We start from the raw sequence: 57671 nt of genomic DNA on the forward strand, positions 1-57671 counted from the left end.
TCTTTTCGATACGCAGCATGATTCCTTGAAACAGGATATGGAATATCTCCCCGACAGCTATCATCATTGGAATGCGAACCGTTATTGGAAGAAGCTTAATCACATCGGGCAGGAGATAATTGCGTGTGGAGGAGAGGGAAACAACTGGGTGTTACCTGATTTAGTCGCGCTCTGTGAAGTTGAAAACGACTCTGTCATGCGTGACCTAACGAAGCGCTCGCTGCTCCGTCAGGCTCGTTATGAATATGTGATGACCGATTCACCCGATATCCGAGGCATTGATGTGGCTTTGCTTTATTCGCCTTTTACCTTTCGTTTGTTGTATTGGCATGCCATTCGTGTGACGCCACTCAAGGGCATGCGACCCACGCGTGACATTCTCTATGCTGCCGGACAGATAATTTCTGGCGATACGCTTCATGTGTTTGTGGTGCATGCACCGAGTAGAAGTGGAGGTGAAATTGCCACATGTCCTAATCGAATGGCAGTGGTCAAGCGGTTGCAGGAGGCGGTAGATTCCGTGAAAAGCAATTCAGTTTCTGCTCATATTATTATCGCGGGAGACTTTAATGACTATACACAAGATGTTAGTATTCAATATCTTATATCTTGTGGTCTTGCTGATGTTTCGGCGTCAGCTAAGGGAACTCATGGGGCAAAAGGAACCTATAAATATCGAGGTGAGTGGGGAAGTCTGGACCATGTGCTGTGCAGTGAAGCCCTTGTTCCTTTGTTCCGAAGTTGTACGATAGCTGATTTTCCATTTCTGTTAACTGATGATGAAGTTTATGGAGGTTTGCAACCCTTGCGTAATTTCCATGGTGCAAAGTATCTTAATGGCTTCAGCGACCATCTCCCTTTGGTTGTAAAGTTTGATTTTTAGGCAGGAATAATCGGGGAATATGATAATGAAAAGGATTTTTCTTAATTATTTTTAAATTCCAATCCAATTCATCTTATTTCTCCGTTATATTATGTATTTTTGCATAGTCTAAAATGGGCCAACTTTCATGCTTATAGAGAGAGCCTCTTTTATAGTGGGAGAATTATAAAAAACTAAGGAACGTAATTTATGTTTGAGAACTTAAGTGATAGGTTAGAACGATCATTCAAAATACTGAAAGGTGAAGGTCAAATCACCGAAATCAACGTTGCCGAGACTTTGAAAGACGTACGCAGAGCTTTGCTTGATGCCGATGTCAATTTCAAAGTTGCCAAGAGTTTCACTGATACTGTAAGGCAAAAAGCCATGGGTATGAACGTGCTCACGGCTGTCAAGCCTGGTCAGTTGATGGTGAAGATTGTGCATGATGAACTGGCAGATTTGATGGGAGGTGAAACCGTTGATATCAAACTTGAAGGCCACCCTGCTATCATTTTGATGAGTGGTTTGCAAGGTTCTGGTAAGACAACTTTCAGTGGAAAGCTCGCTAACCTGCTTAAGAATAAAAAGAATAAGAAGCCTTTGTTGGTAGCTTGCGACGTCTATCGTCCCGCAGCTATTGAGCAGTTGAAAGTTGTTGGTGAGCAGATTGGGGTTCCAGTGTATTCGGAACCCGAGAGCAAGGATGTTCTCACGATTGCCAACAATGCTGTCCGCGAAGCGAAGGCAAAGGGCAATGATGTCGTTATTGTTGATACTGCAGGTCGTTTGGCAGTAGACGAGGAGATGATGACAGAGATTGCCAATCTGAAGAATGCACTCCACCCAGACGAAACGCTCTTTGTAGTTGACTCCATGACCGGTCAAGATGCTGTAAACACGGCAAAGGAATTCAATGACCGTTTAGATTTTGACGGCGTGGTGTTGACCAAGCTCGATGGTGATACTCGTGGTGGTGCAGCCCTTTCTATCCGTACGGTTGTCACCAAACCCATTAAGTTTGTCGGTACAGGTGAGAAGATGGAAGCCATTGATGCGTTTCATCCTATGCGTATGGCCGACCGAATTTTGGGTATGGGTGATATTGTTTCGCTTGTTGAACGTGCCCAAGAACAGTTTGATGAAGAGGAGGCTAAGCGACTTCAGAAGAAGATACAGAAGAATAAATTTGACTTTAACGACTTCCTCGGACAGATTGAACAAATTAAGAAGATGGGCAATCTGAAGGATTTGGCAAGTATGATTCCAGGGGTTGGCAAGGCCATTAAAGACGTAGATATCGATGATAATGCTTTCAAGGGCATTGAAGCAATCATCAAAAGTATGACTCCAAAGGAGCGCACAAGTCCTGAATTGCTCAACACAAGTCGCAGACAGCGTATCGCGAAAGGTTCGGGTACGAGCATTCAGGAGGTGAACAAGCTCATCAAGCAATTTGACCAGACGCGCAAGATGATGAAGATGGTCACGGGAAACCAGATGGCAGGCATGATGAGTCGCATGAAAGGGATGAATATTCCAGGCATGCCAAAGCTCTGAAAAGAATAAAATAATTTACAAGATATGCAGCTCATCGACGGAAAAGCAACGGCAACAGCGATTAAAACTGAGATTGCAGAAGAGGTAAGGAAAATCATTGCAGCCGGTGGTAAGCAACCTCATTTAGCTGCAGTTCTGGTTGGTCACGACGGCGGATCAGAGACCTATGTTCGCAATAAGGTTATCGCTTGTGAGCAATGCGGGTTCAAATCAACCCTTATCCGTTATGAAGCTGATGTAACAGAAACTGAACTTCTGGCCTGTGTAGACCGTCTGAATAAAGATACGGATATTGATGGGTTCATTGTTCAGCTGCCTTTACCGAAGCATATTGATGAGCAAAAGGTGATTATGGCGATTGATTACCGCAAGGATGTTGACGGTTTTCATCCCATTAATGTGGGACGAATGGGCATCGGACTCCCTTGTTTTATCTCGGCCACTCCATTGGGAATTCTCACCTTGCTCAGACATTATCATATTGAAACGAGTGGCAAGAAGTGTGTTGTGTTGGGACGCAGCAACATTGTAGGCAAGCCAATGGCGCAGCTGATGATGCAGAAAAACTTCGGAGATGCAACGGTGACGGTGTGTCATAGTCATTCGAAAGATTTGAAGAAAGAGTGCCGTGAGGCCGATATTATCATAGCAGCTATTGGGCAACCTGACTTCGTTACGGCCGACATGGTGAAAGAAGGCGCGGTGGTGATTGATGTGGGTACGACCCGTGTTCCCGATGCAACGCGTAAGAGTGGCTTCCGCTTGAACGGTGATGTCAAGTTTGATGAGGTGGCCTCGAAATGCAGTTTCATCACTCCTGTGCCCGGAGGTGTGGGGCCGATGACCATCTGCTCGCTGATGAAGAATACTTTGTCGGCAGGAAAGAAAGAATATTATAAGTAGACTAATTACATTAATAGTAACTTGATTTTTTTATAACTCTCTAATTTTTTTGTGGGACTGGGGCGCAGTGATGCGAGTCAGTCCCGTTTTTTACCTTGTGACCCATGTGGTAATCTGACGCAAATCGTGTTATAATTTGATGCAGAACACGCGGTGATTTGACGCATATTGCATGCTAATCTGACGCTAATTGAGAGACCATCTGACGCTAATCGCGCAGAAGAAAAGAATAAAACTAATCATATACAGTCATATAACATGAAACATGGAACAAAACTTTTGGTGGCAGCTCTATTGAGTTGTGGCTCATTGCAGGCGCAGAATGTCGTGCCAGCCTATGCTATTCAGGGTAAAGACTCTACCTGTCAGATCTTCGTTTATTCACCAGGAGAGCGCGAAGGACTGCATCTTGCATTCCTTGGGGATGATGAAAAGTGGCATGAAGTGGGGCAACTTTGCGCATCTGATTATGGCCCATGGGGAGTAGAGAAGCGGATGTTTGATCCCTTTGTGACTAAGGCCAATGACGGAACGTGGCGAGCTGTGTGGGCTGTCAACAGCACTTCGCCTGTGTTTGCAGCTGCCTATTCAGAGGATTTGGTTACTTGGCGCCCGCAGGATTATCCTGTTGTGCGCGAAAAAGGCATACATCAGCCCGTTGTCTATCAGATGGGTGATGGCTCGTTCGACATCTATTTCAAGACGGCAAAAGGCAAACGCTATGTGCAGGCTACTGAAGATTTCCGACATTTTGTAGAAGATTCGCTTGCATCAGAAGCCGATGACATTCTTTGGCAGGTGGATAATGCCGAAGTGAATGGGAAAAGTTATAAGGGAAATGCGTTTGATGTGCCGGCTATGCACTTGAATTATATCCGCTCTTGGTTTGCTGCTTTGAAAAAGGATGCAGCGCTCTATGCTGAGAGAATGAAAGATGATGCACAGCGTTTCGCTTCACTGCACAAACCTGTGGAAGCTACATTGCATGTGGACAATGCGCAAACGAAGTCCATAAGTAACAAGCTTGTGGGTGTTTTCTTTGAGGATATCAGTCGTGCTGCAGACGGAGGTCTCTATGCACAGCTGCTTGAAAACGGTGACTTTGAATATACTTCGGCCGACCATAAGGGGTGGATGGCCCAGACAGCATGGACTTCTGACAAGCCTATGGTGATTGCGACAGACCAGCCTTTGAGTAAGAATAATCCACATTATGCTATTCTGGATCAAGCCACATTGGTGAACCAAGGTTGGGATAAGACGATTTACGACCGTGGCGGACTTTATGATTTCTCGCTCTATGCGCGTTGTTTGGAGCCAAAGAAAGGTCAGCTGATTGTGCAGTTGGCAGATAGTATGGGGCAACCTTTGGCCGAAGGAAAACTGAAAGTCAAGGGAACTGGCTGGCAGCAGTATTCACTTGTGTTGAATACTGTGGGCAAGAAGCGGGCGCAACCCGTGCAACCAAAGAACTGTAGTCTGCGGATTATCAGTGTCAAGGAAGGGCGTGTGGCTGTAGATATGGTGTCATTGTTTCCGCACGAAACCTATAAGGGGCATGGCATGCGAAAGGATATTGCAGAGGCGATTGCTGCCTTGAAGCCTAAGTTTATGCGTTTCCCGGGTGGCTGTATGCTGCATGGTGACGGATTAGAGAATATCTATCATTGGAAGGAAAGCATTGGCCCACTGTATAACCGCAAGCCCGACCGCAATATATGGGGCTATCATCAAACGCGAGGTTTAGGCTTCTACGAGTATTTTCAGTTCTGTGAAGACATCGGCGCAGAGCCACTTCCCGTGCTTGCAGCAGGTGTCCCATGTCAGAACTCGGCAGCCAATGCCGAGGGTATTGCCGGCCAGCAGGGAGGTATTCCTATGAATGAGATGCCTGCCTACGTTCAAGATGTACTCGATTTGATAGAGTGGGCGAATGGTGATGCTGCTACTTCGAAATGGGCAAAGATGCGTGCTGATGCCGGACATCCTGCTCCGTTTCAATTGAAAATGATAGGCATTGGCAATGAAGACTTGATAACAACGCAGTTTGAAGAACGCTATCTGATGATTTGCAAGGCTGTGAAAGCCAAATATCCGGATATTGAGGTCGTTGGTACGGTAGGCCCATTCCATTATCCATCGGCCGATTACATTGAGGGCTGGAAGTTTGCCAAGGCCCATAAGGAAGTGATAGATGCCGTGGATGAGCATTATTATGAGTCGGCAGGTTGGTTCCTTCATAATCAAGACTATTATGATAGCTACGACCGTAAGGCCCCGAAAGTGTACTTAGGCGAATATGCTTCTCGCACGCGAACAATGGAGTCTGCGCTTGCCGAGGCTGTTCATCTGTGTAATATCGAGCGTAATGGCGATGTTGTTGAGATGACAAGCTATGCTCCATTGCTTTGTCATGAGAAACATCAGAATTGGAATCCCGACATGATTTATTTCAATGCTTCGGAAGTGAAGACTACGCCGAGCTACAACACACAGGCCCTTTTCTCTCAATTCTCTGGCGACAGCTACGTTGCTTCGCGTGTGGAAATAGCGCCGGAATTGGCTTATCGTATGGCCGCCAGTGTGGTTAAAGACAGTCGTTCGGGCAATACTTATTTGAAATTGGTCAATGCGCTGCCTGTAACGGTCAGTCTGAAGGTCGACGGACTTGCGCTTCCTGCACAGCCTCGCATGGTTTATTTCAGTGGGAAACCTGGTGACGAAAGCAGCCAACTGCGTTCTTCTGAAGAGTCTGGTGCTTTAGTAAATGTGCAGAATGGACGGTTGCTATTGCCTGCATATAGTGTGGTAGCAGTAAGCATTGCTCCTTAATGTCTCTCGAAGTTGGTAAAATGTGCGGAAAGAGGCATCGAAAATCGGCAGAAAATACTTTCCCAAGGTTGGGAAGACTGAAAAACAGTGATAATCGCCTTTCCCAAACTTGGGAAAACCAAAAAAACGGAAGAAAATGGCCGTCCCAACCTTGGGAAAACAAAAAATCAGCGAAAATCGACTTTCCCCCACGAGGGAAAGTCAAAAAATGCTGAAAATCATTCGTCGCTCGTAAGCGAAATGCAGAAAACGCGAAAAATCATTCAGATACGGAAGTAAATCGTCGACTTTTTGGAAAAGCTGCTCAAATACGATAGTAAATTGAAGATTTCCAGAAAAAGCTGCTCAAATATGATAGTAAATTGAAGATTTTCGAGAAAAATTGTCCGTCATCCATGGATGAAAGCGAAAAAGAGATAAAAAATGCTCGTCATCCACGGATGAAAGCAAGAAGAGATAAAAAATGCTCGTCATCCGCGGATGAAAAGCAGAAGATGAGAAAAGCGGCAGAAAATACACTTTTGAATGACAGAGCTTTTTATATTTCAATCTCTTGTATGCCTCCGAATGCCACAAGGTTTTCGAAGGCATTTTCTTTTGCAAACAGTCCGCCATAAATACCTGCACAGATGAGCACTCCACCGTGAGCAAAGATAGCAACGTGGTCATAAGATTGTGTCTTTAACCAATCGAGGAAAGCTGAAACACGGTTGTAGAGCAACGGAAAACTCTCACCTCCTGTAGCTTCAAGATGCATATAGTCTTCATACCACGCCAGAATGTGCGGGTCTTCTTTGGCAATGTCATCATAGAGTCGCATTTCCCAATCGCCCATGTTCATTTCTTTGAGTCGGTTGTCGAGTGTGGGATGTGGATATCCACAATAGGCAGCGAGCTTGCGTGCACGCGTCAAAGGTGAGGAAAAAACAGCATCGAAAGGTTGCTTTTTCATGAGGTTTTGCTTCGTGACAGCAGCTTCTTCTTCGAATGAATTGGCCACGGGAACGTCGCTCCAACCATAACAAGTGCCTTTAGGGACGTCCACTTTGGTGTGTCTGATGAGCGTTACTTTCATAGATTGACTGGCAGTTGAAATGAAATGATGATATAGGTGAGATAGAAACTGAGTTCTGTCAATAGGAAAACAGCACCGCAACAGTCGCCTGTGTAACCTTGAATGCGATGATACATCAGCAGATAAAGCAGATAATATACAAGTGCAGGAATCGCGATAGAGAGGTAGGGGACTCCTATGAAATACCATAGAAGAATGGCGGGAAGCATACCTTGGAAAAAGAGAAATATGCCCGATTTGATGCTTAATTTACGGTAGACCACGCGGTTTTTGGCCGTTTCAGCTGTTCGTGCATAGGGCATATATTGAATGAGATTGGCTGAAATCATTTTGAAAAAAGGGTCGGCTGCGAGTATCATCAGAGCCGTGGTGCGAGGTGGAAGAATGGTCAGACATTGATAAAGCAACAGGAAATAGAGCACTAATCCAAGTACACCATAGGTTCCAATGTGGCTATCTTTCATAATGTCGAGTATGCGTTGGCGGTTGCTTCCCCCTCCTCCAAAACCATCAATGAAGTCGGCAAGTCCGTCTTCATGCAGTGCTCCGGTAATCATAATGCGCATGATGATGGATGCAATAGCAGCTAAGGTGACAGGCATAAACAGCGAACCAAAGTAAAGTGTGGCCGACATGCAACCCGCAGTAAGCCATCCTGTAAGCGGCCATAACTCTACTACGGTTTCATAAGCTTCTTTCTTGGGTTGGTATATGCGCCAAAAAGGGAAGCGAGTAAAGAAAGTCAAGGCAGCAAACAGGCGGTCGCGCCATGAAATATTGTTTTGAATATCAATTCTCATCGGTTAGAAATATTTGGTGATATGAGCATTCTCAAAGTTGTTCATCTCGTTCATCATGCGTATGGCAGAGTCGATAATCGGGTAGGAACATAGTGCGCCTGTGCCTTCACCGAGTCTTAAATCTAAGGATAATAAGGGATTGGCATTCATAAGGTTAAGCATATCGCGGTGTCCTACTTCATTACTGCAATGACCGAAGACGGCATAAGCGAGAATATCAGGATAGAGTTGAGAGGCAGCCAGCATGCAGGCTGTCATGATAAATCCGTCAACAAGGATGACCATGTGACGTTCTGCAGCACGGAGCATTGCCCCGATTGCCCCCACCATTTCAAAGCCTCCGAAGTAGCGGATAGCATCAATGGGCTGATAGTTTTGTGCTTGAAAATTGTCAAGCGATGCTTGCAGAACCTCAAGTTTATGGCGTATGCCTTCGGAATTAAGTCCGGAGCCTGCACCAATGCAATTCTTCAAGGGAAGTTTTCCAAAGATACTCATCCAGATACTAGAAGGGCTGGTGTTTGCAATTCCCATTTCGCCAAGACTGATAATGGTACACCCTTCTTCAGCGCACCTGTCAACAAGTTCTGCACCTGTATGTATTGCTTGGTTGAACTGTGCTTCGGTCATGGCCGGTCCATAGCGAAAATTGGCTGTGCCTCGCGCTATCTTGCGGTTGATAATGTCAGGAAATGCACTTAAATCGTGGTCAACTCCCATATCAACAATCCACAGTTTAAAACCATGCTGACGGCAAAACATGTTCACACCTCCGCCTCCTTGAGTGAAATTAATCATCTGTTGCCAGGTCACATCGCGTGGAGATGCAGATACATGCTCACGTTCAATGCCGTGATCACCACCGAAAAGCAGGTGGCAAGGATAGGCAAGAGAGGGAGTCAATGATTGTTGAATAAGTCCTATTTGCAGGGCAAGTTCTTCTAATCTTCCCAATGAACCTTTGGGCTTATTCAGATTGTCTATCTTGTTGATGAGCGCCTGTCTGATACTTCTATCGGGTATTTCAATCTTGAAATTCATCTTGTTCATTTAATCTTGACAGGTATTCCTGATACCATAAGAATTACTTCATCTGCCTTGGAAGCTACATATTGGTTCATCCATCCTTCCATATCTGTGAATCGTCTTTGTATAGCATTGTCGCTTACTCCACCGCTTCCTATCTCATTGGTTACAAAGATGAAAGTGGCTTCTTGGTTGGTAAATTTATCAAATTCTTCCTCTATGGCTCGCAGTGCATCATCAACACAGGGCTGTTCGCTCACTTTTCGGTCTTTGTCATAGAAGAAGTTAGTACACCAAAGTGTAATGCAGTCAATCACACACACCTTATTATATATATTATGCCGTGACAGATATTTCTCTTCTTCTATGTTTGTCCAATTACTTCCCCTGCGTTCTTGATGCCGTGCCACACGTTGTCTGAACTCATCATCCCATATATGTGCGGTTGCCAAATATATGGGGTGGCTTGTCATGGATAAGGCCAATTGTTCTGCATACATGCTTTTGCCAGAGCGTTGCCCACCTGTAATCAATATGATTCTCTTCATGTTGCGAAGATACTAAAAAGTTGTTTAGGAATAGGTAGACAGCAATGAAAACAACAGAAAATAACCTTTAATTAGGTTAAATAATTGATTTTTCTCATTTTTTATGTTCTATAGCATAATTTCTGTTGTAAAAATTTGGTTGTTTCGATATTTTTTAATTACTTTGCACACGTAAACAAGAAAAAGAAATACAAACAATAATTATTAATTAATTAATTTTTTAGAGAGACATGAAAAAGTTAGTTTTATTAGCTGCTGCTGCTTTGATGACAGTATCGGCTTCTGCTCAGACAGTACAGGAAAGCAAAACTTTTGATAACATCTATGTCGGTGTTAATGGTGGTGTTGCTACAAAGACAACTGGTCATTCTTGGCTGAAGGGTTTGGATCCTAACGCTGGTGTTCGTATCGGTCGTTGGTTTACTCCTGTTGTAGGTTTGGCAGTTGAAAGCAATGCTTATTTCTCAAATAAGCCTTACACTTCAACAGGTACGATTGTTCGTTTCTTGAATACAAGCTTGTTGGGTACTGTTAACTTGAGTAACTGGTTTGGTGGTTACAAAGGTGAGCCACGTCCATTCGAGGTTGTTGCTGTTGCTGGTCTCGGTTGGGGTCACTTGTTTGGTAACTCTGCTGAATACAAACGTTTCGAACAAGTTAACAACTTGACTTCAAAATTGGGTCTTGACTTCGCATTTAACTTTGGTGCAGAGAAAGCTTGGCAGTTCTATGTAGAGCCATCTATCATCTATGGTTTGAATGATGAGAGCGGTACTCCGTACAATATGGGTAATGGTGGTATCCAGTATAATATCAATCACAGCTATGTTCAGTTGAATGCAGGTTTGATCTACAAGTTCAAGACCTCTAACGGTACTCACAACTTCAAGATAGTTACTCCTCGTGATCAGAACGAAATTGATGCTCTTAACTCACAGATCAGCGATCTTCGCAGTGAACTTGCTAAGAAGCCAAAAGAGGTTATCAAGGAAGTTGTTAAGGAAGTTCCTGGTGCAGCAACAGTTGTTAATCCATTGTTCGTAACATTCGCACAGGGCAAGTCTACTTTGACAAGCGAAGCTAAGTCTGTTCTTGACAACGTAGCTAAGGGTAGTACAGTTCAGATTGTTGGTACATCTTCTCCAGAGGGTTCAAGCTCACTTAATAAGAGACTCTCTCAGAACCGTGCAAACGTTGTTGCTAACTACTTGAAGAATAAGGGTGTAAACGTAGAGAAAGCTGATGGTAAGGGTGTTCAGGGTACTACATCTAACCGCCTCGCTGTAATTTACGTAAAGTAATTTAGCTAATACTAATTACAAAAATATATCCCCGATGGAGCAATCCATCGGGGATATATTTTTTATGTATATAGCGTTTTTATTCTATAGATACAATATATTGTGGATTAAGTCAATGTGAAACATTGATAATCTAACCTGCATATTCGTTATTATCATCTGTCTAAAGTATTGATATTGGACTTAGCTGCAATCAATAGACAATGAAAGTTCTAATGAAGAATTTTATTAAGTCAGTTTATAATGATTTCAATATTTATAGGACAATCTTTTATACAGTCCAATGCTTGGTTTTAATTTGTATTGAATTACGATGTAATCTGACTCATATTGCACGCTGATTTGACGCAGATTAGGCGCTGAAGTGACGCAAGTTGAAACGTAATATGCGCTATTTTACATGGCTTTTTGGAATTTAAAAACCAGTAAAATAGCGCATAAAACGTTTAAAGGAATATTCCTTGTTTGGAAATCTATACCGAAGTTTAACACGAAAAGATGCAAACTACTGCTTACGATAAGTTAGATTGAATACTTTTTGGGGCAAACTAACTCAATATGCAGCAATCCTATATACTATTATATTCACTGATAGTCTTTTTGTGTCATGCTTTTTTACTATGGAATATGAGCTGTACTATGATGATATTCACGAAATACAGCTATCTTTTATCAATGAAAGTTTCGAGTACTTTTGTGTGCCCATTCATAGGAATGAGGTCATAGTCAGCGATTACTGCGGGGATCATGCAGCTGAAACCCTCACGTAATTCAATCTCGTCTCCTGTCTTATGAATATGAATTTTGCAATCACCTTCAAGACACATCGTAATGACAAAGCTGTCGTTTCCGATGAGGTTGCGGTGGAATGGGGAAGACGTGTCAACGATGTGTACATTGAAATAGGGTGTGGAAAGCACCGGACAGTCACACTCTGTTTGAATGGAATAATGTGTGCGATAGTCTTTTTCGACATGAAAATTGAGGGCTTTGGCTGCTAAGTCCGTATGCAGTTCTCGGGGTTTCCCGTCAATGCCGGGTCTGTTGTAATCATAGATGCGATAGGTGAGATCGCTGCTCTGTTGTACTTCGGCCAGCAGAATACCACCGCAGATAGCGTGCACACGTCCGGCAGGGAGATAAAATACATCACCTGCATGTACCTTGTGGCGTGCCAATACATCAGTAATAGTGCCGTCGGCAATGCGCTGTTTATATTCATTTTCGTCTATTTCCTGCTTAAAACCCACATAGAGAGAGGCTTCAGGATCAGCGTCGATGATATACCACATCTCGCTTTTCCCGAATTTTCCATGTACTCTTTGTGCCATTTCATCATTGGGATGAACCTGTATGCTGAGGTCATCTCGGGCATCAATGAATTTCACCAAAAGAGGCATTTGCCTTTTATATTGCTTGGCAACATGTTCTCCCAATATCTCTGTAGGATAGCGATTGATGAGCGAAACGAGATCCATGCCTTTGAAATCACCATTGGCAATGATGTTAATACTTGATGGCACGGCACTCACTTCCCATGATTCTCCCACGGGAGCAGCATGTTCTGGCAGATGTTTCCATGTTGTGAGTTTCTTTCCTCCCCACACGGTTTCATGCAGGTTGGGTTCAAACAGTAGCGGATATAAATGTTCCATAAGTTTATGTTGATTTTATTTGAGACTCTCGCGATACCAGTCATAGAGTTTCTCTACGCCTTCTTCGATTTCTATCTTGTGTGTCCAGCCGAGGCTATGCAGCTTATCTACATTGATGAGCTTGCGTGGCGTACCGTTGGGTTTTGTTGCATCCCAGATGACTTCTCCGGTGAAATTGACAGTTTTAACGACAAGTTCGGCGAGCGCGCGGATTGTGAGTTCTTTGCCCGTTCCTACATTGATGTGGCAGTTTCGGATTTCACCAAGCGACGGAATGGCACCGCCACGACCCTCTGAGTTGTTGCGGTCTACAGTGCCGTCAGTCTTTGCACCATAGAAAACAGATGAATATTTGTCAATGCCGATGATGTTCTTGAAGTCAACATTCAACAGCACATGTACGCTGGCATCGGCCATGTCTTCACTCCAAAGGAACTCGCGCAGCGGACTTCCATCGCCCCAAAGTGTCACCTTGTTGTCTTCGATGCCATAGAAAGCAAGTGCTTTCAAGATGCGTTCTTTCGTGTTGTTGCCATCAACATTGCCTTCACCGATGCGTTCGCGCAGGGCGTCCGTTGGGTTGATAGGACGTTTGTTCATGTCGTTTCGGATAGCCTCCCAGTCATTGTCATGAATGAGTTTTGCTAAATAAATCTTGCGCATCATTGCCGGCATCACATGACTATTCTCCAGATGGAAGTTATCATTTGGGCCATAAAGATTGGTAGGCATGACGGCAATATAATTCGTTCCATATTGCAGGTTGTAGCTTTCACACATCTTTAGTCCGGCAATCTTTGCAATGGCATATTCTTCATTCGAGTATTCCAAAGGTGAAGTAAGCAGGCAATCTTCCTTCATTGGCTGTGGTGCATTCTTTGGATAGATGCATGTGGAGCCAAGGAAAAGCAGTTTTTTGACACCATGTTTATACGCATTTTCTATCACGTTGCATTGCATTTTCATGTTCTGCATGATGAAATCGGCACGGTAAAGATAGTTGGCCATAATGCCTCCGACGAATGCAGCTGCAAGCACTACTGCATCTGGTTGTTCTTCATCGAAAAACTTTCTGACGGCCAATTGATCTGTCAAATCCAATTCCTTGTGACTCCGTCCGACGAGGTTCGTATAGCCGCGTTGCTCTAAATTCTTCCAAATGGCAGAGCCTACGAGTCCGTGATGGCCTGCAATATAAATCTTACTGTCTTTTGCTAATGTCATTTTCTTATGGTTTATATCCTGTTGTAACTAATTTATTTGCGTGTAACTCTGACGAAAAAGAGGATTAAGAAGATGTAAGCGATGAGCGAACATACCTCACTTAATGGGTTCGTCCACCATGTTGCAGGTACAGAAAGCCCCATGTCGGATAACCAAATCTCTAATCCTGCAAACTTCAACAATGCACTTACAACACCCATCAGCGCTCCCCCGGCGATAAAACCACTGGCAATGAGCGTGCCACGCTCGCCACGCTGCTTGTTCACTTCTGCATCCTTGCTGCGCGAAGTCACCCACCAGTTGATAGCACCACCAACAACAAGCGGTACATTCAGTTCCAAGGGAATGAACATTCCTAATGCAAAGGCCAACGCTGGAACCTTACATAGTGTGAGGATAATGGCTAATAGTGCACCGATGCCATAGAGTATCCAGGGCGCACCAACACCATTCATGAGCGGATCAATAACAGCAGCCATTGCATTGGCCTGTGGAGCAGCAAGACTTCCACTTGCAAATCCATAGGTTTCATTAAGCAACATCATCACACCGCCTACTGTAGCAGCACTCACTAACGTGCCCAAGAACTTCCAACTCTCTTGTTTTCGTGGTGTCGTTCCTAACCAGTAACCGATCTTCAAATCAGTGATGAAGCTGCCCGCCATGCTCAATGCAGTGCAAACTACGCCTCCCATTATGAGCGCAGCCAACATGCCGGCATATCCTTTCAGACCAACGAAAACCATCACAACGCTGGCTAAAATCAAAGTCATCAGCGTCATTCCAGATACAGGATTGCTGCCCACGATAGCAATTGCATTGGCTGCAACTGTGGTGAAAAGAAATGCTATGACTGTCACAAGCAATATTCCCACAACTGCAAAAAGCAGATTTCCATGCATCACTCCCGTTAGGAAGAAGATAAAAGTGAGCAATAACACGATAATACTTCCCACGGCAATAATCTTGAAACTGATGTCACGTTGCGTGCGTTTCACCTCATCCATGCTTCCACCTTTCCCTTTCAACTCACGTGCAGCAAGGCCAACGGCATCGCGAATGATACCCCAACTACGGATGATACCAATGATACCGGCCATTGCAATGCCGCCGATACCAATGCTTCGGGCATAGGAACGGAAAATCATTTCGGGACTCATGGCACCCACAGTCTGTGTAATAGAGGGATCCCATTGGTTTAATATCTGGTCATGGAAAAGGAGTGACATGCCCGGAACAATCAACCACCACACTGCCAAGCTTCCAAAACAGATGTAAAGTGCATATTTCAGACCAACGATATAGCCCAAACCAAGTACGGCTGCACCTGTATTTACCTTGAAAACAAGCTTTGCTTTGTCGGCCAAATCAACGCCCCAACCAACAACACGGCTTGTGAAATTCTCATTCCACCAGCCGAATGATGCTACGATAAAGTCGTAGAGACCACCTACAAGACCTGATAACAGAAGAGGTTTTGCCTGGTCTCCGCCCTTGGCACCGCTCACAAGAACTTGCGTGGTGGCTGTAGCTTCGGGGAAAGGATACTTGCCATGCATGTCGCTGACAAAGTATTTACGGAATGGAATAAGGAACAATATGCCTAAAATACCTCCCAATGCCGATGCAAGAAATATCTTGATGAAAGACGTTGTCATTTCAGGATACTTGGCTTGAAGGATATAAATGGCAGGCAAAGTAAAGATTGCACCGGCTACAACAGCCCCTGAACAGGCACCGATACTTTGGATAATCACGTTTTCGCCAAGTGCATTGCGCCGTTTGGCAGCTGTAGAGGCTCCCACTGCGATAATGGCAATCGGGATTGCGGCTTCGAAAACCTGGCCGACTTTCAGTCCCAAATAAGCGGCAGCAGCCGAGAAAAGCACAGCCATGAGGATGCCCCATATAACTGACCAACTATTAACTTCGGGATAAACTTTCGATGGGTTCATCACCGGTTCATACTCTTCGCCTTCCTTAAGTTCACGGAACGCGTTCTCGGGCAGCTGTACTGCCTCCAACTCTTTTGTCTCTTTTTCCATAATTTCGTAATCTTCTACAAAGGTAAAGCAAATGAAGATAAAATCAAAATAATTGGGAGTTTTTGCATAAGAATATTCACATTTGTCATGAAGATAGCATGAAGTCTTTTTGTTTAAGCATAAAAAAATCGGGAAGCAGCTATTGCCTCCCGATTTTATATCGTTCTTATTTCAGCAGGTCCGGACGCAAACGCTTGGTTCGTTCCATAGCCTGATCAAATTCCCATTGGCGTACTTTCGCCTCATTTCCACTGAGAAGGATTTCTGGAACCTTCCAACCTTTATAGTCAGAGGGGCGGGTGTAGATTGGCGCAGCAAGCATATCGTCTTGAAAACAGTCGCTCAAAGCACTCTGTTCGTCACTGATTGAGCCAGGAATAAGCCTTACAATGGCATCTGTCATCACTGCAGCGGCAAGTTCTCCGCCTGTCAATACGTAGTCACCGATACTGATTTCACGTGTAATCAGATGATCTCTGACGCGCTGGTCTATGCCTTTATAGTGGCCACAGAGAATAATGATATTGCCTTTCAGCGACAATTCGTTGGCTATATGCTGGTCGAACTGTTCACCGTCCGGACTGGTATAAATCACCTCATCATAGTCGCGTTCGGCTTTGAGGGCTGAAATACAGCGGTCAATCGGTTCACACTGCATCACCATACCTGCGCTTCCACCATACGGATAGTCATCAACACGGCGCCATTTATCAAGTGTATAGTCACGAAGATTGTGCAAATGGATTTCTGCCAAGCCCTTTTTCTGGGCGCGTGCAAGGATAGATTCTGTGACAAATCCTTCAATCATCTCCGGTATTACTGAAATAATATCAATTCTCATGGCTGCAAAAGTAATGCTTTTTATCGGATTGGACAAGTCTGCCGCAGTTTTATCGGTTCTCTGTCCCTTGTTTTATATCATTCATTTCCAAACAGGTTGATGAATTCTTCTTCTGAAATAATGGGGATTCCAAGCTGTTGTGCTTTCTGATTTTTAGAACTGGCAGAGGTCACATCGTTATTAATCAGATAGTTGGTCGACTTGCTGACGCTTCCCGTTACCTTTCCTCCCTGGCTCTCAATGTAGGCTTTCAGCTCGTTTCGGTTCTTGTAATGGTTCACATCGCCGGTTACAACAAAGGTCAATCCCTTACAGTTTTCACCGCTTGCCTCATTGTTTTCCTGGCTGATATGCACCTGTCGGAGCAGTTTTTCAACCATCATACGGTTCTCTTCATCATGAAACCATTTCACAATCTGGTTGCTTTTTTCGGGACCAATGCCTGCAATGAGCGAGAAAGGAGCCTCTACTCCCGGCACAGTTTTATCGCTTTTACCGCTTGCAATATCAATAATCTCATGCAGCGGATAGGCACTGAGCAGTCGTTTGCAAACGTCCTGACCACACAATGGAATACTCAACGCATAGAGAAAGTGGTGGGCTTCAACATCGCGGGCCTTTTCAATAGCATGTAATAGATTACGCACACTCTTCTCACCAAAGCCTTCCATGAATGAAAGTTCAAGCGCATGGTTCTTGAGTTGATAAAGATCGGCATATTCTTTCACCCAACCTAAGTTGATGAACTTTGCCACGGTCTGTTCCGACATGCCGTCGATGTTTACGCCTTCCTTGCTCACAAAGCGGGCAAACTTGCGTAACTGTTTGGCCGGACACTTGCCATTGGTGCAGTGAAGGGTCTTGGTTTCGCTGGCCGTACTCATGGTAATCTGAGTCTTTGAACCACAAACAGGGCATGTTTCAGGTATCTTCAAATCACCAATCTTTTCGTTGACACGGATTACTTTGGGTATGATTTTATTGGCTTTGATAACACTCAATTTCGTCCCTTGACCGCCAATGCCTAAGCGTTCGCATTCACTGATGTTGCAAAGTGAGGCACGTTTCACGGTTGTTCCCTCCAATTCAACCGGTGTAAACACGGCAACCGGCGATATGGTATTGGCTGCACAGCTCCATTCTATGTGGTCTAAAACCGTGTCTGCACTTTCATCTTGCCACTTAAAAGCATAGCCGGCACGCGTAGCATGATGCCCCGTGACATTTCCTGTCTGTGCAAATGTCGTGTCATCATAGGTGATAACCAAGCCATCGACAGGGTAGGGATTTACCTTTCCGGTCACTTTCTCCGTCCATTTTGCAATCACCTGCTCTATATTTTGCAGGGTAGGGACCTCAATCTTCTCGCGTTCTACGGCTTTCATGCCGTTTTGTTCGAGCCAGTCCATACGTGCTCCCCACGAGTTTATCGGCTCTTCTGCATACACCAATGTAAAGGGTATCCAGTTGAGGTGACGCTGTCTGACCTCGTTTACATCCTTCAATGTCAGCGAACCCGAGGCCAAGTTGCGCGGGTTGGCATATTCTTCATCGCTCTCGATATTGAATTGTTCGAAGTCTGCATAACTGATAACACATTCTCCCCGAACTACAACATGCCCCTTGGACTTAATCTCTTGGGGGATGCCTTGAATGGCATTGGCCAGATGAGTGATATTTGTTCCGAGATGTCCGTTGCCTCGTGTCACCACTTTTGTAAGCTTTCCATTGTCGAAAGTGACCACAAGTGTCAAGCCATCAAGCTTCCAACTGAGCCAGATTGGACGTCCCTCGGCCCATTTAGCAAGCTCTGTGGGCTGTTTGGTCTTGGCCAATGAAAGGGCAGGAAACTCATGTTCTTCTTTCTGTCCGGTGATGTTGTCTTCCGAAACGCGGTTGGTTGGCGAGTCGGGAAACTTCTGTCCGGTTTCTGTTTCTAATTGCTTCACTTGGTCGAACATGGCATCCCATTCGTAATCGGTCATCAATTCGCCTTGTCCGTTATAGTATGCATCTGCAGCCCGATTGAGCAAATCAACCAGCTCGCGCATTTTTCTTAGTTTGTCTTCTGCCATTTTTTTAGATATAGATGGTTATGGTTTAGCAAATATACAATATTTATATTACAAATCGTTGATAATGCCATAAAAAGTTGTTACAGTTTGTATGAGATGAAATTCAAAGGGAGTTCGGATTTAAAATACCGTGTGTTCTCCTCATCAGAGAAACTACTTTTAATCATGAGATAACAAAAGATGAAACAGCTTGTTGATAAGACTATGATAATGAGTGATTTATAGTTATGTTGTAACTTGCGTCACTTCAGCGTGTAATTTGACGCAGATGACGTGCTGATATGACTTGAATCACACGCTGAAGTGACGCAAGTTAAAACGCCGTTGCTAAGGAGTGTTGTTATGAACAGGCCTGGCGGAATTGATTGGGGGTAATCTGTGTGAGCCTTTTGAAATATTTACAGAAGAAGCTGACGGTAGGAAAATCCAGTTCTTCTGCTATCTGTGCAATACTCTTGTCACTGTGTTTTAACAACACTTTGGCTGAAGTGATCAGCGCACGGTCTATCCATTCCTTGCCCGTCTGCCCGCTTATCGCTTTCACAACCGTGCCAAGATAGCGGTCGGTGAGGCACATCTTGTCTGCATAGAAAGCCATTTTATGTTCTTGTTTGCAGTGATTGTTGACCAAATAGATAAAGCGTTCGAAGATATTTCGCTCGTTGGAATGTTCCGAAGTTACATTATCTTTTACCATCGAAAAATGGAAATCGTATTGATAGATAATCGTACGAATGATGCTTTTAATCACTTGTTGACTGTGAGGTTCTTTCGAAACAGCTTGGAGAAGCAATCCGAAGAGTTGTTCAATAAAACTATTTTCAGCATCAGAAAGCTGTTTTTGAGCGTCTGTCATTGGTCGGTTGAAGGTGGCAGGAATGGCATCATTCATGGCAAGATGCATGAAATCGGGTGAGCATGCCATGCCGGTTAAGTTGAAATCTTGCGATGCTTCAAGGGGCTGAATGATGGTTCCCGGCGTGAGAAAAACAAGGGTTCCGGCTGTTAATTCCTTATCAAGAAGATTGAAACGCACTGTAGCTTTGCCCGTACGTATCAAGCCGTAGCGATAGTCTTGCAGCTGAAATATCGAGCCAATCCGCAGTACTGCTTGGAGAACATACCTCAAATCGGTGACCACGGAGAAGTCTTTGGTGACGACGATATTGCCGGGAAAGTCGCTTTTGTAAGACTCAACGAGTTCCTTGAAGCGGTCGAATGTAAGTGAAAGGGGCTTGTCTTGCATTTCTTTTTGGTTTGAAATATGATGCAAAGATAATGAATTTTGCCTTTCAAAGCGCTTTTTTTACTTCGTATCTTACAAAAAGAACATTATCCAATAGAAAAGGATAACACATCATCATACATTTTGTTCTATCTTTGCAGCTGTTAGATGACAGAACAATGAAAAGGAAAATCTTGATATGTTGTTGCGTTTTGCCCCTGCAGTTGTGGGCACAGTCGCTCACATTAGAGGCTTGCAAGCAGCGAGCCGAGGCCAATTATCCCGCCGTGAGTCAGTATCGTTTGATAGAACTCACACGCGATTTCACCCTTGAAAATGCGGCAAAGGCTTGGCTTCCCCAAGTTTCGGTATCGGTCAGTGGGGTTGTATTTACGGATTTATTAGATGTGAATGATCGGATGAAACGCTTAGGTATAGACACTAAGAACACCATGGCTTCGGGCATGCTAATGGTTAATCAGAATGTTTATGATGGCGGACAAATCCATGCGCAGCGCCAAATTGCGCGTGCACAAGCCGATGTTCAGCGTCAGCAGTTGGCTGTTTCAATGTATGATTTGAACCGTCGTGTGGAGCAACTCTACTTCGGTGTGCTGTTGTTGGATGCCCAAATCAAGCATACACAATTGTTGCAGGAAGATTTAAGTCTTAGCCGTAAAACTGTGGAAGCAATGCAGAAAGGAGGCATTGCCAATCAAAGTGATGTCGATGCCGTGGCTGTTGAACAGGAAAATGCTTTGCAGTTGCTTGATGCGCAGCAGGCTTCACGGTCGGCTTATCTAAGGATGTTGGGAATCTTCATACATCAATCGTTCGGCAATGATGTACGGTTGCAGATGCCGGTAGCCTTGGAATTGAAGACAAGAGAGGTCTATCGGCCGGAACTTTCCTATTATCAGGCACGCGAATCTCTGTTAGAAGCACAGCGCAAACAACTTAATTCCCGCCTCTTTCCTACGCTGAAAGCCTTTGGAATGGGCATTTATCATACCAAAGTTACTGATTTGATGAAGAATGGAATGCTGGCTGGTGGACTGACACTAAGTTGGAATATCGGTGCACTCTATACGCGGAAGAATGACCTTCGCAAGCTTGATGTGGAGCGACAGCAGGTAGAAAGCGAGCGGGCTACATTCCTTTTCAACAACCGTTTAGAGGTGGAAAGCACCGAAGGAAACATTGCTATGCTGAAGAAACAGCTTGTCCGCGACGATGAAATCGTCAGACTTCGTGAGCAAATTCGTGATAAAAGCGAGAAGAAAGTGCGTTTGGGTACGGAGAGTGTCAATGAAATGTTGCGCGATATCAATGCGGTTTCAAAGGCACGTCAGCAGCGTTCCACTCACGAAATTCAGCTGATAGAAGCACTTTATGCACTCAAAACGAAAATCAATCAATAATTATAAACTTCACATGATGATGAAAAAGATAATGCCATTTGCGGCTTTGCTCTTGATGACGGCTTGCAGTAATAACGATAAATCATTTGATGCAACGGGCACTTTCGAGGCTACCGAGGTAATTGTTTCAGCCGAACAAATGGGTAAGTTGCTGCATTTTGATGTAGAGGAAGGTGGAAAAGTCGTGGCAGGAACAGAGGTCGGATGTATCGATACGGTGCAACTCTATCTGAAAGCACGCCAGATTGGAGCTGTGAAGATGGTCTATCAGGCACAGAAACCGAATACAAATACGCAGATTGCAGCCTTGCGTCAGCAGGTCGTTAAGGCACAGGAAGAAGTCAACCGCTATGCAGAACTCGTGAAAGACGGGGCTGCAAACCGCAAGATCTTAGACGATTCGCGGAGTCAGTTGCTTGTGTTGCAACGGCAGTTGGCAGCACAAAGTGCTACGTTAGGAACCTCAACGCGTAGCTTGAACGCACAAATGGGGACGACAGATGTTGAGAAACTGCAAGTCGTTGACCAATTGAGGAAATGTCATATATCGTCACCTATCAACGGAGTTGTACTTGAGAAGTATGCCCAACAGGGAGAGTTTGCAATAGTGGGAAAGCCACTTTTCAAGGTTGCCGATGTTGATAAGCTCTTTCTGCGTGCTTATATCACAAGCCAACAACTGCAGAAAGTGCGCCTCGGACAACGTGTAACGGTCTATGCAGATTATGGTGGAAAGCAGCGTAAAAGCTATCCTGGTATAGTGGCATGGATAGCTTCTAAGAGTGAATTTACACCTAAGACAATCCTCACGGATGACGAGCGTGCAGATTTAGTTTATGCCATAAAGGTGGCTGTAAAGAATGATGGTAACATCAAAATCGGTATGTATGGAGAAGTCAATTTCCGTTAGCCGACTGTCAAAAAACTATGGAAAGGTACGGGCTTTGAATGATGTTTCGTTCGAAGTTTGCCGTGGAGAAATCTTTGGACTCATAGGGCCTGACGGGGCAGGGAAGACCACATTGTTCCGCATCCTGACTACACTGTTGCTGGCAGATGAGGGAAGTGCCAGTGTTGATGGCTATGATGTGGTGACAGGAATGAAAGACATTCGCTGTCGGGTAGGCTATATGCCAGGTCATTTCTCACTCTATCAAGACCTCACAGTGGAGGAAAATCTAAACTTCTTTGCTACACTTTTCTCCACAACCATAGCCGAAGGATATGACTTGATAGCCCCAATCTATTCGCAGATTGAGCGTTTCAAGACGCGCAGGGCAGGCGCATTGTCTGGTGGTATGAAGCAGAAATTGGCGCTCTGTTGTGCTTTGGTGCATCAGCCTTCCATTCTTTTTCTCGATGAACCTACCACAGGTGTTGATCCTGTTAGCCGTAAAGAGTTTTGGGAAATGCTTGAAACATTACGGCAAAAAGGCATCACTATCTTTGTTTCTACGCCCTATATTGATGAAGTGAAGCGGTGTAATCGCGTGGCATTCTTACATGAAGGAAGCCTAAAAGGAGTGGGGGATCCAAATGCTATATTAGAGGAATTCAAAGATGTTTTCAATCCTCCTGCCCTCGAACATGATACAAAAAATATGCAGGAAGAAGCTGAAGAAGAGGTTATTCAGGTGCAGCATTTGGTGAAAGCCTTTGGAGATTTTCATGCCGTTGATGACATTTCGTTTAATGTTCACCGTGGAGAAATCTTCGGGTTCTTGGGAGCTAATGGTGCAGGAAAGACCACGGCAATGCATATTCTGACAGGACTCAACCAGCCTACAAGCGGACATGCTACCGTTGCAGGCTTTGATGTGTCTACACAGTATGAGCAAGTCAAGCGGCATATCGGCTACATGAGTCAGAAATTCTCACTCTATGAAGATCTCACTGTGGTAGAAAATATCCGACTTTTCGGCCATATCTATGGAATGACATCAACCGAGATAAACACCAGACTCACTCAGTTATTGCAGCGTTTGCGGTTCACCGACCATGCTCATGCTATTGTTTCTTCCCTTCCTTTGGGCTGGAAACAGAAGCTTGCCTTCTCTGTCAGCATCTTCCATGAACCTGATATCGTGTTTCTTGATGAGCCGACTGGCGGTGTGGATCCAGCCACAAGGCGACAATTCTGGCAGTTGATTTATGAGGCTGCTCATCGTGGAATAACGGTCTTCGTGACCACACATTACATGGATGAAGCCGAGTATTGCGACCGCATCTCTATCATGGTTGACGGTAAAATCAGTGCTATCGGTACACCGTCCGAGTTGAAAACGCGCTTTCGCAAGCCTGATATGAACAGCGTATTCACACTTCTGGCACGCCAATCCACCCGACAAAGTGATTAGTTATGAAAGAGTTTTGGTCATTTATCATTAAGGAAACCAAGCACATAACACGTGACAAGCGCACGATGATGATATTGTTTGGCATGCCCATCATACAGATGTTAATCTTTGGTTTCGCCATTTCTACCGATGTGAGAAATGTGAGAACAGTGGTTGTTACTTCGCAAGTTGATCACCAGACACAGCGTATTGTCGATGCACTTGACCAGTCGGAATACTTCAATGTGATGTATCAGGTGCACACGCCTGCCGAAGCAGAACAGCTCATTCGCAATCAAAAGGCTGACATGGGGGTGGTTTTCAGTTATGATTTTGCCAGCAGACATGATGGCGTTCAGCTCATTACCGACGGTACCGACCCCAATATGGCACAGCAATACAGCAACTATGCCTCGCAGATTATGGGTATCCAACTCATGAATGTCATGCAGAAGAAAGTGCCAAACAGCGTTTCTCTAAAGATGCTTTATAATCCACAGATGAAGAGTTCCTATAATTTTGTGCCCGGCATCATGGGTATGTTGCTGATGTTGATATGTGCAATGATGACGAGTATCAGTATTGTACGTGAGAAAGAACGGGGCACTATGGAAGTCTTGTTGGTGTCTCCTGTACGCCCTCTGCTTATCATTGTGTCTAAGGCAATGCCTTATCTTGCGTTGTCATTTGTTGTACTGTTGAGTATTCTCCTCATGGCGCGTTATGTGTTGTGGGTACCGATTTCAGGGAGTCTTTGGCTTATCTTCATGGTGTCTGCCATATATATATTCTTGGGCTTATCTTTGGGCTTATTGATTAGTACGATAGCAGAGACACAGATGGCAGCCTTGTTAATGTCGGCTGTTATGCTGTTGATGCCCAGTACTTTGTTGAGTGGCATGATGTTCCCTATAGAGAGTATGCCACGCATTTTACAATGGGTTTCAGCATTGATGCCTCCAAGATATTATATATCCGCCATGCGGAAGTTGCTTATTATGGGAGTAGGAATTCAACATGTCGTGTCAGAAATCGTGGTACTTTCAGGCATGACCGTTCTTTTTCTGACTGCAGCACTGTTGAAGTTTAATAAAAGATTGGAATAAAATGCTGATACGTTATCTCGTTTATAAGGAGTTCTTACAGATGTGGCGCAATCGCTTTCTGAAAGTGTTAGCGCTGATTTATCCTGTGGTTATCATGTGTGTGTTTCCCTGGGTGATGAATATGGAGGTGAAAAATGTCGCGGTGGTAGTGGTTGATAACGACCGATCGACACTCTCGCAACAGTTGGTGCATCGTATAGAAGCCAGTCATTATTTCGTCTTCAAAGGACAAAAGACTTCCTATACTGATGCTTTGAGTGCCGTAGAACAGTCTGAAGCAGACGTGATAGTGGAGCTTCCCGCCCATTTTGAACGCGACAGAATGCGAGGTGAAAACCCTCAAGTGCTTATAGCTGTGAATGCTGTCAATGGGTCGAAAGGCATGCTGGGGGCTGCTTATATGAACCGCATTGTAACCGAAGCGGTAACTCCCGAGGGGCTGATTACAGCCTTGAACGACCGTGTTTCTACCTTATATCTATATAATAAGCATTTGGATAGTAAGCTGTTTATGATCCCTTCGCTCATGGGACTCCTACTGATGATTGTCTGTGGAGCTTTGCCTGCGCTGAATATCGTAAGCGAGAAGGAGGCCGGAACCATTGAAGCTATCAACGTAACGCCTGTGAGTAAGTCAGTGTTTATCATGGCAAAACTCATTCCTTACTGGCTTCTTGGATTGGTTGTGATGACAATCTGCTTTGGTTTGGCATGGCTTATCTATGGTTTTACGTGTGAGGGGAACTTGGGATTAGTTTATCTTTTAGCCCTTCTCTTGGCCTTTGTCTTCAGTGGTTTCGGTCTTGTAATCTCCAATTACAACCAGACCATGCAGCAGGCTATGTTCGTATTATGGTTCTTTTTGTTAGTGTTCATGTTGATGAGTGGCTTGCTCACGCCCGTGCGCTCTATGCCCCGGTGGGCCTATCTGACGACATATATAAATCCGGTAACCTATTTTATTGATGGCATTCGTACGGTTTTTGTGCGCGGAGGGGATTTTCATAGCATTCTTCCTCAGTTGCTTGGCCTCACGGGATTTGCCATTTTCTTTGATAGTTGGGCTGTTTTGAGCTATCGGAAGAATAGTTGAAAGCAAGCTTCTCCTTACTCCTCAGAAAGAAGAAAGTATGATTTTTAATCTATTCTACCTCTTCGAAAGAGAGGTTCGGATAGGTTTATAATTTCTTTTACAAAAGCTTTCAAATGCTTGCGATATTCAAAAATCAAAATCAGTTGGACGGAAATACGGGTGTTTTAAGACTGTTTTGTAAGTTTTTGAAAGTCAACATGTTATTTCATTTGATAGATTTTTCATGCTTACTTGATATGAAAATATCATGCAATTTGACGCAAGTTAGCCTACAATCTAGGTCAAATTGCACGCTGAAGTGATGCAGATTATACGCTGAAATGGCGCAAATGACATGCTAAAGTGGCTTGAATTGCACACAAGGAGCAAGGATTTTGAATTCCTGGCAGTGTGTAATGGGCCAAAATAGTCTGTTTCTTTATTTTTTATTTTCTATTTGGTCGTGTCTTGAAGTGTTAAAAACCGTGATGCAAAATTTACATAGTTATACTATTTAGTGAGTACTTCATATCCATTTTCAGAGGCATTAGATCCTTTCTCTTGTCTGTACTTTTAAGGAAAATTCATATGAAAAATATAGCAATCTGTATGAAAAAGTCTTATCTTTGCAAAAGAAGCTATGATAAATAGGATAGTCATTTGGTATAAATTCAAATTAAAACATTATCAAAACATGATGAAAACAAAATGGTATATAGGGGCTTTGGCTGCACTTTTAGTAGCTTGTAAGGCACCGACTCTACAGGAAGAGGCTGCAGGAAAATATGGTAAATTCACGGTGAACGGCACGGAACGCGTTGAAATTGACAGTATGGTGAATGGCGTGGCCTTTCAGTTGCTCCACAAGATGCACAGTGATCAAGAGAATATCTTGGTTTCTCCACTTGGTCTTTGCTATGCTTTGAATATGCTGAATGCCGGTGCAGAGGATATGACACAACAGCAGATAAATCATGTTTTAGGGCGAGAAGGATTAGCAGACAGTTTATGTTGTAAGATGTTATTGGCTGATGCTGCAACGGTGAAGAGTCGTTCGGAAAGTCCTGATGACGAAGTTGCTACACTGACAAGCGAGAACAAGGTGGCTGTTGGCGCAGGCGTTAACTTGCTCCCGGCCTTTGAAGAGCGCATGATACGGAATTATTTTGCTGCAATCGAAGCAGGAGATGAAGCTCAAAAGATAATTCTCAGCAACACATTGACGTTTGAAGGAGTGTGGAAAGAGGCTTTTGAACCAACGGAGACGGAGCCTCATTCATTCACGACCGAACAGGGAAAGGCAACCAAGGTGCCGATGATGAGGGGGCAATTCGACCTCAATTATATGGAAACGGATGATTATCAGTTGGTTAAAATTCCATATAAAGGCGACTTCAATCTCTATGTATTACTGCCTAAGACAGGGAAAAAGTTAGAACCTATTGTTTCGAGTTTGAATGCTACTGTATGGCAACAGGCCATGAAACAGATGAAGATGGCCGATGTAAGTCTATGGTTTCCAAAGTTCAGTGTAGCCAAGAAGAATGGCATGAAAAGCGTTTTGAAGCAGTTAGGCATGCAGGATGCTTTCGACAGCAAGCGTGCCAACCTCTCCAATATGGTGGCAGAACGAGCCTATGTTGATGATGTCAAGCAGGAAGTGAAGATTGATTTCAATGAACAGCGCACGCATGCTGAGGCTAAAACTACGGTGGAAGTGGCTGTACTTAGTGCCATTGATGAACCTATGAAAAAGGAAATAGAGAAGCGTTCTGTGTGCTGCGATCATCCATTTTTCTATGTAGTGACCAATCGGTTTGGCGCAATTTGTTTCATGGGAGAGTATCAGCAACCTTAAAACAATGGGCTTGTCGTGAGCTATTCGATTTGTTTTTGTGAAATGAAAGCCTATATTTCTTGATTTTTTTGCCTACATTTGTGTTCGTTATGAAAGTCATTGTAAGTAAGGAAATAGAGGGAGTTTGTCCTGATTTCGTTGGGGCTTGCGTGGAAGCTAAGGTTGTTAACTCCTGTTATAACAGTGAATTGTGGAAGGAAATTCATGCAATTAGTGAACGGTTTCGCGCTGAACTTACCACAGAAACACTGAAAGATGTCAGTGGAATTGCAGCAACCCGTCGCATATATCGAGCTTGTGGAAAGGATCCTTCGCGCTATCGTCCTGCCTCTGAAGCTTTAATTCGTAGAATATTACAAGGAAAGAAGCTTTACCAAATCGATACTTTGGTAGACTTGATTAACTTGGCTTCGATAGTCTATGGATATAGTATAGGTGGTTTTGACGCTGATAAAATGGTGGGTGAACAGCTGACTTTAGGCATAGGAAAGGCCGATGAACCTTATGAAGGGATAGGACGTGGCTTGATAAACATAGAGGGCTTGCCTGTTTATCGCGATGAAATCGGGGGCGTAGGAACGCCTACCAGCGATCATGAACGCACGAAGATAACGGCTCAAACAACTCATCTCTTGGTGCTTATCAATGGATATGACGGCAAAGAAGACAGTGTCAGAGCCAATGCTTTGTATATTCAAAAGCTGCTTCGAAAGTATGCCGGCAGCGACGGAGGCCGTTTCTTTGTCTATAAATAAAGCCGTCCAAAATTTTGCAGGCTGTGATAAAATCATTAAATTTGCACTATTACTCCATGTATATTTAACTATTTAATTAGAGTTTTATAAGGAAAAACAGAATTATGAAGAAGAAAATTATCCTGCTGGTGACAGCATTGTTGATGACGATTACTGCCAGTGCACAGTTTGAAGAAGGTAAACTTTATTCCGGAGCATCATTAAGCGGTCTGAATTTAAGCTATAACGGAGCTGATGAACTGAACCTTGGTGTTCAGGCAAAATTGGGTTATATGATTGAAGATGACCTGATGTTGTTAGGTAATGCAAGTTTCCAGACAAGTTCAAGTAAAGGCACTCCAAACAGTATGTCACTGGGTGTTGGTGGTCGTTACTATATAGAACAGAATGGTATTTACCTTGGTGTCAATGCTAAATTCGTGCATACCAAGAGTTATAATGACTTCATGCCAGGCGTTGAAGTGGGTTATGCTTTCTTCATTAGTCGTACGGTAACCATCGAACCTGCTGTCTACTACGATCAGAGTTTCAAGGATCATAGCAAATATTCTACCGTTGGTTTGAAGGTCGGTTTTGGCATTTATCTCTAATTTTCATGTCAGATAAATATCCTTCTGCATTGTTGGAGAAGGCAGTAAGCGAGTTTGCTAAGCTGCCAGGTATAGGGCGCAAATCAGCTTTGCGCCTTGTATTGTATATGCTCCGGCGTGAAAATGAAGAAGTAGATGCCTTTGGAAAGGCCATCACTACACTGAAGCATGATGTGAAATACTGCAAGGTATGTCATAATATCAGTGATACAGATGTGTGTCCGATATGTTCTGACATCCGAAGGGACGACACTACAATCTGCGTAGTGGAGAATATTCAGGACGTTATGGCCGTAGAAAAGACCCAGCAGTATAACGGGTTGTATCATGTTTTGGGCGGTATCATCTCGCCAATGGACGGTATTGGCCCTAATGATATAGAGATAGAGTCGCTTGTGGAGCGTGTGAAGGGTGGCAAAGTGAAGGAAGTTATTCTTGCCTTAAGCTCCACCATGGAGGGTGATACGACGAATTTCTACATCTCACGCAAGCTTGCAGCCTATGGGGTTGACGTCAGTGTGATAGCTCGTGGCATCTCTGTTGGCGATGAACTTGAATATACCGATGAGGTGACCCTCGGTCGGTCTATTATTAACCGAACACCTTTTAAACAATGAAACGCATTCAGAAAATTCTTCTTCTCAATTATCTTTTCTCATTGGGGGTAGCTTTGTTATGGGTCGTTCTCAATGAAAACGATGTGTTTGAGCTTGTAGGAACGTTGCATACTGATGCCAATTCTGACTTTATGCTCACTTCGGTGATGGAGATTATCACGATTTGTTCCATTCCCATTGCACTTAGATTGTTTAAGTTTGGCACTATTCGTGAGACTGTAAGAAAAGACAACAGTCAGCTTCATAGCACCTTTCTTGCATTCTCACTTGTGCGGCTTGATATGCTTTTAGCGCCGATGTTGGTCAATGCAGTGCTTTATTATCTCTTTATGAATGTGGCTTTTGGTTATATGGCTATTATTCTTTTCTTGGCCTGCTTCTTTGTATTTCCTTCGCAAGAACGCTGTGAACAGGAGTACAATGATATGCTCAAGTCTTAAATTATCAATCTTCTTGGCAGATTATGCAACTCTCGGTAATCATCGTCAGCTATAATGTCAGGCTTTATTTGGAGCAATGTCTTTGCTCCGTTTGCCGTGCCATAGAAGGGCTTGAAGCCGAGATAATCGTTGTTGATAACCACTCGAAAGATGATAGTGTGGCTTATCTGAAGCCACTTTTTCCCGATGTTCAATTTATTCAGAGCTTTCATAATCAAGGCTTTGCATGTGCCAATAATATTGGTATCCGACAGAGTAGAGGAGAGTATGTGCTGCTGTTGAACCCAGATACGATTGTCGGTGAAGATGTTCTGAAAGATGCTTTGGCTTTCATGCAACAGCATCCTGAGGCTGGATCTGCAGGAGTTTGCATGCTCAAAGCTGATGGTAAGCCTGCTTTGGAAAGTCGCCGTGGGCTTCCAACTCCTATGACTGCATTTTATAAAATGACAGGACTCTGTCGACTTTTTCCTAATAACAACCGCCTTGCACATTATTATATGGGAGGCATTCCGTGGAATGATGCCCGGCAAATAGAGGTTGTCAGCGGTGCTTTTTGTTTGTTGCGACGTGAGGCTTTGCTGCAAGTAGGTTTGTTGGATGAGGATTATTTCATGTATGGGGAGGACATTGAACTGAGCTATCAGCTGCTCCACAACGGTTGGCAGAACTGGTATTTGCCACTCTATATACTGCATTATAAAGGCGAAAGCACTGCAAAGACTTCTTTTCGTTACGTGCATGTGTTTTATAAGGCCATGCTTATTTTTATCCGTAAGCACTATTCTGCTGCCTCATTGATTGGCATGCCATTGAAGTTTGCCATTTTCTTCAAGGCCTTGGCCGCCATGTTTCATCAGTTAATAAGTATGATATTGCGGGCTTTTAACCTGTCTTCAAAGCATCAGAAAGATGACAGTTGCTATATTTTTATTGGTTGCGAGGCAATGCTTGATGCCTGCCGAAAGCTTGCAATAAATAATGGCTTGAAGGCTCGTTTCATTGAGGGCAACCAGACTTCGATGCCTTCAGTTTCTCTTGAAGAGGCTTGTCAACGTTTCTATTTGGTTTATGACATGGAGGTTTTCAGCTATGCCTATGTGTTGAAAGATATGGTCCTGCGTGCTGATGAACGCTGTTCGTTGGGTACATATCGCCGTAAAACCCTGATAACTGCAGAGGAAATTATATATGAAGGAGGGTAAAGTGAAACTCAGAGCCATGGAGCCCGAGGATCTTGATGTGCTCTATGAGATTGAAAACGATGCCGAAATGTGGCATGTCGGTGCTGTAAATGTGCCTTATTCCCGCTATCTGTTGCATGATTATATCGCCCATGCTACAGGGGATATCTATACAGATCGGCAGGTGAGACTCATGATAGAGAATTCTGAAGGACAATGTGTCGGTTTGGTTGATCTTGTAGATTTCAATCCACAACACAATAGGGCAGAGGTCGGAATTATCATTCAACGCAGCTATCGCCGTTGTGGTTACGCCACAGAAGCTCTAAAACTCATGCTCCACTATGCCCGAAAGGTGATACATCTGCATCAGGTTTATGCTGTCGTATCGGTTGCAAATATTCCCTCTCTGCATCTTCTTAAATCATTGGGTTTCAGTGATAATGTTGTTTTGAAGGATTGGTTGTGTGATGAGGGAGCCTTTATTGATGCGCATTTATTGCAATATTTTTTATAAAAAAGGCATAGAAACGTTTGGAAGAATAAAATATTATCATTACCTTTGCACTCGCAATTCAGAACAAGGTGCATTGGTGCGTTAGTTCAGTTGGTTAGAATGCCTGCCTGTCACGCAGGAGGTCACGAGTTCGAGTCTCGTACGCACCGCTGTTATCTCTGTTGAATTTGCCGACTGGTGCGTTAGTTCAGTTGGTTAGAATGCCTGCCTGTCACGCAGGAGGTCACGAGTTCGAGTCTCGTACGCACCGCTTTAAGTACTCTGAAAATAGTATCAGAGATTTCTAAAGAAAAATGTAAGTGTCATAACTTCATGGAGTTATGATACTTATGTTTTGTATCATTTCTTTTTTTTGGAGTATGTGTAGATACACAAAAATATCCCAAAATACTCCACAACGGCTACAATTCAGCTACAAAAATTTTTGAATTTCAAAAATTGTAGCCAAGAGTGGCTACAGAGTACATCAGGAGTACGTAAGAATTGCTCATCATTTGGAAATTATGTTGAATTTTGCAGCATGGTTGTGGATACAAATGGCTACACAACTTTTTAGTTCTGGCTGCACAAGGTCCATACTATGGCTACAATTAAAAACAGGTAGTTGAAATTACTAAATGTTAAACATTCTTAATCTATAAGTCTTTTGATCTGTTTTCCTTTGTCTTTAGACTCCTATTTCCTATCTTTGCTTTCGAAGACAACAGATTGCAATTCTTCCTCTTCTTTCCAGAGCAAGACTGTCTTTCAGCCTACAGAGGAGACTTCAAGAAGTTGTTGAGGTTTTCTCTTTTTTGTTTTCATGCCGACTTGACGACAGAATCCAGAAAGACCTCCGGTTATTATTATTAACAATTTAAAAAGTTTTAATTATGGGTTCATTCAGAGCAACATTGGAATTGGGCGGCAAGGAATATGACGTCCTGTATTCAAACTACGAGTTCAGCCGCAATACTGACTCTAAAGGCAAGCCGTCGTCAAGCATTTCCGGCGGAAGAGTATCTGTTACGGTAGAATCTACAGAGGATACCACTGCCATTGAGGCCATGCTCAACAGCCAGTTCAAGGCCGTTGACGGAAAAATCATCTACAAGAAGACCGAAGAGGATGCCAAGATGAAGGAAATCGAGTTCAAGAACGCCTACATCGTGCATTACAAGGAAACCCTTGATGCAACCAACGAGGTACCGATGACTATCGCCATGACCTTCTCGGCTGAGACCATTACCGTGGGCAATGCCGAGCTGGATAACCGCTGGCCAAAAGTATAACCACGACTGCAAGTAAGTCGGTAACAGGCCTTCCTGCCTCGGACAAGAAGCCGGAGGAGGAAGGCCTGATTTTCTTTTAAGGAATAGCAACAAAAAAACATGTCAATACTCAACCACAAGATTTCCGTAGGCATAGACGGAAAGCAGTTATTTTCCTTCAAGTCGCTAAAGCTACATCAGTCCATCAACAATCACCACCGTTTCGAGCTGCTTCTTGACCTTGAGGCTGGGGGAAACAGATATGCCCACAACCTCAAGGACAGTGCCAAATGGATTGGAAAGTCCTTCGCCGTGTATGCAGGGGAGAAATCGGAAACCACCTTCATGGGGGTCGTTACGGGCGTGAGCCTGCACAGGAGGAACAGTGATTTCGGACATATTCTGGTGTCGGGATACTCTGAGACCTACCGCCTCGAGACCGACCTGAACTTCAACTCATGGACAGGATGCACCCTGGCTGACATCATCAAGGAGATGGCTTCCAAGGCGGGGGTGAGTGCAAGGATAAATCCCGAATACACCGAGAAGCTCGACTACGTTTGCCAGTACAACGAGTCGGACTTCACGTTCATCAAGCGTCTTGCCCTGCAATACAACGAATGGCTCTACTATGACGGAATCGACCTGGTCTTCGGCCGACCCGTACATCTGCCGGATGCTGTGAAGCTCGAGTTCGGGACAAGCCTCTCGTCACTTGACATCGGAGTCAAGGTGCTGGCAAAGCCGGCAAAGGTGTTCTCCTATCATTCACTCAACGACCAGACCATTGCAGCAGAAACCCCGAACAAGCCCACCGACAAGGACCAGCTGGGCTATGAGGCTTTCCAGGCTTCGCTCGGGATGTACAGGAATCCTGCAAGGCAGTATGCCCTGCCCCGCATCCACTACACCTCAGAGATGACGAGATATGTCAGGAAGAAGCAGGAGGCAGCCACAGCCGAGTCGCACTATGTCCTGGGACAGAGTGAGGCGGCGACCCTCGTCACGGGAAGCGTAGTGGACTTGAAGAGTTCCTTCCTCGAGCGGGCGGGCAGCCTGACGAGCGAGTCACTGGGCGAGTTCTTCATCACCGAGATAACGCATACCGTGGGTGAGGACTGCTATTACAGCAACACGTTCAAGGCTATCCCGGCCGTTGTGGACACGCTGCCGGAACCTGAAGTGGAGATGCCTGTTGCCGAACCGCAGATGGCCAGGGTCACCAGGAATGACGACAAGTTTGGTCACGGCCGTGTACAGGTTCAGATGAACTGGCAGACGGAGAAGATGTCTACGGACTGGTTGCGCGTCATGGCGCCAGACGGTGGAAGCAGCGACCAGGTGAAAAGCAACCGTGGCTTCGTGTTCATTCCCGAGGTGGGTGACCAGGTGCTGGTGGGATTCCGACACGGTGACCCCAACAGACCCTATGTCATGGGAAGCCTGTTCAACGGAACTACGGGCGCAGGAGGCGGAAAGGAAAATATTACTAAGACAATCGTAACGAGAAGTGGACACACGCTGGCTTTCAATGATATGGAGAATGGCAATTGGGGAATAACATTAAAGGATGCCAAAGGTAATGTTTTTCATATGGACACCAAAGGTTCCAGTATCAATATTACTGCTCCCCAGACTATAACCTTGAATGCCGCCAACATCATGCTCAACGCTTCCAATAAGATTGGTCTTCAATCATCCTCCGTGAGCAAAGATGGCACAAAGAACGGAGTAATTGAGATGGCGGCACTCAAGACTGTCAGTCTGAAATCAGATACGGAAGATATCAAAATCAGTGCTGAAAGTAAGGGTATCGGCTTGAAAGCCCAGACGGGAATTTCTTCTGAAAGCGATACACTCTCTTTAAATTCTCGAATTTCGTCATTGGATACGAAAGAACATTTGAAGATACAAGCTGATGGGGTTAATATGGATGGAGGATCGAGTATGAAAATCTCTTCCAGTGATACTGACATCATTTAATAGAGAGTTATGGCAGACCAATTGGAATATGTGGTAAGGAATGCCCTGATGGTGTGCGATAAGGGAGCTGCTCCTGCATTCTTCCTCCCGACCCACAACACGCACATTAAGATACAAGGATGCCTTGTTGCCAACAAGCTTGACAAGCAGCCGCTCGTGAACATTCCCACGTTCGGCATCTGCAGTCTTACGCAAAAGCCTTGTGTGCCTGCTTGTACGGAATGGCAGAAGACCTATAAGCTGCGGGTAAAAGGTCAAGAAACCCTCCTGTTCAGGTCAGAGATGCCCTGTAGCTTGGGCGGAAAGATTAATTTTGTGACCAGCGGCCAGATTCCGTTGCCTGATGATGCAATAGAGGATATCAAAGCCTTGCAGGAGCAAGGGGCTAAGGAAGATGAAGATGAGGGTTGGGGCTGGCTTGATACTGTAGAATTGATTCCCGTAGTCGGTTCCATCGTCGGTGCTGTTCGCGAGGGAATGAAAGGCAACTGGGGAATGATGGCCATGAACATCGGTTTCCTAGCCTTGGATGTTGCCGGGCTTGTATCGTTTGGGGCGACTACCGCTGCCTCCTCTGCAGGTAAAGCCGGTATTAAGGCTGGCGTTAAGGTTGCGGCCAAGTCTGCTGCCAAAGCCGTAGCCAAACAGGTCGGCAAGACAGGGCTGAAAACAGCAGTGAAACTAACGGTCAAGGGAGCAAGGAAAGCTTTCTGCAAATCTATTGACAAGATTGTCGGCAAGGCTTCTGCCGGGCATGTCTGTGTCTTTGCCTGTTTCCCCGCAGGGACTAAAATCAATACGGCTGTCGGATTGAAGAACATTGAGGATATCAAGGCCGGTGACAGGGTCTGGTCGTATGACGAATTGACTGGTGAGACAGGATTGCAGGAAATCGTCCGGACGATGGTTCGTGAAAGTGATCATACCGTTGAACTATATACGGAAAAGGAAATCATAGAGACGACTGCTGAGCACCCTTTCCTTACAGGAAACGGTTGGAAAGATGCCGCTGATCTGCAAACAGGTGATAGGATAAAGGGCAGAAACAAGGAAGATATCGAAATAAAAGATGTAAAATTCTCGTATAAGCCGAGGACAGTTTATAACTTTGAGGTCTCTAACTGGCATACTTATTTCGTGGGGGCATTGCAGTGGCTGGTGCATAATGCCTGCCTGAAAGAATTAGCAAGGATGGGAATTGAATATGCCCAGCGTATATTACGCGGCATCAAATTCAATAAAGTGATGGCCGAGAAGCTCGGCAAGAAAGAGTTTTCACACGAAGTATGGTTGAAAGGGATGAAGCGCCGTGTTGATACTGTGATGAAAGACGGCAAGAAAGTTATCAGCCGAAAGGCCACACAGTTACACAAAGTGACCAAGGAAACTGCAGAGAAATATATAGACGAGGTCGCAGGCTATAAGGGACAAGGGGTGCAGAATCCTGATAGAATGGATAAGGGAATTTCCAAAATAGGAGATGATGCCAAAACTATTCTTTCCATCCCTAAACAAGAAAAGCCAATACCTAAAAATATTAAGCAATATGCAAAGAAAAAAGGAGTAGATATTAAAGAAGAAAGAGATATTACAATGGACAACCTAAAAAATTGGTAAGAAAAAGATAATAATTATGGAAGAATTAAAATTGCTCTATCAGAACTGGAACTATTCATATTACGAACTCCAATCAGAAGAAGATACATTATTTAATTTCGAAAGTGAATTTAAATATCGAATTTCCAAGCGTATACCGAAAGAGATGCAGAGCTACACTATGGAGCAATGGGCACGTTTTGCCTATGAGAGAAACCGAAGTATGGCTGAAATAGCTTGGAATAAAGGTATCGACCCTAATGAATATAATAGTCTTCTAATGAAAATAGGATTTCCTTTCGGAATCACGGCACTATTGGAAGCTAACGAACAGCCATATGCCTTCATGATCTTTCTTGGCGAAGGAGGTACTGTCTCTTTTCTGGATGAGTTAGGACGTATTTATATGAGTTATCGTTTTGAACCTTCTCCTTATCAAAACGAAAAGGGAAACAGGAAGGGCTATTTGTTTCTGTATCAACTTTCCTTGCGGTATTATCATGAGGAAAAAGACGAAGATGGAGACTGGGATTACGACTATACGGACTACGGATTTACTCCAGATGGAAGAGTTCGCAAGATAGAGGAAATAGGTGACGAGCGCACAATTTATGATTCTGAACAGCGTGTCAACGTAGAATCTAATTGGCAGAAGTACCCAGAATTCGGAGACTGGCTTCCCTTGTTTGAGATGAAACGCTGGAAAGATGACGAACTAATGCCATTGACAGATAAAGACAATTCGAATAAATTCCCTTGGGAATAGGATGATGAATAGGTGAGACTTTCTCTACCGTTCTGGTCAGAGATGCCCTTTAACTTAATCAGGAAGACTACAGTTATTGATACAAGAAGCCCAAAAGACATTTAAAAAGAGATAAAGAAAAATGCAAAAGATTTGGAAGTAACATTCAAGATGGAATAAAAAAAACTTATATTTGTAATCCAAAATTAGTTGCTATGGCAGTAGGAATTTTTGTTGAACCTGATTTTTACACAATTGGTACTGGAAACTTTTTATTTTGTTTCTTCTCAAACATTGCATATCATCTGGAAAATGGACAATGGGGAAATAGATTCCCTTACTTGATGAAACATTTGTACGACGGGCTATTAGAGAAAACAATATGTAAGGAATGCAATAGATGAATTGCATACTGTAAAAAAGAATTTTCTTGTATATCTCCTCAAAAAGTAATATGGGATATAGAAGATTTGTCACAGCAACCTCCTTGGGAAATGATATCTCGGAAGACATTACAGATTTGTCCAATTATTTTGTAACAAGCGAAGGAGAAGACCTTTTTGATGTACTATTTAAGGCTTTTGGGCGCGCGAAAGATGACCATGAGAATGTAGAAATTAAACAATTGTAGATTCATGAATGATGAATATTACTTAATTATTGAATAGAACTTCTGAATGAAAAAACTTTGTGTATTTATCTGCTTCCCGCAAAGCAGGAACAATAACTCAAAAGAATGTTGATATCGTACCTGAAGAGAAAGTGAGAATGGAAGACTTAAATAACTGGTAAATTATGGAAGAATTAAAATTGCTCTATCAAAATTGGAATTATGCATATTACGAACTTGAATCAGAAGAAGATACACTGTTTAATTTCGAATGTGAATATAAAAATAGAATTTCCAAGCGCGTTCCTAAGGAGATACAGAGCTACACTATGGAGCAATGGGCACGTTTTGCCTATGAAAGAAACCGAAGTATGGCTGAAATGGCTTGGAATAAAGGCATCGCTCCTAATGAGTACAATAGCCTCTTAGACAAAATTGGATTTCCTTTCGAAGTCACGGCACTATTGGAATTCAACGAACAGCCATATGCCTTTATTATCTTCTTAGGTGAGGGATGTAATGTTTCTTTTTTAGATGAATTAGGACGTACATATATGAGTTACCGTTTTGAACCTTCTCCTTAGAGAGTGTAAAGTAAACTGTGTCAGGCTACAATAAGAAACAGTCTTATACAGTTTATTTTTTATGGACAACAAAGAATTTGATTACAAGAGAGCTGCTGAACAGCTTTGTAAGGGTGAACCATTATTTAGTAAGGATGGTGCTTTGGCACCAATGTTGGAGCGTATTTTAAATGCTGCTCTTGAAGGTGAGATGGATGCCCATCTCACTTCTGAAGAGCGTTCACAAGGCAATCGCCGTAATGGTAAAATGCCTAAGCAAGTACAAACTTGTTATGGTGCGGTCATTGTTGAGACACCTCGTGACCGTGACGGTTCCTTTGAACCGCAGACCGTCAAAAAGTGCGAGACAATCCTTGCAGAAGGTATGGCAGATCAGATTATAAACATGTATGCTTTTGGTACAAGTACCCGCGATATCAGCAAGTGTTTTGAGCGTGAATTTGGTACCAGACTATCTGCAGAAACCATCAGTTCCATCACAGACAGAGTACTGCCGGAAATCAAGGCATGGCGTTCACGAATGCTTGACCCTGTATACGCAATATGCTGGCTGGATACCATCCATTATAAGGTGAAGGACGAAACCGGACGTGCGGTCTCACGCGCCATTTACAACGTCTTAGGCATCAACAAGGAAGGCCACAAGGAACTTCTTGGTATGTATATCTCCAAGAGTGAAGGTGCAAACTTCTGGTTAGAGGTTCTAAGTGACCTTCAAAACAGAGGTGTTCAGGATATATTGATATGCTGTATTGATGGTCTGAAAGGCTTCCCTGATGCTATACAGAGCGTATTCCCCAATACAAGTGTCCAACTCTGTATTGTCCATCAAATACGTAACTCTATCAAGTACGTTGGCAGTAAGCATCAAAAGGAGTTTCTCTGGGACCTTAAGACTGTATATGGTGCCGTTAGCAAAGAGACTGCAGAAACACAGTTAGACACACTCGAAGGTAAGTGGGGGGAAACGTATTCCATCGTCATAAAATCATAGCGTGACAACTGGGAACGCCTCACGGGATACTTCCGGTATACACCTGCGATACGTAAGCTGATATACACTACCAACACGGTTGAAGGCTACCACAGGCAAGTACGCAAGGTAACAAAGAACAAAGGAGTCTTCCCGTCCGATACTTCTCCCGAAAAGCTTGTATATATGGCATACCGGAACATACGTGAGAAGTGGACTATGCCACTTGCCAACTGGTCTCAGATATCACAACAATTAGCAATAAAATCTGGAGAACGTTTTGAAATCATGTAACTTTGCCTCGGACGAAAGATTCCTCATCTGGCCAACACGATTAAAAATCGTGTTATCCAAAATGAGGTGAAATATGAAGGATTAGAGCCTTGACACAGTTGATATTACACAACCTACGATAGCGATGTATTTACGATATTGGGGGGAATAGAATATAAATTGCCAATAATCTCTGCTGTTATGTGGCCCTTTTGAATAACTGAATTGATAATACTTTTTTTCTCTTCATATTTTTCGGGGATAGTCAATTTAATCACTTTCGATTGCTTCAAATATGTATCTATATAATCATAGACATCATTGTTACCTCGAAGAAAGAAATAGGTAATGAATATGGAAATCAGTGGCATTACCACAAGATTGGCTATTACAAAGGATGAGTTGATCTTTAATTTTATCATTTATCTCATGTTTGATTGGCAACCATACTTATAAACTTCTATTTCAAAGTTTTATTTCTTTCTTCCCTTAAACAGTCTGCCGAATTCCTCTTCAGGAAGGAAGTGTGCTAAGTATTGTTCCACGTACTGACGAGTAGCTTCAGGACTGACTTTCTCTGCATTATGAAAACTTAAATACTCTATTTTCTCTGTATTATTATACAAATAAGTCGACTTGATAACGAATATCGGTATCGGCAAGTCCTTTGTTCCGTATTTTGCATCATTCCATTAAATAGTGTTGGCGTAGGCTATGATAGTGGCTTGATAGTTATAGATATAGAATATAAATTGCCTATAATCCCTCACCCCTTTTCGCCCATCTCTAAATTTGTAACGCTCCCTTTTCTCTTCATATAGTTTGGGAATTGTCAGTTTAATCACTTTCGATTGCTTCAGATATGTATCCACATAATCATAGGCATCACTGTTACCTCGAAAGAAAAAATAGGTAGTGAAAGAAAAATATAATGGTACAAGCACAAGATTGGCTATTATAAAGGGCGAGTTTATCCTTAGTTTCATCATTTATCTCATGTTTGATTGGCAACTATACCCATAAAATTCTTATTCAAATCTTCGTCGTTCTGGTCTGAATCATTTTCTGCTATTACTCTTTTGGATGCAGCATCAATATTATGAGTTTCTTTCGCCTTCGTATTCATCACATAGCGTTCTGCACGGATACCGCCTACTTTCTGCGGTTTTCCGCAAGTCATATTGGTGCAAACCACGCAGGTTCCTTGTCTTATAAATGACTGTTTCATATCAACGGCCTTAATAGTTTATTGTATCTTCCTAAGTGTAAAACTGATGGCAAGCCTAGTATTATTGACTACTTCTTCCGTAATACTTCCTTGTGCTTCTCGCAGAAAAACACCTTCCCTGTCTGTCTGAAATCTTATACCATAATCTACATTATAAGTTGAAAAGCTATATCCTACAGTCGGTTTATATTTCTGATTGTAGATTTCCTCTATCCTTTTCAGTACATCTTTGGGTATTTCTGTCGCTACATTGTGACGGGTAAACAGAATTTCCGTTGGGGTTTCTTTCACTATTTCTTGGCGAAGTTCCAATGGGAATGTTATATGATCGAACAGCGGAGAAGAGAATTCCTGCTGCTCCGTACTGGCCGATATATCCGAAGACACCAGATGCTTGTCGAACAGCAGCAGGAAAGGCAATTTCAGTTGAAGTTCAGCGAGGAGTGCACTCTCATTGGCTATTTGTTTTCCCACAATATTGAGAAAACCCTCCATATTGTCTCTTATCTGTTTGTCTTGTAAAAATTCATATTTTTCTCTCATTCCCTGTTTGTAATCTTCCCACCTGCTAAGAACTTCTTCGTGATTGAGTATTCTTACAACATCAGACTTGACAGCCTCCAAATCTCCCATCATTTTGGCAGCTTCACTAAACTGCTCGGGGAACATAGAGATGATATTCTCATCGATTTTCACTCTATAAGCCTTGTGTCCTGTTGTGTCTTCAATTCCTTGCAAGGTATAGTCTGCCTTGGTCTGTACGTTGCTTGCTGGAACATCATTCAGATATGTCGTTACAGACTGTTCACATCTATACTTCAGTTGTTTGTAAACCTTAATCTCACCTTTCTTCTGATGAGTCAGTAATTCTTCCCAATATGTGTGCCTGGATTTTTTATTTTATATTGACAAGTCCACCTTTACCATTATTAATATTGACAGGGTTCCCGACAATGTCCACATTACCTGTTTGAGTGATGGCTATACCAGATAAGGTGTCTGCCTTTTTCTGACCATTCCCAATGGTGATACTTTGCGTAGCTGTAATCTTTATAACTTTAGCTGTAAGGCTTATAGAGTTATCCTCACTATTTATTTCTAATATATTATCACCGACCTTTATACTTATTTTCTTTTCTCCGCTCAAATCAATAACTCCCTCGCTGTCCATAGTCAGAATACTTTTTCCCCCCTTGCCGACAGAAGTCGTTGTCTTAGAGCCAGCTTCAAGTAGATAGTGTCCTCCTCCGTCAAAGTTCATGTTTACCAAAACAGGCAAGAGCTTCGAGGCTTCTCTCTCCTTGTCCTCCTCCGTCAAAGTTCATGTTTACCCCACCCTTATCGTGCAGGGTGACACTACCTTTGGCATCATTCAATAACAGTGAGCATCCACTTCTTGTCGTAATACTCTTTATCTTGTTGCCTTTGCTGCCTCCTGCGCCCGTAGTTCCGTTGAACAGGCTTCCCATGACATAGGGTCTGTTGGGGTCACCGTGTCGGAATCCCACCAGCACCTGGTCACCCACCTCGGGAATGAACACGAAGCCACGGTTGCTTTTCACCTGGTCGCTGCTTCCACCGTCTGGCGCCATGACGCGCAACCAGTCCGTAGACATCTTCTCCGTCTGCCAGTTCATCTGAACCTGTACACGGCCGTGACCAAACTTGTCGTCATTCCTGGTGACCCTGGCCATCTGCGGTTCGGCAACAGGCATCTCCACTTCAGGTTCCGGCAGCGTGTCCACAACGGCCGGGATAGCCTTGAACGTGTTGCTGTAATAGCAGTCCTCACCCACGGTATGCGTTATCTCGGTGATGAAGAACTCGCCCAGTGACTCGCTCGTCAGGCTGCCCGCCCGCTCGAGGAAGGAACTCTTCAAGTCCACTACGCTTCCCGTGACGAGGGTCGCCGCCTCACTCTGTCCCAGGACATAGTGCGACTCGGCTGTGGCTGCCTCCTGCTTCTTCCTGACATATCTCGTCATCTCTGAGGTGTAGTGGATGCGGGGCAGGGCATACTGCCTTGCAGGATTCCTGTACATCCCGAGCGAAGCCTGGAAAGCCTCATAGCCCAGCTGGTCCTTGTCGGTGGGCTTGTTCGGGGTTTCTGCTGCAATGGTCTGGTCGTTGAGTGAATGATAGGAGAACACCTTTGCCGGCTTTGCCAGCACCTTGACTCCGATGTCAAGTGACGAGAGGCTTGTCCCGAACTCGAGCTTCACAGCATCCGGCAGATGTACGGGTCGGCCGAAGACCAGGTCGATTCCGTCATAGTAGAGCCATTCGTTGTATTGCAGGGCAAGACGCTTGATGAACGTGAAGTCCGACTCGTTGTACTGGCAAACGTAGTCGAGCTTCTCGGTGTATTCGGGATTTATCCTTGCACTCACCCCCGCCTTGGAAGCCATCTCCTTGATGATGTCAGCCAGGGTGCATCCTGTCCATGAGTTGAAGTTCAGGTCGGTCTCGAGGCGGTAGGTCTCAGAGTATCCCGACACCAGAATATGTCCGAAATCACTGTTCCTCCTGTGCAGGCTCACGCCCGTAACGACCCCCATGAAGGTGGTTTCCGATTTCTCCCCTGCATACACGGCGAAGGACTTTCCAATCCATTTGGCACTGTCCTTGAGGTTGTGGGCATATCTGTTTCCCCCAGCCTCAAGGTCAAGAAGCAGCTCGAAACGGTGGTGATTGTTGATGGACTGATGTAGCTTTAGCGACTTGAAGGAAAATAACTGCTTTCCGTCTATGCCTACGGAAATCTTGTGGTTGAGTATTGACATGTTTTTTTGTTGCTATTCCTTAAAAGAAAATCAGGCCTTCCTCCTCCGGCTTCTTGTCCGAGGCAGGAAGGCCTGTTACCGACTTACTTGCAGTCGTGGTTATACTTTTGGCCAGCGGTTATCCAGCTCGGCATTGCCCACGGTAATGGTCTCAGCCGAGAAGGTCATGGCGATGGTCATCGGTACCTCGTTGGTTGCATCAAGGGTTTCCTTGTAATGCACGATGTAGGCGTTCTTGAACTCTATCTCCTTCATCTTGGCATCCTCTTCGGTCTTCTTGTAGATGATTTTCCCGTCAACGGCCTTGAACTGGCTGTTGAGCATGGCCTCAATGGCAGTAGTGTCTTCGGTAGATTCTACCGTAACAGATACTCTTCCGCCTGAAATGCTTGATGAAGGCTTTCCCTTGGAGTCAGTGTTTCTGCTGAACTCGTAATTTGAATACAGGACGTCATATTCCTTGCCGCCCAATTCCAGTGTTGCTCTGAATGAACCCATAATTAAAACTTTTTTAATTGTTGTTGATAATGTTACCGGAGGTCTTTCTGGATTCTGTCATCAAGTCGGCATGAAAACAAAAAAGAGAAAACCTCAACAACTTCTTGAAGTCTCCTCTGTAGGCTGAAAGACAGTCTTGCTCTGGAAAGAAGAGGAAGAATTGCAATCTGTTGTCTTTGAAAGCAAAGGGAAAAAATTGGAATCTAAAATCAAAGGAAAACAGATTAAAAGACTTGTAGATTAGGAATATTTAACAATCCAAGCTCTTGCCAATTAGAAATATAAAGCGGAAAATAGAGTTTGATTTTACAGTTTTGTGCATCAAGATAAATCGTTTGAGTCATTATGCATTGCAATTTGATGCAGATTGTGAGATAATTTGATGCAAGTTGTAATGCTTTTTAGCGTGATTTTGCTTTGTAATCAGTTTGAAGTTTCATAATTATCTGATAGTCAATATGTTGTTAGTACTTAAAAAATGGGCATATATGGAACGGAGAAGTTCTTCATTCTAAATCTGTAAAGCAATTGAGCAGAGTTGTAAATATATATGATGGTTTTTAACCTATTATTCGTTTACTGTCATTATACAGCAACATCTGGTGCACTTTATGAATTCAAGGCAAAAGTAAAACTGGGTATGAGCGTTTGCTAAGCGTGACAGTTGACAACGGGAGGGGTCTGATGGTGATAAATATAATGCTGTAAAGTGAAAAAGAATAAAAAGAATAAGAGGATATTTGCATATTTGAGAATAATTGTTAACTTTGCCCTATGAAAGCAGAAAACAAAATATAAGATAACTTATCAGAGAAAATATAAACAGATATTCTTTTATAGATTATGGCAAAGATTAAGACAATAGGCATTCTGACTTCGGGTGGTGATGCGCCGGGAATGAATGCGGCTATACGTGCGGTGACACGCGCCGGGATATATAATGGTTTTAATATCAAGGCGATTTATCGTGGTTATGATGGTCTTATCAATGATGAAATCGTTGATTTTACAACAGAAAATGTAAGTGGTATCATCAATCAGGGCGGCACAATGCTGAAGACTGCACGTTCGGAGGAATTCAAAACTGCCGAAGGACAGCAGAAAGCTTATGATAATATTGTCAAGGAAAACATAGATGCTTTGGTGGTTATAGGTGGTAACGGCTCACTGACCGGAGCGATGAAGTTTGCTCAAGAGCATGATCTTTGTTGCATAGGACTGCCCGGAACCATAGATAATGACCTTTATGGAACCGACAGTACCATTGGGTATGATACGACAATGAACACGATTGTGGAGTGTGTAGACCGCATTCGGGATACGGCCCAGAGCCATGAACGCATCTTCTTTGTTGAGGTGATGGGGCGTGATGCGGGCTTCTTGGCACAGAATTCTGCAATAGCTTCGGGTGCAGAGGCTGCTATTATTCCAGAAGACAGCACCGATGTCGACCAGTTGGCACAGTTCATGGAGCGCGGTATTCGAAAGAGCAAGAGAAGTTGTATCGTGATAGTCAGCGAAAGTCCGAAGTGTGGTGCCATCTATTATGCAAATCGTGTGAAGAAAGAATTCCCGCAGTATGACGTTCGTATCTCTATATTGGGACACCTTCAGAGAGGTGGACGTCCTACGGCTCGTGACCGCATATTGGCCAGCTGCACGGGTGTGGGTGCAATCGAAGCTATCATGCAGGGACAACGCAATATCATGGTCGGTGTGAGGAACAACGAAGTGGTCTATGTGCCATTGAGCGAAGCAATCCGAAGCGATAAGCCGTTTGACAGGAAACTGATAAAAGTGCTTGATGAGTTGAGTATATAATGTTTAAAAGGTTTTAAAAGGCTGTCTGTTTCGACATAAACCTCAAGATATTCTTGTGTTTTATACAGAATAATGGTACTTTTGCTAAATATAATTCAATCGAATCTTAATATTTAAAATTTAATAGCTTATGTCACAAATTATAGGACACATCTCTCAGATTATCGGTCCGGTTATTGATGTATACTTCGATACAAAGGGTCAGGATGCAGAGAAGGTGTTGCCAAAGATTTATGAGGCACTTAAAGTGAAGCGTGCCGATGGCAGCGACCTTGTAATAGAGGTTCAGCAGCATATTGGTGAAGACACCGTCAGATGTGTAGCTATGGATAATACCGATGGACTTCAGCGTGGTCTTGATGTTGTTTCTACAGGTAGTCCGATCACAATGCCTGCCGGTGAACAGATTAAGGGCCGAATGATGAATGTCATTGGCAAGCCTATTGATGGTATGGAGGAATTGGATATGCAAGGTGCCTATCCTATCCATCGTGCAGCACCTACGTTCGACCAGCTTTCAACCCATAAGGAGATGTTGGCGACAGGCATCAAGGTTATCGACTTGCTGGAGCCATATATGAAAGGTGGAAAGATTGGACTCTTCGGTGGTGCAGGTGTAGGTAAGACCGTGCTCATTATGGAGTTGATCAACAATATTGCCAAGGGACATAACGGTTACTCTGTATTTGCCGGAGTAGGAGAGCGTACGCGTGAAGGAAATGACCTCTTGCGTGACATGTTGGAGAGTGGCGTTATCAAATATGGTGAGGCTTTCAGAAAGGCCATGGAAGAAGGTAAGTGGGATTTGTCGTTAGTCGATAAGAAGGAACTTGCCGAGAGTCAGGCTACACTTGTCTATGGTCAGATGAACGAACCTCCAGGGGCACGTGCTTCTGTTGCCTTGTCTGGTTTGACAGTTGCCGAAGAATTCCGTGACCATGGCGGTAAGAATGGCGAGGCTGCCGATATCATGTTCTTCATTGATAATATCTTCCGATTTACTCAGGCGGGTTCTGAAGTTTCTGCACTTTTAGGTCGTATGCCTTCAGCTGTAGGTTATCAGCCTACGTTGGCCAGCGAAATGGGAGCAATGCAGGAACGTATTACCTCAACGAAGAATGGTTCTATTACTTCTGTGCAGGCTGTCTATGTGCCGGCAGATGACTTGACTGACCCTGCCCCTGCTACAACGTTCTCTCACTTGGACGCTACAACAGAACTCTCAAGAAAGATTGCAGAGTTGGGTATTTATCCTGCTGTAGACCCATTAGGCAGTACATCGCGTATCCTTGATCCTCTGATTGTGGGCAAAGCTCATTATGATTGTGCACAGCGTGTAAAGCAGTTGCTTCAGCGTTATAACGAACTTCAGGACATTATTGCAATCTTGGGTATGGACGAACTCTCTGATGAGGACAAGTTGACCGTAAACCGTGCACGGCGTGTTCAACGTTTCCTTTCTCAACCATTTACTGTAGCTGAACAGTTTACCGGATTGAAAGGCGTTATGGTTCCTATTGAAGAAACTATCAAAGGCTTCAATGCTATCCTTGATGGTGAAGTAGATGATCTCCCTGAACAGGCCTTTATCAACGTAGGAACTATAGAAGATGCAAAGGAAAAGGCAAAGAAACTGCTTGAGGCAGCTAATGTCTAATATGCTGAAAGTAAGGAGTTTGGTAGATATGATAAACTTAAAACTTGAAATTGTATGTCGCATTTGAGAGTTGTATCTCCGGAAAGAGTGGTCTTCGATGGTGAGGTAATGTGTGTCACTGTGCCTGGAGCAATAGGAGAGTTTGAAATCTTGGAACATCACGCTCCGATTATATCTTCATTGGAAAAAGGGCATATTGTCTATCAACCCTTAGATAGTCAGAAAGAAACGCTGGATATTCTCGGTGGTTTTGTAGAAGTACAGAAAGACGAGATACGTATATGTGTTGAATTATAATCAGACAGATGACGTTGGAAACGAATAGGCAGCTTGCAAGCAAAAGATATATCCGACAGGCAGTGCAGATTGTTTTTGCATTATTTCTGTTGGAATTGTTGGCTTTTCAATTGGTGGGAAGCGATTTGCTGTTGACTCCTATTCTTGTGAGTGTAGGCTTTGCTTTATTTGTGGAATTGGGCGATGCGCTCTCATGGAAGCGATTGGAAAGCAAGGGTGATGAAACTAAGGCAACCTTTTTTATGGCTGTTTCAGGGTTTCGATTTCTCTTGGCTTTGTTGGTGTTGTTTATTTATTATCTGAACACTGACCGTGGGGGAATGTTTACATTTCTTCTGTTGTTTGCTCCTTTTTATTTGGCCGTGCTTGCTCATCACTCTGTATTTTTCTCGCATTTGCGTAATAATAAATCGAAGAACCTTCGTTAATGACAATTGAGTAAAAGATGAAACAAATAAAATCATTACTGCTTCTATTGGTGATTGCCATGATGCCTCTGCAGTTGTTTGCAGCTCATGGAGCAGAAGGAGGGAAGCTGAATATTTCAGAGATAGTGCTTGGACATCTCTCTGATGATTATGAGTGGCATATTGCTTCTTATGACGGGAAGGCTCTCAGTATTCCACTTCCTGTCATCGTTAGAAGTTCGGCAACAGGGCAATGGACATTTTGTACGCCTGAGACATTACCTTCCAACTTCTTCTTTGATGAAGCACATCATGGGAAGATTTATGAGAAAATGCCTGACGGAAGCAATGTAAGACCGTTGGATTTGAGTATTACAAAGGCTGTAGCCCAAATATGGATTGTAGTCATTGTCTTGCTTGGTATCTTTGGTTATTGTAGTCGTTGGTATAAGCATAGGGATGCAAAAAGTGAAGCACCTCGCGGTTTTGTCGGGGCTATGGAGATGATTGTGATGACAATTAATGATGATGTTGTAAAGTCATCAATTGGTGAGAAGCACTATAAGACTTATGCTCCATATCTGCTAACTGTTTTCTTTTTCATTCTTACTGCAAACCTGATAGGACTTGTCCCTATATTCCCAGGCGGTGCCAATGTGACGGGAAATATAAATATAACAATGTTTCTTGCAGTATGTTCTATGCTCGCAATTAACCTCTTCGGTAACAAAGAATATTGGAAAGACATCTTTTGGCCGCATGTTCCTTTCTTGTTAAAGGCTCCAATTCCATTGATGCCGGTCATAGAGTTGTTTGGAGTATTTACGAAACCGTTTGCCTTAATGATTCGTCTTTTCGCCAACATGATGGCTGGACATGCTGTAATATTGAGTTTCACATGTGTGATTTTCTTAGGTTGGTCTATGGGGGTTGGCTTTGGACTTGGTCTGAACATATTCAGTATTCTCATGTTGTTGTTTATGAATTGCCTTGAATTATTGGTTGCTTTCGTTCAGGCATACGTCTTTACCTTGCTGAGTGCAGTCTTTATCGGCATGGCTCATAAGGAGGAAGAAGCAGAATAACACTCACAGTAGAACTTATAAGAAATAGAAATATAAAATATTAATAACAAATAAAAAATTAAGATTATGATGATTTCAACATTATTGGCTGCTACAGGTCTGGCTCAGCTGGGCTGTGGTCTTGGTGCAGGTATTGCAACAATTGGTGCAGGTTTGGGTATTGGTAAGATTGGTGGTAGTGCTATGGACGCTATTGCTCGTCAGCCGGAAGCATCAAGCAAGATTATGACAAACATGATTTTGACATCTGCATTCGTTGAAGGTTGTGCTTTGTTTGCTATTGCAGCTTGTGCATTTATTATTAAATAAGAAATAGAAATCAATTCGAATGGAGAATTTGCCATCAATATTGACGCCTGATTTAGGACTTCTTTTTTGGATGCTCCTTGCGTTCTTGGTGGTCTTTATCTGTCTTGCTCGCTTTGGCTTCCCTGTCATTATCAAGATGGTTGACGAGCGAAAGCAATACATAGACGAAAGTCTGAATAAGGCACATGAGGCTTCAGAACGTTTGGCAAACATCAAGCAAGAAGGGGAGACCTTGTTGCAAGAAGCGCGTGAACAGCAGGCTAAGATAATGAAGGAGGCGGCTACAACCCGTGATGCTATTATAGAGCAGGCACAGGATAAGGCACGCGAAGAAAGCACACGTATCATCTCTGAAGCGAAAAAGCAAATAGAGGTGGAGAAACAGAGTGCTATTCGCGATATCCGTTCACAGGTGGCTGAACTCAGTATTCAAGTAGCTGAAAAGATCCTTCGGGAGAAGTTGTCAAATGATAAAGCCCAGATGGATATGATTGATCGACTGCTGGATGAGGTTTCCGAAAAAGAAAATAAAGACTAAAAAATGTAGTTTATGGATTTAGGTGTAATATCAGTTCGATATGCCCGTGCTCTATTGAAGGGTGCCCTTGCTGAAAAGCAGGAAGATAAGCTCTATAAGGATATGCAAATTCTTTTGCAGAGCTATATCGAAGTGCCTGAACTGAGAATTACGATTGATAACCCGATGCTTCCAACAAACAAGAAACAGGCCGTGCTTGAAGCTGCCTGTGGTAAGGATGTAACGTCACTTACAAAGCGTTTTATAGCTCTTGTCTTGAAAGAAGACAGGGAAACTGCCCTGCAATTCATGGCTGCATCGTATATTACTCTTTACAGAAAGCATAAGAACATCACCCGTGGTAAACTTATTACAGCCTCTGCTGTCAGTCAGAATACAGTGGATAAGATGAAGCAGATGGTTGAGGATAAGACTCAAGGTTCTGTAGAATTCAATACGAAGATTGATAATGAACTCATTGGTGGCTTTATCCTTGAGTATGATGATTATCGTATGGATGCCAGTGTCAAAAGCAAACTTCGTGGTATTCTGTCAGAACTAAAGAAATAATAATTCAGTTTAATAGAAAGAAAAAATGTCAGATAAAATTAAACCAAGTGAGGTGTCTGAAGTACTTCTCAAAGAACTCCAGAGCATCAACAGCGGGGAACAGTTTGACGAAGTGGGCACTGTGCTTACCGTCGCAGATGGTGTTGCACGTGTTTATGGTCTCCGTAATGTTGAGGCGAGTGAGCTTCTTGAGTTTGAGAACGGTACGATGGCCATCGTGATGAACTTGGAGGAAGACAACATTGGTTGTGTACTTCTGGGGCCAACGGCTGGCATTAAGGAAGGACAGACCGTGAAGCGTACACATCGTATTGCTTCCATCCGCGTTAATGATAATTTTCTCGGACGAGTAGTCAATCCTCTTGGACAAGCCATTGATGGCCTTGGCGATATTGATTTGACGGATGCCTTTGAGATGCCATTAGACCGTAAGGCTCCTGGGGTTATCTATCGACAGCCTGTAAAAGAGCCTTTGCAGACAGGTCTGAAAGCTGTAGACTCAATGATACCTATTGGCAGAGGACAGCGTGAGCTTATCATCGGCGACCGCCAAACAGGTAAAACCGCTATTGCCATTGATACCATTATCAACCAGAAAAGCTTCTATGAAGCAGGCAAACCTGTCTATTGCATTTATGTCGCTATAGGTCAGAAAGCCTCTACTGTAGCTACTTTGGTGCAGACACTGAAAGAACATGGTGCATTGCCTTATTCAATCATTGTTAGTGCAACAGCTGCTGACCCTGCAGCCATGCAGTATTATGCGCCTTTTGCCGGTGCTGCTATCGGTGAATATTTCCGTGATCGTGGATACAGTGCACTTGTTGTATATGATGACTTGTCAAAGCAGGCTGTGGCTTATCGCGAGGTTTCATTGATTCTTCGCCGTCCTTCAGGGCGTGAGGCATATCCTGGTGATGTGTTCTATCTTCACTCTCGTCTGCTGGAACGTGCTGCACGTATTAATAATCAGCAAGAGATTGCTGAACAGATGAACGATCTTCCGGCTTGTATGAAAGGGCATGTTCGTGGCGGAGGCTCGTTAACTGCTCTGCCAATCATCGAAACCCAGGCCGGTGATGTCTCTGCTTATATTCCTACAAACGTGATTTCTATCACTGATGGTCAGATATATTTGGAGACCAATCTGTTCAACCAAGGCTTCCGTCCTGCTATCAACGTTGGTATTTCTGTATCGCGTGTGGGTGGTTCTGCACAGATTAAGAGCATGAAGAAAGTGGCTGGTACCCTGAAACTTGACATGGCACAATATCGTGAGTTGGAGGCATTCTCCAAGTTCTCCAGTGATATGGATGCCGTAACAGCAATGACATTGGATCGCGGACGAAAGAACAATCAGTTGCTCATTCAGCCTCAGTATAGCCCAATGCCTGTCGGTGAGCAAATTGCTATTTTATATTGTGGCGTCCACGGCTTGATGCATGATGTGCCCGTTGAGCATGTTCGCGATTGTCAGGATCAGTTCCTTGATGCGATGCGTTCATCACATGGAGACCTTATCAATGCTTTGGCTGATGGTCAACTGACGGATGAAGCCATCAAAGCTATTGAGGAAACAATGGCAAATATTGCCGGCCAATATAAAAAGTAATCAACTAAAAACGCATAGAAATGCCTTCATTAAAGGAAATCAAGACACGAATAGCCTCTGTCAGCAACACGCGTAAGATTACGAGCGCCATGAAGATGGTGGCATCAAGTAAGCTTCATCATGCCCAGACTGCTATTCAGAACATGTTGCCTTATGAGGAATTACTTGAGCATATACTGAAGTCTTTCCTCGTCACTGTTCCTGAAATTCAGAATGAATTTGAGGCTGAACGTGAGGTGAAAAGGGTGGCATTGGTTGTCTTTACCAGCAATAGTTCCCTGTGTGGCGGTTTCAATAACAACGTGCTTAAAATGTTCCAGCATGTTGTAGACGAGTATATGGCTCAAGGCATTGACGATATTCTTGTTTATCCGATAGGCCGCAAGATTGAAGATTATGCGCTGAAGCGGGGACTCCATGTTGCCGGTAGCTATCTTTCCTTGGCTGAAAAACCAAAGGCTTCAGATTGTGCAGATATATCACGGGAACTTCAAACAAAGTTTATAGCCCGTGAAATTGATAAGGTTGAACTTATCTATCATCATTTCAAATCGGCAGGAAGTCAGATACTGACGCGTAAGACTTTTCTTCCCATAGATTTGTCAACCGAGAATATAGGACTTGAAAACGACCGTGATTTATCCAGCAATATTGCTACGGCAAAGGCACAGGAATATCTCCGAAAGCGTAAGGCAGCAGAAGCAAGCAAGCAAAAATCATCGGCACAGGCTTTGAATGATAATTTCATCATTGAGCCAAACTTGGATGCTGTGCTTGGAACTCTGATACCGAAAGAGCTTAATCTTCAGGTCTTCACAGCTTTACTCGACAGCAATGCCAGTGAACATGCTGCCAGGATGGTAGCCATGCAGACTGCAACTGACAATGCCAATGAGTTGTTGCGAGAGCTTAATCTTCAGTTCAACAAGAGCCGTCAGCAGGCAATTACAAGCGAACTGCTTGATATTGTGGGTGGCAGCATCAATAACTGATAGCTTCTTGGCTCGTATGAATAAACAGCAAAGGATATTGTCTTCATGGCAGTATCCTTTTCTGTTTTTGTAATTTATTCATCACGGTTTTAACATTTCAGGCTCTTGCCAATTAGGAAATATATAGCGGAAAATAGAGTTTGATTTTACAGTTTTGTGCATCAAGACAAATCGTTTGAGCCATTATGCATTGCAATTTGATGCAGAATACACGGCTGTTTGAGTCAGATTACGTGGTGATTTGATGCAAATGACATTGTAATTTGATGCAAATAACAAGTCTTTTTGATGTGATTAAGCTTTGTAGTTTGCATTTAGATTTATAACGGTTTGATTGTCAGATGATTATAAACTCCTAAAATACCGTGCATATTTGGAGTAAGGAAGAGTCTCATTTCAAATTTGCAGATTTTACAAGGGCAATTGTAAATATACTTAAAAGAATTTAACATATAATTCGTTTATTGCAATTATAGCTTTCCTCATCACCTTTATTATCCATGCAAAGCTTATATAAGAGTGTGCAGACACATATGGATTACACTTTTCTATATTTGCTTCTTGCACTCTGTATTTATATCTTCTGCATTTCATTTTAATAAATATTTGCTTCCATGTGATAGGTTTATTCGTTTAATTTATGTACCTTTGTCCAACAAAATCTTACAAACAATTTCTATGAAACAGACTATACTTGTTACCGGTGGTACGGGGTTTATCGGCTCACATACGACCGTTGAACTGATTGAAGCAGGCTATGAGGTCGTTGTTGTTGATGACCTGAGTAATTCAAAAATGGAAGTTCTTGATGGTATCGAGAAGATAACAGGCGTTCGCCCGGCATTTGAGAAAGTGGATCTTCGCGACAAAACAGCAACGGAAAATGTGTTCAAGAAGTATCCAAAGATAGAGGGAATTATTCATTTTGCTGCGTCAAAGGCAGTGGGAGAGAGCGTTGAAAAGCCTCTGCTTTACTATCGTAACAATATTGTTTCACTGATAAATCTTTTGGAGTTGATGCCCCAGTATAATGTCAAGGGCATCATCTTCTCATCAAGTTGTACGGTCTATGGGCAGCCAAAGCCTGAGAACCTGCCTGTAACAGAGGATGCCCCTCATCAGAAAGCGACTTCTCCATACGGCAACACCAAGGAAATCAACGAGCAGATTATCTATGACTATATCCATAGCGGGGCAGATATCAAGAGCATTGTCCTGAGATATTTCAATCCGATCGGTGCTCATCCCTCAGCCTTGATAGGTGAACTGCCGAACGGAGTTCCTGCCAATCTCATTCCATTTGTTACCCAGACAGCTATTGGCATCCGTAAACAGCTGACTATTTTCGGTAATGATTATGACACTCCTGACGGCACGTGTATCCGTGACTTCATCTATGTTGTCGATTTGGCAAAGGCACACGTTGCAGCAATGCGCCGCGTGTTGGATGAAGATACGGACAAAATTGAATATTTTAATATTGGTACGGGGCATGGAAATACAACCAAAGAGATTGTTGACACCTTTGAAGAAGCTACAGGCGTAAAGCTGAATTGGAAGTTTGGCCCACGTAGAGAGGGCGATATAGAGAAGATTTGGGGCGACTGCACCAAAGCCAACAAGGTGCTTGGTTGGAAAGCAGATACGCCGTTGAAAGATGTCCTTGCCAGTGCTTGGAAATGGCAAGTGAAGTTACGTGAGGATGGTGTCATGTAGTTGAGATTAAATATGTGAATTGCAGCTCTTGCATGTCCAAGAGCTCGTTCTTGATGTGATATATAAAGCATCTACGGTAAAAGCACCATGGATGCTTTTAGGTTAAATAACATTAAACATTAGCTGTTTGATGAGTTTCGAGTATTCATGTGTCAACAAATATTTATACCTTTGCACCCGCTGTTACGAGATGACAGCATAAATTCAAACCTAATTAATATTTCAAAAAATGGCAACAAGAATCAGATTGCAGCGTGGCGGTCGTAAAGGCTATGCTTTTTATGGTATCGTAATCGCTGATGTTAGAGCACCACGTGATGGTAAATTTACTGAGAAGATTGGTACTTACAATCCAAACACCAATCCAGCTACTGTAGATTTGAATTTCGAACGCGCCCTTTATTGGGTTGAAACCGGTGCGCAGCCAACAGACACTGTTCGTAACATTCTTAAAAATGAAGGTGTTTATTTGATGAAACATCTTCGTGGCGGAGTGAAGAAGGGTGCCTTTGATGAGGCTGAAGCTCAGAAGAAATTCGATGCTTGGAAAGAAAACAAGCTGAAAGGTTTCGAGGCTATTCGCGAGAAGGACGCAAAGGCTAAAAAGGATGCAGAGAAAGCAGAACTTGAAGCTGAGAAGAAAGTGAACGAGGCTATCGCTAAGAAGGTAGCTGACAAGAAAGCTGCAGAAGCATCTGCTAAGGCAGAAGCTGAAGCTGCACAAAATGCCGAAGCTGCTGCTCCTGCTGAAGAGACAGAAGCTCCTGCAGAGGCGTAAGACTTCTTCTGAAGAAATGAAAGAATAGGGATGGACGAAATGTCCGTCCTTTTTTATTTTCTGAACGATTGAAAGTCTTCTTTAAGTGGAGGCTTCTTGCGGGGTGGGGGGATGTGTTTTACAGGCCCATTCGGGCGGTTGCAAGGCTTTAATCATGGCGAATTGATATTATACTGATATTTCCACATCTGCATCTATTGATGAAACTTGTCAGTTATAGTTACGCCATTGTGTAAACGTTTGGATATGTATGCCCTGTTTTTTTGATGCATTCCTTGTAAATAAAGGGAAATGAAATAATCTTAAAATAAGGAAATCGGGGTTTATTTTAATATAATTTAGTTGCATATATTGTATTCTCTTACCGATTTGTTGTAATTTTGCGTACATATAATTTATAATTGTCTAATATTCAAATTATGGCAGAAACGATAGATATTCGTGAACTGAATATAATGATTGAGCAGCAGAGTGGGTTTGTGACCAACCTTGTTGCCGGTATGGATCAAGTGATTGTAGGGCAGAAGCATCTGGTGGACTCATTGCTGATTTCACTATTGAGTGATGGACATATCCTGTTGGAAGGTGTGCCCGGATTAGCCAAAACACTTGCTATTAAAACATTGGCTCAATTGATAGATGCTGATTTCAGTCGTATACAGTTCACACCGGATCTACTTCCGGCCGATGTCATTGGTACCCAGATTTATTCTCAGAAAGATGAAAGTTTCCATGTGAAAAAGGGGCCTGTATTCGCTAATTTCGTATTGGCTGATGAAATCAACCGCGCTCCTGCAAAGGTACAGAGTGCATTGCTTGAGGCCATGCAAGAGCATCAAGTGACCATTGGTGAAAAGACATTTTCTTTGCCGAAGCCTTTCTTGGTTATGGCAACACAGAATCCGATTGAGCAGGAAGGAACCTATCAACTGCCTGAGGCACAGGTAGATCGTTTCATGATGAAAGTGGTTATTGACTATCCAACTTTAGAGGAAGAAAAGCTGATAATCAAGGAGAATATTGTTGGACAGTTCCCGACAGTGACTCCTGTGACCAGTGCAGACGAAATTATTAAGGCCCGTGAAGTGGTCAATCAGGTATATATTGATGAAAAGATTGCACAATATATTGCAGACATTGTCTTCGCAAGTCGATATCCGGAACGTTATGGCCTAAGTGAATTGAAGGATATGATTACCTATGGAGGTAGTCCACGTGCCAGCATTAATCTGGCTAAAGCAAGTCGTGCCTATGCTTTTATCAAGCATAGAGGTTATGTTGTCCCTGAGGATGTGCGTGCTGTTGTGCACGATGTGATGCGCCATCGTATCGGTCTTTCCTATGAGGCCGAGGCCAGCAATATTACTGCAGAAGAAATCGTTTCAAAGATAGTTAATAAGGTAGAAGTGCCTTGATGGAAACATCAGAGATTATAAAAAAAGTCAGGAAGATAGAAATCAAGGCTCGTGGTTTGAGTCAGAATATCTTTGCAGGACAGTATCATTCTGCCTTTAAGGGA

At 43.5% G+C, this 57671-nt stretch carries 53 protein-coding genes, 2 tRNA genes and 2 pseudogenes (2 of these 57 cut by a window edge); 41 read left to right on the forward strand and 16 right to left on the reverse strand.

Annotated elements, in window-relative coordinates; translation table 11 throughout:
* From EL210_RS06195 to EL210_RS06210, 4 genes are all read left to right on the forward strand, one after another.
* Positions 1-883 carry the 3' portion of an endonuclease/exonuclease/phosphatase family protein gene (locus EL210_RS06195; RefSeq protein ID WP_025879484.1) on the forward strand. Its footprint begins 59 nt before the window's first position, so 883 of the gene's 942 nt are visible here — the last part of the coding sequence; the start codon falls outside the window, past its left edge; the stop codon is at positions 881-883.
* A gap of 189 nt (positions 884-1072) precedes the next feature.
* Positions 1073-2422, forward strand: a complete 1350-nt coding sequence (ffh, locus tag EL210_RS06200) for a signal recognition particle protein (RefSeq protein ID WP_018920059.1) — start codon at positions 1073-1075, stop codon at positions 2420-2422.
* Between the two features lie 24 nt (positions 2423-2446).
* Positions 2447-3325, forward strand: a complete 879-nt coding sequence (gene folD / locus EL210_RS06205) for a bifunctional methylenetetrahydrofolate dehydrogenase/methenyltetrahydrofolate cyclohydrolase FolD (RefSeq protein ID WP_018920060.1) — start codon at positions 2447-2449, stop codon at positions 3323-3325.
* Positions 3326-3583: 258 nt separating this feature from the next.
* Positions 3584-6157, forward strand: a complete 2574-nt coding sequence (locus EL210_RS06210; protein ID WP_018920061.1) for an alpha-L-arabinofuranosidase C-terminal domain-containing protein — start codon at positions 3584-3586, stop codon at positions 6155-6157.
* 538 nt (positions 6158-6695) lie between these two features.
* Here the strand turns inward: EL210_RS06210 and cobC are convergent.
* Genes cobC through cobU form a run of 4 tightly spaced genes read right to left on the reverse strand, consistent with a single transcriptional unit; the run spans position 6696 to position 9606 of the window.
* A complete protein-coding gene (cobC, locus tag EL210_RS06215) occupies positions 6696-7232 on the reverse strand; it encodes an alpha-ribazole phosphatase (RefSeq protein ID WP_018920063.1) in 537 nt (178 codons plus the stop codon).
* Positions 7229-8032 carry an adenosylcobinamide-GDP ribazoletransferase gene (cobS, locus tag EL210_RS06220; protein ID WP_018920064.1) on the reverse strand — a complete coding sequence of 268 codons (804 nt, stop codon included), beginning with the start codon at positions 8030-8032 and terminating at the stop codon, positions 7229-7231. Before cobS ends, cobC begins: the two co-directional genes overlap by 4 nt.
* A 3-nt stretch (positions 8033-8035) precedes the next feature.
* Positions 8036-9073 (reverse strand): nicotinate-nucleotide--dimethylbenzimidazole phosphoribosyltransferase, encoded by a 1038-nt coding sequence (gene cobT, locus EL210_RS06225; protein ID WP_026285923.1) that lies wholly within the window; start codon positions 9071-9073, stop codon positions 8036-8038.
* A gap of 5 nt (positions 9074-9078) precedes the next feature.
* Positions 9079-9606, reverse strand: coding sequence for a bifunctional adenosylcobinamide kinase/adenosylcobinamide-phosphate guanylyltransferase (gene cobU, locus EL210_RS06230; RefSeq protein ID WP_018920066.1), 528 nt, complete (start codon positions 9604-9606; stop codon positions 9079-9081).
* Between the two features lie 230 nt (positions 9607-9836).
* Here cobU and EL210_RS06235 point away from each other — a divergent pair, with 230 nt between their 5' ends.
* A complete protein-coding gene (locus tag EL210_RS06235) occupies positions 9837-10907 on the forward strand; it encodes an OmpA family protein (protein WP_018920067.1) in 1071 nt (356 codons plus the stop codon).
* 662 nt (positions 10908-11569) lie between these two features.
* Here the strand turns inward: EL210_RS06235 and EL210_RS06240 are convergent.
* From EL210_RS06240 to EL210_RS06265, 6 genes are all read right to left on the reverse strand, one after another.
* On the reverse strand, positions 11570-12562 hold the full coding sequence (locus EL210_RS06240; protein WP_018920068.1) for a type I phosphomannose isomerase catalytic subunit: 993 nt from the start codon (positions 12560-12562) through the stop codon (positions 11570-11572).
* A 15-nt stretch (positions 12563-12577) separates the two neighbouring features.
* Complete coding sequence (locus tag EL210_RS06245) at positions 12578-13786, reverse strand: GDP-L-fucose synthase family protein (RefSeq protein WP_018920069.1); 1209 nt, start codon at positions 13784-13786, stop codon at positions 12578-12580.
* Between the two features lie 32 nt (positions 13787-13818).
* Positions 13819-15831: an OPT family oligopeptide transporter gene (locus EL210_RS06250; RefSeq protein WP_018920070.1), complete on the reverse strand. Its 2013-nt coding sequence runs from the start codon at positions 15829-15831 to the stop codon at positions 13819-13821.
* Positions 15832-15997: 166 nt separating this feature from the next.
* Complete coding sequence (trmD, locus tag EL210_RS06255) at positions 15998-16672, reverse strand: tRNA (guanosine(37)-N1)-methyltransferase TrmD (RefSeq protein ID WP_004378780.1); 675 nt, start codon at positions 16670-16672, stop codon at positions 15998-16000.
* Between the two features lie 77 nt (positions 16673-16749).
* The gene (ligA, locus tag EL210_RS06260) at positions 16750-18747 is read right to left on the reverse strand and encodes an NAD-dependent DNA ligase LigA (RefSeq protein WP_018920071.1); all 1998 of its coding nucleotides are present in this window, start codon (positions 18745-18747) and stop codon (positions 16750-16752) included.
* 340 nt (positions 18748-19087) lie between these two features.
* On the reverse strand, positions 19088-19993 hold the full coding sequence (locus EL210_RS06265) for a helix-turn-helix domain-containing protein (RefSeq protein WP_018920072.1): 906 nt from the start codon (positions 19991-19993) through the stop codon (positions 19088-19090).
* Positions 19994-20151: 158 nt separating this feature from the next.
* Between EL210_RS06265 and EL210_RS06270 the strand changes: the two genes are divergently transcribed.
* From EL210_RS06270 to EL210_RS06380, 22 genes and pseudogenes are all read left to right on the forward strand, one after another.
* Positions 20152-21393, forward strand: coding sequence for a TolC family protein (locus EL210_RS06270; RefSeq protein WP_018920073.1), 1242 nt, complete (start codon positions 20152-20154; stop codon positions 21391-21393).
* Between the two features lie 19 nt (positions 21394-21412).
* The gene (locus tag EL210_RS06275; protein ID WP_025879483.1) at positions 21413-22303 is read left to right on the forward strand and encodes an HlyD family secretion protein; all 891 of its coding nucleotides are present in this window, start codon (positions 21413-21415) and stop codon (positions 22301-22303) included.
* On the forward strand, positions 22281-23750 hold the full coding sequence (locus EL210_RS06280) for an ATP-binding cassette domain-containing protein (RefSeq protein ID WP_018920075.1): 1470 nt from the start codon (positions 22281-22283) through the stop codon (positions 23748-23750). Before EL210_RS06275 ends, EL210_RS06280 begins: the two co-directional genes overlap by 23 nt.
* A 2-nt stretch (positions 23751-23752) precedes the next feature.
* Positions 23753-24835, forward strand: coding sequence for an ABC transporter permease (locus tag EL210_RS06285; RefSeq protein WP_018920076.1), 1083 nt, complete (start codon positions 23753-23755; stop codon positions 24833-24835).
* A gap of 1 nt (position 24836) precedes the next feature.
* Positions 24837-25928, forward strand: a complete 1092-nt coding sequence (locus EL210_RS06290; RefSeq protein WP_018920077.1) for an ABC transporter permease — start codon at positions 24837-24839, stop codon at positions 25926-25928.
* Between the two features lie 673 nt (positions 25929-26601).
* Positions 26602-27765 carry a serpin family protein gene (locus EL210_RS06295; RefSeq protein ID WP_025879482.1) on the forward strand — a complete coding sequence of 388 codons (1164 nt, stop codon included), beginning with the start codon at positions 26602-26604 and terminating at the stop codon, positions 27763-27765.
* An 89-nt stretch (positions 27766-27854) separates the two neighbouring features.
* Positions 27855-28520, forward strand: coding sequence for a B3/B4 domain-containing protein (locus EL210_RS06300; protein ID WP_018920079.1), 666 nt, complete (start codon positions 27855-27857; stop codon positions 28518-28520).
* Between the two features lie 104 nt (positions 28521-28624).
* Complete coding sequence (locus EL210_RS06305; RefSeq protein ID WP_018920080.1) at positions 28625-29110, forward strand: outer membrane beta-barrel protein; 486 nt, start codon at positions 28625-28627, stop codon at positions 29108-29110.
* 5 nt (positions 29111-29115) lie between these two features.
* Positions 29116-29727: a recombination mediator RecR gene (gene recR, locus EL210_RS06310; RefSeq protein WP_004378790.1), complete on the forward strand. Its 612-nt coding sequence runs from the start codon at positions 29116-29118 to the stop codon at positions 29725-29727.
* A complete protein-coding gene (locus EL210_RS06315; RefSeq protein ID WP_018920081.1) occupies positions 29724-30167 on the forward strand; it encodes a hypothetical protein in 444 nt (147 codons plus the stop codon). The genes recR and EL210_RS06315 overlap by 4 nt, the downstream gene beginning before the upstream one ends.
* A gap of 23 nt (positions 30168-30190) precedes the next feature.
* Complete coding sequence (locus EL210_RS06320) at positions 30191-31372, forward strand: glycosyltransferase family 2 protein (protein ID WP_018920082.1); 1182 nt, start codon at positions 30191-30193, stop codon at positions 31370-31372.
* A complete protein-coding gene (locus tag EL210_RS06325; protein WP_018920083.1) occupies positions 31359-31868 on the forward strand; it encodes a GNAT family N-acetyltransferase in 510 nt (169 codons plus the stop codon). Before EL210_RS06320 ends, EL210_RS06325 begins: the two co-directional genes overlap by 14 nt.
* A gap of 75 nt (positions 31869-31943) precedes the next feature.
* Positions 31944-32017 (forward strand) — tRNA-Asp (locus EL210_RS06330).
* Positions 32018-32044: 27 nt separating this feature from the next.
* Positions 32045-32118: transfer RNA gene (locus EL210_RS06335), tRNA-Asp, on the forward strand.
* 622 nt (positions 32119-32740) lie between these two features.
* Complete coding sequence (tssD, locus tag EL210_RS06340) at positions 32741-33139, forward strand: type VI secretion system tube protein TssD (RefSeq protein ID WP_004371075.1); 399 nt, start codon at positions 32741-32743, stop codon at positions 33137-33139.
* Between the two features lie 99 nt (positions 33140-33238).
* Positions 33239-35101 carry a type VI secretion system Vgr family protein gene (locus tag EL210_RS06345; RefSeq protein ID WP_232000455.1) on the forward strand — a complete coding sequence of 621 codons (1863 nt, stop codon included), beginning with the start codon at positions 33239-33241 and terminating at the stop codon, positions 35099-35101.
* 9 nt (positions 35102-35110) lie between these two features.
* Positions 35111-36718, forward strand: a complete 1608-nt coding sequence (locus EL210_RS06350) for a polymorphic toxin-type HINT domain-containing protein (RefSeq protein WP_126370216.1) — start codon at positions 35111-35113, stop codon at positions 36716-36718.
* A 16-nt stretch (positions 36719-36734) separates the two neighbouring features.
* Complete coding sequence (locus tag EL210_RS06355) at positions 36735-37463, forward strand: hypothetical protein (RefSeq protein WP_018921286.1); 729 nt, start codon at positions 36735-36737, stop codon at positions 37461-37463.
* 194 nt (positions 37464-37657) lie between these two features.
* Positions 37658-37981, forward strand: a pseudogene (locus tag EL210_RS14040) (Imm70 family immunity protein).
* Positions 37897-38073 carry an Imm70 family immunity protein gene (locus tag EL210_RS06370; RefSeq protein WP_081780121.1) on the forward strand — a complete coding sequence of 59 codons (177 nt, stop codon included), beginning with the start codon at positions 37897-37899 and terminating at the stop codon, positions 38071-38073. The pseudogene EL210_RS14040 and the gene EL210_RS06370 overlap by 85 nt, the downstream one beginning before the upstream one ends.
* Before the next feature lie 164 nt (positions 38074-38237).
* Positions 38238-38636, forward strand: a complete 399-nt coding sequence (locus tag EL210_RS06375) for a hypothetical protein (RefSeq protein WP_025879894.1) — start codon at positions 38238-38240, stop codon at positions 38634-38636.
* Between the two features lie 61 nt (positions 38637-38697).
* A pseudogene (locus tag EL210_RS06380) lies at positions 38698-39903 on the forward strand (IS256 family transposase).
* Between the two features lie 671 nt (positions 39904-40574).
* On the opposite strand, the gene EL210_RS14045 reads toward EL210_RS06380, so the two are convergent.
* From EL210_RS14045 to tssD (EL210_RS06410), 6 genes are all read right to left on the reverse strand, one after another.
* Positions 40575-40871, reverse strand: coding sequence for a hypothetical protein (locus tag EL210_RS14045; protein WP_406675734.1), 297 nt, complete (start codon positions 40869-40871; stop codon positions 40575-40577).
* A gap of 5 nt (positions 40872-40876) precedes the next feature.
* The gene (locus EL210_RS06395; RefSeq protein WP_081620305.1) at positions 40877-41110 is read right to left on the reverse strand and encodes a hypothetical protein; all 234 of its coding nucleotides are present in this window, start codon (positions 41108-41110) and stop codon (positions 40877-40879) included.
* A gap of 18 nt (positions 41111-41128) precedes the next feature.
* On the reverse strand, positions 41129-41848 hold the full coding sequence (locus tag EL210_RS06400; protein ID WP_018921268.1) for a hypothetical protein: 720 nt from the start codon (positions 41846-41848) through the stop codon (positions 41129-41131).
* Positions 41849-42005: 157 nt separating this feature from the next.
* On the reverse strand, positions 42006-42371 hold the full coding sequence (locus EL210_RS13780) for a hypothetical protein (RefSeq protein ID WP_018921267.1): 366 nt from the start codon (positions 42369-42371) through the stop codon (positions 42006-42008).
* A complete protein-coding gene (locus EL210_RS06405; RefSeq protein WP_232000457.1) occupies positions 42361-43893 on the reverse strand; it encodes a type VI secretion system Vgr family protein in 1533 nt (510 codons plus the stop codon). Before EL210_RS06405 ends, EL210_RS13780 begins: the two co-directional genes overlap by 11 nt.
* Before the next feature lie 99 nt (positions 43894-43992).
* Positions 43993-44391, reverse strand: a complete 399-nt coding sequence (gene tssD / locus EL210_RS06410; protein WP_004371075.1) for a type VI secretion system tube protein TssD — start codon at positions 44389-44391, stop codon at positions 43993-43995.
* Between the two features lie 843 nt (positions 44392-45234).
* On the opposite strand from tssD (EL210_RS06410), the gene pfkA reads away from it, so the two are divergent.
* From pfkA to EL210_RS06480, 14 genes are all read left to right on the forward strand, one after another.
* Positions 45235-46212 carry a 6-phosphofructokinase gene (gene pfkA / locus EL210_RS06415; RefSeq protein ID WP_004371066.1) on the forward strand — a complete coding sequence of 326 codons (978 nt, stop codon included), beginning with the start codon at positions 45235-45237 and terminating at the stop codon, positions 46210-46212.
* 130 nt (positions 46213-46342) lie between these two features.
* A complete protein-coding gene (gene atpD, locus EL210_RS06420) occupies positions 46343-47869 on the forward strand; it encodes a F0F1 ATP synthase subunit beta (RefSeq protein ID WP_018920791.1) in 1527 nt (508 codons plus the stop codon).
* Positions 47870-47923: 54 nt separating this feature from the next.
* A complete protein-coding gene (gene atpC / locus EL210_RS06425; RefSeq protein WP_018920792.1) occupies positions 47924-48166 on the forward strand; it encodes an ATP synthase F1 subunit epsilon in 243 nt (80 codons plus the stop codon).
* 8 nt (positions 48167-48174) lie between these two features.
* On the forward strand, positions 48175-48594 hold the full coding sequence (locus tag EL210_RS06430; RefSeq protein WP_018920793.1) for a hypothetical protein: 420 nt from the start codon (positions 48175-48177) through the stop codon (positions 48592-48594).
* Between the two features lie 17 nt (positions 48595-48611).
* Positions 48612-49658 carry a F0F1 ATP synthase subunit A gene (atpB, locus tag EL210_RS06435; RefSeq protein ID WP_004371058.1) on the forward strand — a complete coding sequence of 349 codons (1047 nt, stop codon included), beginning with the start codon at positions 48612-48614 and terminating at the stop codon, positions 49656-49658.
* A 66-nt stretch (positions 49659-49724) separates the two neighbouring features.
* Positions 49725-49967, forward strand: a complete 243-nt coding sequence (gene atpE / locus EL210_RS06440; protein WP_004371056.1) for an ATP synthase F0 subunit C — start codon at positions 49725-49727, stop codon at positions 49965-49967.
* 19 nt (positions 49968-49986) lie between these two features.
* On the forward strand, positions 49987-50505 hold the full coding sequence (gene atpF, locus EL210_RS06445) for a F0F1 ATP synthase subunit B (protein WP_004371055.1): 519 nt from the start codon (positions 49987-49989) through the stop codon (positions 50503-50505).
* 12 nt (positions 50506-50517) lie between these two features.
* Entirely contained in the window at positions 50518-51054 is a 537-nt protein-coding gene (locus EL210_RS06450) for a F0F1 ATP synthase subunit delta (protein WP_025879774.1), read from the forward strand.
* Positions 51055-51079: 25 nt separating this feature from the next.
* Positions 51080-52666 carry a F0F1 ATP synthase subunit alpha gene (gene atpA / locus EL210_RS06455; protein WP_018920797.1) on the forward strand — a complete coding sequence of 529 codons (1587 nt, stop codon included), beginning with the start codon at positions 51080-51082 and terminating at the stop codon, positions 52664-52666.
* 20 nt (positions 52667-52686) lie between these two features.
* A complete protein-coding gene (locus EL210_RS06460; RefSeq protein WP_025879775.1) occupies positions 52687-53658 on the forward strand; it encodes a F0F1 ATP synthase subunit gamma in 972 nt (323 codons plus the stop codon).
* Positions 53659-54336: 678 nt separating this feature from the next.
* Positions 54337-55374 carry a UDP-glucose 4-epimerase GalE gene (gene galE / locus EL210_RS06465; RefSeq protein WP_004371051.1) on the forward strand — a complete coding sequence of 346 codons (1038 nt, stop codon included), beginning with the start codon at positions 54337-54339 and terminating at the stop codon, positions 55372-55374.
* Positions 55375-55603: 229 nt separating this feature from the next.
* Positions 55604-56152 (forward strand): 30S ribosomal protein S16, encoded by a 549-nt coding sequence (locus EL210_RS06470; protein WP_004371050.1) that lies wholly within the window; start codon positions 55604-55606, stop codon positions 56150-56152.
* A gap of 419 nt (positions 56153-56571) precedes the next feature.
* Positions 56572-57567 (forward strand): AAA family ATPase, encoded by a 996-nt coding sequence (locus EL210_RS06475; protein WP_004371049.1) that lies wholly within the window; start codon positions 56572-56574, stop codon positions 57565-57567.
* Positions 57567-57671 carry the start of a DUF58 domain-containing protein gene (locus EL210_RS06480; protein WP_018920799.1) on the forward strand. The gene runs 765 nt beyond the window's last position, so the window shows 105 of its 870 coding nt (coding positions 1-105); it begins with the start codon at positions 57567-57569; its stop codon lies beyond the right edge, outside the window. Before EL210_RS06475 ends, EL210_RS06480 begins: the two co-directional genes overlap by 1 nt.

Source organism: Segatella oris (assembly GCF_900637655.1).
Lineage (GTDB): Bacteria > Bacteroidota > Bacteroidia > Bacteroidales > Bacteroidaceae > Prevotella > Prevotella oris.

What these genes read in the sequence shown, in the direction of transcription:
- EL210_RS06245 (WP_018920069.1), bottom strand. Translation starts at nt 13,786, where the DNA reads ATGACATTAGCAAAAGACAGTAAGATTTATATTGCAGGCCATCACGGA.
- EL210_RS06290 (WP_018920077.1), top strand. Translation starts at nt 24,837, where the DNA reads ATGCTGATACGTTATCTCGTTTATAAGGAGTTCTTACAGATGTGGCGC.
- atpF (WP_004371055.1), top strand. Translation starts at nt 49,987, where the DNA reads ATGGAGAATTTGCCATCAATATTGACGCCTGATTTAGGACTTCTTTTT.
- atpD (WP_018920791.1), top strand. Translation starts at nt 46,343, where the DNA reads ATGTCACAAATTATAGGACACATCTCTCAGATTATCGGTCCGGTTATT.
- tssD (WP_004371075.1), bottom strand. Translation starts at nt 44,391, where the DNA reads ATGGGTTCATTCAGAGCAACACTGGAATTGGGCGGCAAGGAATATGAC.
- EL210_RS06295 (WP_025879482.1), top strand. Translation starts at nt 26,602, where the DNA reads ATGATGAAAACAAAATGGTATATAGGGGCTTTGGCTGCACTTTTAGTA.
- cobC (WP_018920063.1), bottom strand. Translation starts at nt 7,232, where the DNA reads ATGAAAGTAACGCTCATCAGACACACCAAAGTGGACGTCCCTAAAGGC.
- EL210_RS06355 (WP_018921286.1), top strand. Translation starts at nt 36,735, where the DNA reads ATGGAAGAATTAAAATTGCTCTATCAGAACTGGAACTATTCATATTAC.
- atpB (WP_004371058.1), top strand. Translation starts at nt 48,612, where the DNA reads ATGAAACAAATAAAATCATTACTGCTTCTATTGGTGATTGCCATGATG.
- EL210_RS06325 (WP_018920083.1), top strand. Translation starts at nt 31,359, where the DNA reads ATGAAGGAGGGTAAAGTGAAACTCAGAGCCATGGAGCCCGAGGATCTT.
- EL210_RS06475 (WP_004371049.1), top strand. Translation starts at nt 56,572, where the DNA reads ATGGCAGAAACGATAGATATTCGTGAACTGAATATAATGATTGAGCAG.
- EL210_RS06210 (WP_018920061.1), top strand. Translation starts at nt 3,584, where the DNA reads ATGAAACATGGAACAAAACTTTTGGTGGCAGCTCTATTGAGTTGTGGC.
- EL210_RS06450 (WP_025879774.1), top strand. Translation starts at nt 50,518, where the DNA reads ATGGATTTAGGTGTAATATCAGTTCGATATGCCCGTGCTCTATTGAAG.
- ligA (WP_018920071.1), bottom strand. Translation starts at nt 18,747, where the DNA reads ATGGCAGAAGACAAACTAAGAAAAATGCGCGAGCTGGTTGATTTGCTC.
- pfkA (WP_004371066.1), top strand. Translation starts at nt 45,235, where the DNA reads ATGGCAAAGATTAAGACAATAGGCATTCTGACTTCGGGTGGTGATGCG.
- EL210_RS06460 (WP_025879775.1), top strand. Translation starts at nt 52,687, where the DNA reads ATGCCTTCATTAAAGGAAATCAAGACACGAATAGCCTCTGTCAGCAAC.
- EL210_RS06265 (WP_018920072.1), bottom strand. Translation starts at nt 19,993, where the DNA reads ATGCAAGACAAGCCCCTTTCACTTACATTCGACCGCTTCAAGGAACTC.
- atpC (WP_018920792.1), top strand. Translation starts at nt 47,924, where the DNA reads ATGTCGCATTTGAGAGTTGTATCTCCGGAAAGAGTGGTCTTCGATGGT.
- trmD (WP_004378780.1), bottom strand. Translation starts at nt 16,672, where the DNA reads ATGAGAATTGATATTATTTCAGTAATACCGGAGATGATTGAAGGATTT.
- EL210_RS06370 (WP_081780121.1), top strand. Translation starts at nt 37,897, where the DNA reads ATGGGATATAGAAGATTTGTCACAGCAACCTCCTTGGGAAATGATATC.
- EL210_RS06320 (WP_018920082.1), top strand. Translation starts at nt 30,191, where the DNA reads ATGCAACTCTCGGTAATCATCGTCAGCTATAATGTCAGGCTTTATTTG.
- EL210_RS06345 (WP_232000455.1), top strand. Translation starts at nt 33,239, where the DNA reads ATGTCAATACTCAACCACAAGATTTCCGTAGGCATAGACGGAAAGCAG.
- EL210_RS06285 (WP_018920076.1), top strand. Translation starts at nt 23,753, where the DNA reads ATGAAAGAGTTTTGGTCATTTATCATTAAGGAAACCAAGCACATAACA.
- EL210_RS06250 (WP_018920070.1), bottom strand. Translation starts at nt 15,831, where the DNA reads ATGGAAAAAGAGACAAAAGAGTTGGAGGCAGTACAGCTGCCCGAGAAC.
- EL210_RS14045 (WP_406675734.1), bottom strand. Translation starts at nt 40,871, where the DNA reads ATGATGAAACTAAGGATAAACTCGCCCTTTATAATAGCCAATCTTGTG.
- EL210_RS06240 (WP_018920068.1), bottom strand. Translation starts at nt 12,562, where the DNA reads ATGGAACATTTATATCCGCTACTGTTTGAACCCAACCTGCATGAAACC.
- folD (WP_018920060.1), top strand. Translation starts at nt 2,447, where the DNA reads ATGCAGCTCATCGACGGAAAAGCAACGGCAACAGCGATTAAAACTGAG.
- galE (WP_004371051.1), top strand. Translation starts at nt 54,337, where the DNA reads ATGAAACAGACTATACTTGTTACCGGTGGTACGGGGTTTATCGGCTCA.
- EL210_RS06235 (WP_018920067.1), top strand. Translation starts at nt 9,837, where the DNA reads ATGAAAAAGTTAGTTTTATTAGCTGCTGCTGCTTTGATGACAGTATCG.
- ffh (WP_018920059.1), top strand. Translation starts at nt 1,073, where the DNA reads ATGTTTGAGAACTTAAGTGATAGGTTAGAACGATCATTCAAAATACTG.
- EL210_RS13780 (WP_018921267.1), bottom strand. Translation starts at nt 42,371, where the DNA reads ATGAACTTTGACGGAGGAGGACACTATCTACTTGAAGCTGGCTCTAAG.
- recR (WP_004378790.1), top strand. Translation starts at nt 29,116, where the DNA reads ATGTCAGATAAATATCCTTCTGCATTGTTGGAGAAGGCAGTAAGCGAG.
- EL210_RS06315 (WP_018920081.1), top strand. Translation starts at nt 29,724, where the DNA reads ATGAAACGCATTCAGAAAATTCTTCTTCTCAATTATCTTTTCTCATTG.
- EL210_RS06430 (WP_018920793.1), top strand. Translation starts at nt 48,175, where the DNA reads ATGACGTTGGAAACGAATAGGCAGCTTGCAAGCAAAAGATATATCCGA.
- EL210_RS06470 (WP_004371050.1), top strand. Translation starts at nt 55,604, where the DNA reads ATGGCAACAAGAATCAGATTGCAGCGTGGCGGTCGTAAAGGCTATGCT.
- EL210_RS06305 (WP_018920080.1), top strand. Translation starts at nt 28,625, where the DNA reads ATGAAGAAGAAAATTATCCTGCTGGTGACAGCATTGTTGATGACGATT.
- atpA (WP_018920797.1), top strand. Translation starts at nt 51,080, where the DNA reads ATGTCAGATAAAATTAAACCAAGTGAGGTGTCTGAAGTACTTCTCAAA.
- EL210_RS06395 (WP_081620305.1), bottom strand. Translation starts at nt 41,110, where the DNA reads ATGAAACAGTCATTTATAAGACAAGGAACCTGCGTGGTTTGCACCAAT.
- EL210_RS06375 (WP_025879894.1), top strand. Translation starts at nt 38,238, where the DNA reads ATGGAAGAATTAAAATTGCTCTATCAAAATTGGAATTATGCATATTAC.
- EL210_RS06280 (WP_018920075.1), top strand. Translation starts at nt 22,281, where the DNA reads ATGGAGAAGTCAATTTCCGTTAGCCGACTGTCAAAAAACTATGGAAAG.
- EL210_RS06405 (WP_232000457.1), bottom strand. Translation starts at nt 43,893, where the DNA reads ATGTCAATACTCAACCACAAGATTTCCGTAGGCATAGACGGAAAGCAG.
- EL210_RS06350 (WP_126370216.1), top strand. Translation starts at nt 35,111, where the DNA reads ATGGCAGACCAATTGGAATATGTGGTAAGGAATGCCCTGATGGTGTGC.
- cobT (WP_026285923.1), bottom strand. Translation starts at nt 9,073, where the DNA reads ATGAATTTCAAGATTGAAATACCCGATAGAAGTATCAGACAGGCGCTC.
- cobS (WP_018920064.1), bottom strand. Translation starts at nt 8,032, where the DNA reads ATGAGAATTGATATTCAAAACAATATTTCATGGCGCGACCGCCTGTTT.
- cobU (WP_018920066.1), bottom strand. Translation starts at nt 9,606, where the DNA reads ATGAAGAGAATCATATTGATTACAGGTGGGCAACGCTCTGGCAAAAGC.
- tssD (WP_004371075.1), top strand. Translation starts at nt 32,741, where the DNA reads ATGGGTTCATTCAGAGCAACATTGGAATTGGGCGGCAAGGAATATGAC.
- EL210_RS06275 (WP_025879483.1), top strand. Translation starts at nt 21,413, where the DNA reads ATGAAAAAGATAATGCCATTTGCGGCTTTGCTCTTGATGACGGCTTGC.
- EL210_RS06300 (WP_018920079.1), top strand. Translation starts at nt 27,855, where the DNA reads ATGAAAGTCATTGTAAGTAAGGAAATAGAGGGAGTTTGTCCTGATTTC.
- EL210_RS06270 (WP_018920073.1), top strand. Translation starts at nt 20,152, where the DNA reads ATGAAAAGGAAAATCTTGATATGTTGTTGCGTTTTGCCCCTGCAGTTG.
- atpE (WP_004371056.1), top strand. Translation starts at nt 49,725, where the DNA reads ATGATGATTTCAACATTATTGGCTGCTACAGGTCTGGCTCAGCTGGGC.